Annotated in this window: 49 protein-coding genes, 4 tRNA genes and 1 pseudogene (1 of these 54 running past the window's edge); 19 read left to right on the top strand and 35 right to left on the bottom strand. The window is 24.7% G+C overall.

Annotated features, from left to right (window positions below):
- The 4 genes in view from leuB to H0H78_RS02740 are tightly spaced (at most 17 nt apart) and all read right to left on the bottom strand, a layout consistent with a single transcriptional unit that may run on beyond the window.
- Window positions 1–703, bottom strand: partial view of a 3-isopropylmalate dehydrogenase gene (gene leuB / locus H0H78_RS02725; RefSeq protein WP_185850954.1) — the 5' portion only. It extends 380 nt beyond the left edge of the window; only the first 703 of its 1083 coding nucleotides appear in the window; it begins with the start codon at window positions 701–703; its stop codon lies beyond the left edge, outside the window.
- A 2-nt stretch (window positions 704–705) separates the two neighbouring features.
- Window positions 706–1299, bottom strand: a complete 594-nt coding sequence (gene leuD / locus H0H78_RS02730; RefSeq protein ID WP_185850955.1) for a 3-isopropylmalate dehydratase small subunit — start codon at window positions 1297–1299, stop codon at window positions 706–708.
- The gene (gene leuC, locus H0H78_RS02735) at window positions 1299–2696 is read right to left on the bottom strand and encodes a 3-isopropylmalate dehydratase large subunit (protein WP_185851285.1); all 1398 of its coding nucleotides are present in this window, start codon (window positions 2694–2696) and stop codon (window positions 1299–1301) included. Before leuC ends, leuD begins: the two co-directional genes overlap by 1 nt.
- Before the next feature lie 17 nt (window positions 2697–2713).
- Window positions 2714–3937 carry a 2-isopropylmalate synthase gene (locus H0H78_RS02740; RefSeq protein WP_185851286.1) on the bottom strand — a complete coding sequence of 408 codons (1224 nt, stop codon included), beginning with the start codon at window positions 3935–3937 and terminating at the stop codon, window positions 2714–2716.
- Between the two features lie 175 nt (window positions 3938–4112).
- Here H0H78_RS02740 and H0H78_RS02745 point away from each other — a divergent pair, with 175 nt between their 5' ends.
- Window positions 4113–5489: a hypothetical protein gene (locus tag H0H78_RS02745; protein ID WP_238783751.1), complete on the top strand. Its 1377-nt coding sequence runs from the start codon at window positions 4113–4115 to the stop codon at window positions 5487–5489.
- 369 nt (window positions 5490–5858) lie between these two features.
- A complete protein-coding gene (gene tyrS / locus H0H78_RS02750; RefSeq protein WP_185850956.1) occupies window positions 5859–7133 on the top strand; it encodes a tyrosine--tRNA ligase in 1275 nt (424 codons plus the stop codon).
- Window positions 7134–7135: 2 nt separating this feature from the next.
- Here the strand turns inward: tyrS and era are convergent, their stop codons facing one another.
- Together era and H0H78_RS02760 are read right to left on the bottom strand one after the other, a co-directional pair.
- Complete coding sequence (era, locus tag H0H78_RS02755) at window positions 7136–8029, bottom strand: GTPase Era (protein ID WP_185850957.1); 894 nt, start codon at window positions 8027–8029, stop codon at window positions 7136–7138.
- Between the two features lie 6 nt (window positions 8030–8035).
- The gene (locus H0H78_RS02760) at window positions 8036–10660 is read right to left on the bottom strand and encodes an ATP-dependent Clp protease ATP-binding subunit (RefSeq protein WP_185850958.1); all 2625 of its coding nucleotides are present in this window, start codon (window positions 10658–10660) and stop codon (window positions 8036–8038) included.
- A 79-nt stretch (window positions 10661–10739) separates the two neighbouring features.
- Between H0H78_RS02760 and prfB the strand changes: the two genes are divergently transcribed.
- The 6 genes from prfB to menD are packed head-to-tail and all read left to right on the top strand — an operon-like array spanning window position 10740 to window position 17231.
- Entirely contained in the window at window positions 10740–11834 is a 1095-nt protein-coding gene (gene prfB, locus H0H78_RS02765; RefSeq protein ID WP_185851287.1) for a peptide chain release factor 2, read from the top strand.
- Window positions 11835–11864: 30 nt separating this feature from the next.
- Complete coding sequence (locus tag H0H78_RS02770; protein ID WP_185850959.1) at window positions 11865–13256, top strand: type III PLP-dependent enzyme domain-containing protein; 1392 nt, start codon at window positions 11865–11867, stop codon at window positions 13254–13256.
- 6 nt (window positions 13257–13262) lie between these two features.
- Window positions 13263–14123 carry an agmatinase gene (speB, locus tag H0H78_RS02775; protein ID WP_185850960.1) on the top strand — a complete coding sequence of 287 codons (861 nt, stop codon included), beginning with the start codon at window positions 13263–13265 and terminating at the stop codon, window positions 14121–14123.
- Window positions 14120–14824: a (d)CMP kinase gene (gene cmk, locus H0H78_RS02780; RefSeq protein ID WP_185850961.1), complete on the top strand. Its 705-nt coding sequence runs from the start codon at window positions 14120–14122 to the stop codon at window positions 14822–14824. Before speB ends, cmk begins: the two co-directional genes overlap by 4 nt.
- Window positions 14805–15539 carry a 3-oxoacyl-[acyl-carrier-protein] reductase gene (gene fabG, locus H0H78_RS02785; RefSeq protein WP_185850962.1) on the top strand — a complete coding sequence of 245 codons (735 nt, stop codon included), beginning with the start codon at window positions 14805–14807 and terminating at the stop codon, window positions 15537–15539. Before cmk ends, fabG begins: the two co-directional genes overlap by 20 nt.
- Window positions 15540–15551: 12 nt before the next feature.
- The gene (gene menD, locus H0H78_RS02790) at window positions 15552–17231 is read left to right on the top strand and encodes a 2-succinyl-5-enolpyruvyl-6-hydroxy-3-cyclohexene-1-carboxylic-acid synthase (protein WP_185850963.1); all 1680 of its coding nucleotides are present in this window, start codon (window positions 15552–15554) and stop codon (window positions 17229–17231) included.
- Here the strand turns inward: menD and H0H78_RS02795 are convergent.
- From H0H78_RS02795 to H0H78_RS02805, 3 genes are read right to left on the bottom strand one after another with little or no spacing between them, the layout of a single operon-like run.
- Window positions 17214–17762 (bottom strand): SanA/YdcF family protein, encoded by a 549-nt coding sequence (locus H0H78_RS02795; protein WP_185850964.1) that lies wholly within the window; start codon window positions 17760–17762, stop codon window positions 17214–17216. The genes menD and H0H78_RS02795 overlap by 18 nt on opposite strands.
- A 59-nt stretch (window positions 17763–17821) precedes the next feature.
- A complete protein-coding gene (gene secA, locus H0H78_RS02800) occupies window positions 17822–21121 on the bottom strand; it encodes a preprotein translocase subunit SecA (protein ID WP_185850965.1) in 3300 nt (1099 codons plus the stop codon).
- A gap of 44 nt (window positions 21122–21165) precedes the next feature.
- On the bottom strand, window positions 21166–21399 hold the full coding sequence (locus H0H78_RS02805; protein WP_185850966.1) for a DUF2795 domain-containing protein: 234 nt from the start codon (window positions 21397–21399) through the stop codon (window positions 21166–21168).
- A gap of 103 nt (window positions 21400–21502) precedes the next feature.
- Between H0H78_RS02805 and fmt the strand changes: the two genes are divergently transcribed.
- Both fmt and H0H78_RS02815 read left to right on the top strand, forming a co-directional pair.
- Window positions 21503–22465 carry a methionyl-tRNA formyltransferase gene (gene fmt, locus H0H78_RS02810; RefSeq protein WP_185850967.1) on the top strand — a complete coding sequence of 321 codons (963 nt, stop codon included), beginning with the start codon at window positions 21503–21505 and terminating at the stop codon, window positions 22463–22465.
- A 98-nt stretch (window positions 22466–22563) separates the two neighbouring features.
- Entirely contained in the window at window positions 22564–22830 is a 267-nt protein-coding gene (locus H0H78_RS02815) for an HU family DNA-binding protein (protein WP_185850968.1), read from the top strand.
- 68 nt (window positions 22831–22898) lie between these two features.
- Here H0H78_RS02815 and pdxH read toward each other — a convergent pair whose 3' ends face one another.
- Window positions 22899–23558, bottom strand: coding sequence for a pyridoxamine 5'-phosphate oxidase (gene pdxH / locus H0H78_RS02820; protein WP_185850969.1), 660 nt, complete (start codon window positions 23556–23558; stop codon window positions 22899–22901).
- A 111-nt stretch (window positions 23559–23669) separates the two neighbouring features.
- Between pdxH and H0H78_RS02825 the strand changes: the two genes are divergently transcribed.
- From H0H78_RS02825 to pheT, 3 genes are all read left to right on the top strand, one after another.
- Window positions 23670–23743 (top strand) — tRNA-Met (locus H0H78_RS02825).
- Window positions 23744–23812: 69 nt separating this feature from the next.
- On the top strand, window positions 23813–24952 hold the full coding sequence (locus H0H78_RS02830; RefSeq protein WP_185850970.1) for a DNA polymerase III subunit beta: 1140 nt from the start codon (window positions 23813–23815) through the stop codon (window positions 24950–24952).
- Window positions 24949–27039 carry a phenylalanine--tRNA ligase subunit beta gene (gene pheT, locus H0H78_RS02835; RefSeq protein ID WP_185850971.1) on the top strand — a complete coding sequence of 697 codons (2091 nt, stop codon included), beginning with the start codon at window positions 24949–24951 and terminating at the stop codon, window positions 27037–27039. The genes H0H78_RS02830 and pheT overlap by 4 nt, the downstream gene beginning before the upstream one ends.
- Here the strand turns inward: pheT and H0H78_RS02840 are convergent.
- Together H0H78_RS02840 and trxB are read right to left on the bottom strand one after the other, a co-directional pair.
- Window positions 27028–28491, bottom strand: coding sequence for a glycine--tRNA ligase (locus tag H0H78_RS02840; RefSeq protein ID WP_185850972.1), 1464 nt, complete (start codon window positions 28489–28491; stop codon window positions 27028–27030). The genes pheT and H0H78_RS02840 overlap by 12 nt on opposite strands.
- A gap of 30 nt (window positions 28492–28521) precedes the next feature.
- Window positions 28522–29445 carry a thioredoxin-disulfide reductase gene (gene trxB / locus H0H78_RS02845; protein ID WP_185850973.1) on the bottom strand — a complete coding sequence of 308 codons (924 nt, stop codon included), beginning with the start codon at window positions 29443–29445 and terminating at the stop codon, window positions 28522–28524.
- A 149-nt stretch (window positions 29446–29594) separates the two neighbouring features.
- Between trxB and H0H78_RS02850 the strand changes: the two genes are divergently transcribed.
- Window positions 29595–29957 carry a type I restriction enzyme HsdR N-terminal domain-containing protein gene (locus H0H78_RS02850; protein ID WP_317167992.1) on the top strand — a complete coding sequence of 121 codons (363 nt, stop codon included), beginning with the start codon at window positions 29595–29597 and terminating at the stop codon, window positions 29955–29957.
- A gap of 21 nt (window positions 29958–29978) precedes the next feature.
- Here H0H78_RS02850 and gap read toward each other — a convergent pair whose 3' ends face one another.
- The 6 genes and pseudogenes from gap to fabZ all read right to left on the bottom strand — a co-directional run.
- Complete coding sequence (gap, locus tag H0H78_RS02855) at window positions 29979–30992, bottom strand: type I glyceraldehyde-3-phosphate dehydrogenase (protein WP_185850974.1); 1014 nt, start codon at window positions 30990–30992, stop codon at window positions 29979–29981.
- 12 nt (window positions 30993–31004) lie between these two features.
- A complete protein-coding gene (gene lepA / locus H0H78_RS02860) occupies window positions 31005–32810 on the bottom strand; it encodes a translation elongation factor 4 (protein WP_185851289.1) in 1806 nt (601 codons plus the stop codon).
- Window positions 32811–32839: 29 nt separating this feature from the next.
- Window positions 32840–32912, bottom strand: a tRNA-Arg gene (locus H0H78_RS02865).
- Window positions 32913–32931: 19 nt separating this feature from the next.
- Window positions 32932–33516, bottom strand: a complete 585-nt coding sequence (gene pth / locus H0H78_RS02870) for an aminoacyl-tRNA hydrolase (protein ID WP_185850975.1) — start codon at window positions 33514–33516, stop codon at window positions 32932–32934.
- 1 nt (window position 33517) lies between these two features.
- Complete coding sequence (gene sucD, locus H0H78_RS02875) at window positions 33518–34402, bottom strand: succinate--CoA ligase subunit alpha (protein ID WP_185850976.1); 885 nt, start codon at window positions 34400–34402, stop codon at window positions 33518–33520.
- A gap of 89 nt (window positions 34403–34491) precedes the next feature.
- Window positions 34492–35022 (bottom strand): annotated as a pseudogene (gene fabZ / locus H0H78_RS02880) (3-hydroxyacyl-ACP dehydratase FabZ); the annotation flags it as partial.
- Between the two features lie 77 nt (window positions 35023–35099).
- Here fabZ and H0H78_RS02885 point away from each other — a divergent pair.
- Both H0H78_RS02885 and rpmH read left to right on the top strand, forming a co-directional pair.
- The gene (locus tag H0H78_RS02885) at window positions 35100–35459 is read left to right on the top strand and encodes a hypothetical protein (protein WP_185850977.1); all 360 of its coding nucleotides are present in this window, start codon (window positions 35100–35102) and stop codon (window positions 35457–35459) included.
- Window positions 35456–35605, top strand: a complete 150-nt coding sequence (rpmH, locus tag H0H78_RS02890) for a 50S ribosomal protein L34 (protein ID WP_185850978.1) — start codon at window positions 35456–35458, stop codon at window positions 35603–35605. The genes H0H78_RS02885 and rpmH overlap by 4 nt, the downstream gene beginning before the upstream one ends.
- A gap of 2 nt (window positions 35606–35607) precedes the next feature.
- Here the strand turns inward: rpmH and H0H78_RS02895 are convergent, their stop codons facing one another.
- A complete protein-coding gene (locus tag H0H78_RS02895) occupies window positions 35608–36777 on the bottom strand; it encodes a M14 family zinc carboxypeptidase (RefSeq protein WP_238783752.1) in 1170 nt (389 codons plus the stop codon).
- A 176-nt stretch (window positions 36778–36953) separates the two neighbouring features.
- Between H0H78_RS02895 and H0H78_RS02900 the strand changes: the two genes are divergently transcribed.
- Complete coding sequence (locus H0H78_RS02900) at window positions 36954–37748, top strand: CPBP family intramembrane glutamic endopeptidase (protein WP_185850980.1); 795 nt, start codon at window positions 36954–36956, stop codon at window positions 37746–37748.
- A gap of 53 nt (window positions 37749–37801) precedes the next feature.
- Entirely contained in the window at window positions 37802–38737 is a 936-nt protein-coding gene (locus H0H78_RS02905) for a ribonuclease Z (RefSeq protein ID WP_185850981.1), read from the top strand.
- 82 nt (window positions 38738–38819) lie between these two features.
- Here the strand turns inward: H0H78_RS02905 and H0H78_RS02910 are convergent, their stop codons facing one another.
- Complete coding sequence (locus H0H78_RS02910; RefSeq protein WP_238783753.1) at window positions 38820–39134, bottom strand: ribosome-binding factor A; 315 nt, start codon at window positions 39132–39134, stop codon at window positions 38820–38822.
- Between the two features lie 53 nt (window positions 39135–39187).
- Between H0H78_RS02910 and H0H78_RS02915 the strand changes: the two genes are divergently transcribed.
- Window positions 39188–39261: transfer RNA gene (locus H0H78_RS02915), tRNA-Ile, on the top strand.
- A 10-nt stretch (window positions 39262–39271) separates the two neighbouring features.
- Here H0H78_RS02915 and H0H78_RS02920 read toward each other — a convergent pair.
- The 15 genes from H0H78_RS02920 to H0H78_RS02990 all read right to left on the bottom strand — a co-directional run bounded on the left by H0H78_RS02920 (window position 39272) and on the right by H0H78_RS02990 (window position 51867).
- Window positions 39272–39345 (bottom strand) — tRNA-Arg (locus H0H78_RS02920).
- Window positions 39336–39620 (bottom strand): 50S ribosomal protein L27, encoded by a 285-nt coding sequence (rpmA, locus tag H0H78_RS02925; RefSeq protein WP_185850982.1) that lies wholly within the window; start codon window positions 39618–39620, stop codon window positions 39336–39338. The genes H0H78_RS02920 and rpmA overlap by 10 nt, the downstream gene beginning before the upstream one ends.
- A 13-nt stretch (window positions 39621–39633) precedes the next feature.
- Window positions 39634–39960, bottom strand: coding sequence for a 50S ribosomal protein L21 (gene rplU / locus H0H78_RS02930; RefSeq protein WP_185850983.1), 327 nt, complete (start codon window positions 39958–39960; stop codon window positions 39634–39636).
- Entirely contained in the window at window positions 39957–41180 is a 1224-nt protein-coding gene (locus H0H78_RS02935; protein ID WP_185850984.1) for an aminotransferase class V-fold PLP-dependent enzyme, read from the bottom strand. The genes rplU and H0H78_RS02935 overlap by 4 nt, the downstream gene beginning before the upstream one ends.
- A gap of 2 nt (window positions 41181–41182) precedes the next feature.
- Window positions 41183–42505 carry a SufB/SufD family protein gene (locus H0H78_RS02940; protein ID WP_185850985.1) on the bottom strand — a complete coding sequence of 441 codons (1323 nt, stop codon included), beginning with the start codon at window positions 42503–42505 and terminating at the stop codon, window positions 41183–41185.
- A 7-nt stretch (window positions 42506–42512) separates the two neighbouring features.
- On the bottom strand, window positions 42513–43277 hold the full coding sequence (gene sufC, locus H0H78_RS02945) for a Fe-S cluster assembly ATPase SufC (protein WP_185850986.1): 765 nt from the start codon (window positions 43275–43277) through the stop codon (window positions 42513–42515).
- A 42-nt stretch (window positions 43278–43319) separates the two neighbouring features.
- Window positions 43320–44768, bottom strand: coding sequence for a Fe-S cluster assembly protein SufB (gene sufB, locus H0H78_RS02950; protein ID WP_185850987.1), 1449 nt, complete (start codon window positions 44766–44768; stop codon window positions 43320–43322).
- A 7-nt stretch (window positions 44769–44775) separates the two neighbouring features.
- On the bottom strand, window positions 44776–45108 hold the full coding sequence (locus tag H0H78_RS02955) for a HesB/IscA family protein (RefSeq protein ID WP_185850988.1): 333 nt from the start codon (window positions 45106–45108) through the stop codon (window positions 44776–44778).
- A 5-nt stretch (window positions 45109–45113) separates the two neighbouring features.
- Window positions 45114–45635, bottom strand: a complete 522-nt coding sequence (locus tag H0H78_RS02960; protein WP_185850989.1) for a DUF192 domain-containing protein — start codon at window positions 45633–45635, stop codon at window positions 45114–45116.
- A complete protein-coding gene (lgt, locus tag H0H78_RS02965; RefSeq protein WP_185850990.1) occupies window positions 45622–46521 on the bottom strand; it encodes a prolipoprotein diacylglyceryl transferase in 900 nt (299 codons plus the stop codon). Before lgt ends, H0H78_RS02960 begins: the two co-directional genes overlap by 14 nt.
- A gap of 29 nt (window positions 46522–46550) precedes the next feature.
- Window positions 46551–46769: a membrane protein insertion efficiency factor YidD gene (yidD, locus tag H0H78_RS02970; protein WP_185850991.1), complete on the bottom strand. Its 219-nt coding sequence runs from the start codon at window positions 46767–46769 to the stop codon at window positions 46551–46553.
- On the bottom strand, window positions 46753–49050 hold the full coding sequence (locus H0H78_RS02975) for an aconitate hydratase (protein WP_185850992.1): 2298 nt from the start codon (window positions 49048–49050) through the stop codon (window positions 46753–46755). The genes yidD and H0H78_RS02975 overlap by 17 nt, the downstream gene beginning before the upstream one ends.
- Window positions 49051–49093: 43 nt before the next feature.
- Entirely contained in the window at window positions 49094–49867 is a 774-nt protein-coding gene (locus H0H78_RS02980) for an alpha/beta fold hydrolase (RefSeq protein WP_185850993.1), read from the bottom strand.
- 3 nt (window positions 49868–49870) lie between these two features.
- Window positions 49871–50599, bottom strand: a complete 729-nt coding sequence (locus tag H0H78_RS02985) for a pyridoxine 5'-phosphate synthase (RefSeq protein WP_185850994.1) — start codon at window positions 50597–50599, stop codon at window positions 49871–49873.
- Between the two features lie 2 nt (window positions 50600–50601).
- Window positions 50602–51867, bottom strand: a complete 1266-nt coding sequence (locus tag H0H78_RS02990) for a mechanosensitive ion channel family protein (protein ID WP_185850995.1) — start codon at window positions 51865–51867, stop codon at window positions 50602–50604.
- Between the last annotated feature and the right edge of the window lie 183 nt (window positions 51868–52050).

Here is a 52050-nt window from a genome sequence, read left to right on the forward strand (position 1 = left end):
GATTAAGAAGAATTTTCATAATTGCATGATCTATATACAAAAATTCTAATTTTACATCTGGATAACAACTTAACCCAATTCTTTTTATTACTTCACGCCATAACCTAGAAGTTTCTAAGACGTTTGCTTTGTCTACTAAAGTTATTTTTTTTCGACGCATACGTGCTGCCTCAAAAGCCTTTTTTCCAATACGTTCAATTTCTTTTGTAGAATATATACAATGATCATAAGCTACTTTTTCATTTCTTTCATTTATATAAACACCTTTTTTTCCAAAATAGATTCCACCTGTTAATTCTCTATAAATAACAAAATTTATTCCTTTTAATTTTTCTTTTTTTATAGGTGATTTATCAATTATTGAATAATTAATTATAGGACGAATATTACAATATAACCCCATTTCTTTTCTAAGTTTCAACAAACCATCTTCTGGTCTCATTCCTCTTCTTGTATTATAATGATCATATTTTGGATCTCCTATAGATCCAAGTAAAATAGCATCAGATTTTAAACATTCTTTTAGTGTTTTTTTTGGCATAGGATCTCCTAATTTTTCTATAGATTTAACTCCTGATAAAACTTTTTTATAAGAAAAATCATGATCAAATCTATTTTGGATAGAATTCAAAACTTTTAACGTTTGTTTAATTACTTCCGGTCCTATTCCATCCCCTTCCATTACAACAATATTTTTTTTCATCTTCAATTAATATTTCTTTTATTTTCAAAATGTTCTATTTCTTTTCTCATAGAAATTAAAAAATCAATGTCATCATAACCATTGATAAAACAAATTTTTTTGTATGTAGAAATGCTAAATTTTTCAAAATATTTTGTGTTTACTATTTTAACAACTTGTTGGATTAAATCCACCTTAATATTCGTATTAGGTTCTTTATAAATTGTATAAAATAATTTTTTCAGAAATTTATCAGAAATCTCTATAACAAGTAATCCGTTATTTAATGCATTTTCTTTAAAAATATCAGCAAAAAAACTAGATATAACTACCCTAAATCCATAATCATAGATAGCCCAAACAGCATGTTCTCTACTAGAACCACAACCAAAATTTCTTCCTGATAAAAGAATTTCTCCTGAAAATATAGGATTATTTAAAACAAAATTTTTGTTAATAAATCCATCTTTTCCATAACGCCAATCTCTAAAAACATTTTCCATACATTTTTCTCTTCTTGTTTCTTTTAAAAAACGAGATGGAATAATTTGATCTGTATCAACATCTTCCATCAATAAAGGAACTACTTTACTAGTTATTACGGTAAATTTTTTCATCAGGAAATATATTTTCTAATATCCACAATTCTTCCTTTAATCGCTATAATTGAAGCAGTCAAAGGACTTACTAATAAAGTACGAACACCTGTCCCCTGTCTTCCTTCAAAATTTCTATTAGATGTAGAAACACAGTATTCCCCCATAGGAATTTTATCTTCATTCATTCCTAAACAAGCGGAACATCCTGGTTGACGAAATTCAAATCCAGCATTTTCTAAAATTTTATCTAATCCTTCTTTTTTTGCTTGTTTAATAACATTTTGTGAACCAGGTACAACCATAACTTTTACATGTTTAGCTTTCTTTTTTCCTTTTACTATGGACGCCACCATTCTAATATCTTCTATTCTAGAATTTGTACAACTACCTATAAAAATATAATTAACTTTTTTTCCAATTAAAGATTCTCCAGATTTAAAACCCATATAATCTAAAGATCTTTTTTTTTGATGATTATCATTAATTTTTGGAATAAAATGATGTATTTTCATCCCCATACCAGGCGTCGTACCATAAGTTATCATAGGTTCAATATCTTCGGAAGATAAAATGTATTCTTTATCAAATACAGCATCATCATCTGTCTTTAAATAGTTAAAATGTTTTTTGATAGCAAGATTTTTTCCTTTTAAAAAAGGATAGATAGATGTAGTACATCTACTAATGTAATTAAAAGTTATTTCATCTGGAGCTATTAATCCTCCTTTAGATCCCATCTCTATACTCATATTACAAATAGTCATTCTTCCTTCCATACTCATTTTACGAATAACATAACCTGTATACTCTATAAAATGACCAATTCCTACATCTACTCCTAATTTAGAAATTATGTATAAAATAATATCTTTTGGAGTCACTCCTTTTTTTAAAAACCTTCCTTTCAAATGAATTCTCATTTTTTTAGGTTTACTCAATAATAAACATTGACTAGCTAGTACCATGGATACTTGACTTGTCCCTATTCCAAAAGCAACACAACCAAAAGCTCCGTGAGTAGAAGTGTGGCTATCTCCACAAACAATAGTCATTCCCGGTAAGGTTAATCCTAATTCAGGACCAATAACATGAACAATTCCATGATTTTTATTTCCTAATTCAAACAATTCTATTCCATATTTTCTGCAATTATTTATTAATAAATCTACTTGTTTTCTAGATAAAGGATCTGAAATAGGCAAATCTTGATTTATGGTAGGAACATTATGATCTGCTGTCGCTATGATTTTTTTTGGACGAAAAACAGGAATTCCTTTTTTTTCTATTTCTAAAAAAGCTTGAGGACTAGTCACTTCATGTATATAATGTCTATCTATATACAGAACATCTATCTCATTAGATAATTTTTTTACTACATGAGATTCCCAAATCTTATCGAATAATGATTTTGATATTTTTATTGACATAAAAACTATACAACATTTAGCTTATTTTTTTCTACTATACTATGATCATTTTCATGATGAAATAATTTATCTTTCTCAAGATTAGCCTCTTTTAAAATTATCTCTAATTCTTTATCAACTATTTCTTTCTTTTTATCTGCATAATTTAAAAAAATGGAATAAACTAATTCTAAAGAATTCTTGTTTAAGAAGTATCCCAATTTTTGATAACGATAAGCTAAAGCCGCACGTCCACTTCTTGCAGTTAAAACAATAGAAAAATCATGAGAACCTACATCCTTTGGATTAATACTTTCATAAGTTTCTCTTTTTTTAAGAATACCATCTTGGTGAATTCCTGATGAATGAGAAAAAGCATTGATACCTACAATAGCTTTATTAGCTTGAACTTTCATTCCAGTACATTTCGATACTAAATCACTTGTTTGAAAAATAAGTTTTGTTTTTATGTTTGTAAATAAATTTAGATTTGGATTTTGATTGATAATCATCACTATTTCTTCTAAAGAAGTATTTCCAGCTCTTTCTCCTATTCCATTGATTGTACATTCTACTTGTTTAGCTCCATTCATAATCCCTGATAAAGAATTAGCAGTAGCTAAACCTAAATCATTATGACAATGAGTAGACAATTCTATCTTGTGAATTCCATGAACATTTTCCATAAGAAAACGAATTTTTTCACCATATTCTTCCGGTAAACAATATCCTGTTGTATCCGGTATATTAATAACTGTTGCTCCATTTTTTATAACATATTCACAAATTTTAGCAAGAAATATATTATCTGTACGTCCTGCATCTTCTGCATAAAATTCTACATCTTCTACAAATTTTTTTGCATATCTAACAGATAGTATAGCTCTTTCCATAATTTTTTCTCTAGTACTGTTAAATTTATAACGAATATGACAATCAGATGTTCCTATCCCTGTGTGAATTCTAGATTTTTTTGCATATTTTAAAGAATCACCTGCTATTTCTATATCTTTTTCTAAAGCTCTAGATAATGCACAAATAATAGGTTCTGAAATAGATTTAGAAATTTCTTGAACAGAGTAATAATCTCCTGGGCTGGATATAGGAAACCCGGCTTCAATAACATCTACTCCTAATAATTCTAATTTTTTAGCTATTTTCAATTTTTTTTGAGTATTTAACTTACATCCTGGAACTTGTTCTCCATCACGTAATGTTGTATCAAAAATCTTTATTTTTTTCTTTTCCATATCCATACTCTCTTCTCTTTCTTCTTTGTTGAATAATTTGGATCTATTTTCCAAACAAAACTATTCTTTTCCAAAAAAAAAGGAAATAGAAGAATGCATATATCTACAATTTATAATTAAATAAACTATTTTATAATAAATTGTTAATCAAATTGAATATAAGAATGTAATTACAATGTTAAATTCTAATAAAATAGATAATCTTTTTCTATTAATTCAATCTTTATCAAAGTCAGAAAAAAGAGTTTTTAAACTTTACGTGAGTCGTATAAAAAAAAATAATAAATCAAAATTCCTCAAACTTTTTGATGTTATGAAAAAGATGAATTTGTATAATGAAAAAAAAATTTTAGAAAAAACTTCTATAAGTAAAATACAATTATCCAACGTCAAAGCTTATTTGTACAAACAAATTTTAACTAGTATTAGAAATCAGTATTTTAAAGAGAGTGAAGACATTAAGATACGTGAACTTATAGATTTTTCTAAAGTATTGTACAATAAAGGTTTGTACAAACAAAGTTTAAAATTTTTAGAAAAAGCTAAAAAAATAGCTAAAAATATTGAATCTAATACTATACTTTTAGAATTAATAGAATTTGAAAAAATGATAGAATCTCAACATATAACAAGAAGTCTTTATTCTAAATCTACAGAATTATCCATAAAATCTAAAGAATTAATAGAACATGTACAATGTAGTAATTCTTTATCCAATTTATCTTTAGAATTATATGGTTTATATCTAAAAGTAGGTTATGCAAGAAATGAAAAAGATAAAATCTTTATAGAAACTTATTTTAGAACTAATATTCCAAAATACGACTTAAAAAAACTTAGTTTTTACGAAAAATTATTTCTGTATCAAGCTCAAGTTTGGTACCATTATATACGACAAGATTTTTTAATGTGCTACAGGTCTTCTTACAAATGGATTAAATTATTTAAAAATAACGAAAAAACAAAAAAAATAACTCCTGTAAGCTATTTAAAAGGGTATCATTATTTATTAAATACTTTATTTTATCTCAATCATTATTCTAAATTTACCAAATTTTTAAAAGAATTCGAGAAAGAAGTACAAAATAATAAAGTTATTTTGAATGGAAATACCAAGACATTGATTTTTATGTATAAGTATACGAATCGTATAAATAAACATTATATGGAAGGTTCTTTTTCAGAGGGAATCAAAAAAATAATACCATCCTTAATTAGAGAATTTAATCAAATTTTTAATCGTCTAGATAATCATTACATTATGATTCTTTATTATAAAATAGCTTGTTTGTATTTTGGAAGTGGAGACTATCGAAACACTATTCTATATTTAGTAAAAATTATGGAAAGTAAAGAAAAAAACTTACGTAAAGATCTACAATGTTTTTCAAGACTATTACATTTAATTGCTTGTTACGAAAGTGGATTAGATGAAAATTTGGATCAAAAAATTAAATCAACATACAAGTTTTTTATTCAAATGGACGATCTGTACATTGTACAAAAAAAAATCATGAATAAAATTACTTTATATATAAGAAATATGTTTTAAAAAAAAGAATTATAAAATAGGAAAAAATAAAGTGAATAAATCTTTGGTTTAAATTGTCAAAATCTAAATAAAAAAATATATAAATATTTATAAAATAGTTAAAAAAAATAGATATAAAATATAGACTATATTTATTCTTAGTTATAGATAATAAAGAAAAAAAGAAAAAAAAACTACTTATTGGTAATAAGAAAATATATATTTTTAATACATTGAAATTGTTTTCAAGTAAAAAATAAAAAAGGATATGAATACATGCAAAAAAAGTAATTATAAAATTATATAGTATAATTTTTCTAATCATCATGAAAAAATTCATACAAAAATAAAAAAAATTAAAATCATGTATAATTATTCTTAATTTTTCACATGAAGAAAAATATTATTGATGAACTATCATGGAGAGGTTTAATAACAAATAAAGTTCCTGGTGTAGAAAAAGAATTAAAAAAAAGGACGACTATATATCTTGGTTTTGATCCAACATCAGATTCTTTACACTTAGGAAGTTTGCTCCCTATTATCATATTAATCCATTTTCAAAAAATGGGACATAAACTTTTGGTAATAATAGGAGGAGCTACAGGAATGATAGGAGATCCATCAGAAAGAAAGAATCAGAGATTATTTCTTAATCAAGAGACTATACAAAAGAATATAGAATCTATAAAAAAACAATTATCTAAATTGTTAGGTTTTTACTCGGTAGAGTTTGAACTATTAAATAATATAAATTGGATAAAAAAAATTTCACTTTTAGAATTTATACGAAATGTAGGAAAACATATTACAGTAAATAATATGATATCTAAAGACTCTGTAAAAAAACGGATAAATCACGGAATGTCTTTCACTGAATTGACTTATTCTCTTATTCAAGGATATGATTTTTTATATTTAAATATGAAGAAAAATTGTCTATTGCAAGTAGGTGGATCAGACCAATGGGGAAACATAATCACTGGAATAGAGATAATTAGAAAAGAGACAGGAAAAAAAGCATATGGTATTACTTTTCCATTAATAACAAAATCTAATGGAGTAAAATTTGGAAAAAGTGAAAAAGGAGAGAACATATGGTTAGATGAAAAACGAACATCCCCCTTCCTTTTTTATCAATTTTGGATGAATATATCCGATACAGAAATAGAAAATTTTATTAAAATTTATACTTTTTATTCCAAGGAAAGTATAGAAAAATATATTCTGAAACATAGAGAAAACCCTGAAAAAAGATCTTTACAAAAAAAAGTTGCATCAGAAATAATCAAGTGGATTCATGGAAAAAAAGTTTATAAAAAAGTAATAGAGATAACTAATATTTTATTCTGTAAAAAATATATAGATAAAAAACTATTTACTTTAGATGAAAGAAAATTATTTTCCATATACGAAAATATACCACATTTACTTGTATCTCATAAAGAATTAAAAAAAGGAATATTTCTGTTAGACCTTTTAAAAAAGGTCAATTTTTTTTCCTCTAAAAACAAAGCAAATAAAGCTTTAAAAGCTAATTCTATTTTTATAAACAAAAAATCCATAAAAAAAAACATTCTTATTCAAGAAAAAGATATGATTAGAAAAAAATATATTCTTTTCCAATTTGGAAAAAAAAATTTTTTTATTGTAAAATTTGAATAAATTTAATAACCAAAATTTTTTAATTTTTGATAATCTGATCTCCAATTTTTACATACTTTTACATTCAATTTTAAAATGACTTTTTTATGAAAAAAAAATTCTATTCCTTTTTTCGATAAATTGATTAATTTTTTTATATATCTTCCTTTAGATCCAATTAAAATAAATTTTTGAGAAATTCTTTCTACATATATAGAAGAATATATGCATATGCATATATGATTTTCTTTAAAGTCGTCTGTTATTATCTCTACAGAATAAGGAATTTCTTTTTTGTATATTGAAAATATTTTTTCTCTTATTATTTCATTAACAAAAAAACGTTCTGATCTATTACTCAACCATCCTTTAGGATAAAAAGGAGGGTGTTCATCTAACAAACCTGATATTTTATTCATTAATAAATCTATATTTATATTTTTTAATGCTGATATTGGTAATATTTCTGATTTAGGAAAAATATCATTCCAATAATCTATTGTTTTATACAATAAACTTTCATCATATTCTTTTCCAAGTCTATCCATCTTGTTAATCAAAACAATAAAATTTTTATTTTTCTTCATATAATTTAAAAAAAATGAATACTTATTGAATACATTTAATTTTCCTATTTCTGTTATAAATAAGATAATATCAGATCCATCTAATGATTTTTCTACATATTTCATCATAATTTTTTGCATAGGATATGCTGGTTTTATAATTAAACCAGGTGTATCAGAAAAAATAATTTGAAAATTAGTTTTATCAACTATTCCTAATATTCTATGACGAGTTGTTTGTGGTTTATTTGTAATTATAGATATATTTTTACCAACAAGAGAATTCATTAATGTAGATTTTCCTACATTAGGTAATCCTATAATATTAACAAATCCAGATTTATGAATCACTTTTATTTATTTTATATCTATGGATTCTGTTTTTCTAAATACAATTCCTTTTTCTTTAAAAAAATCAACTAAAATATGATTATTATCATGGATTTTTCCCTGTAATATTTCTTTAGAAAGATTATTTAATATCTCATGTTGTATAACCCTTTTTAAAGGTCTTGCTCCAAAATGAGGATCATAACCCTTTTTTGACAAAAAATCTATAACTTCATTAGTTGCCTTTATTTGAATATTTCTATTCGATAATAATTTTCCAAATTTTTTCATTTGTAATCTTACAATATCTTTAATTTCTTTTCTAGATAAAGGTTTAAACAAAATAATCTCATCAATTCTATTAATAAATTCAGGTCTTACTTTATTTTTTAATAAATCAATTAAAATTTTTTTTGTGTTTTCGATTTTATTAAATGTGGTTTTTTCATCTAAATATTTTTGAATAATGTCTGAACCTATATTTGAAGTCATTATTATAATTGTATTAGTAAAATTAACTGTACGACCTTTATTATCAGTTAATCTTCCATCATCTAATACTTGTAAAAGTATATTAAATATATCCAAATTAGCTTTTTCTATTTCGTCTAATAAAATAACAGAATAAGGTTTATGACGGATTGCTTCTGTCAATTGTCCGCTTTCTTCATATCCGATATATCCAGGAGGAGAACCTATAAGTTTACTAATAGAATGGCGTTCTTGAAATTCACTCATATCTATACGTACTATATGATTTTCATCGTCAAATAAATATTCAGCTAATGTTTTTGCTAATTCTGTTTTTCCAACTCCTGTACTCCCCATAAAAAGAAAAGATCCTATAGGTTTTTTTTCATCTTGAAGTCCTGTTCTAGAACGTCTAATTGCGTTTGATACAGATTCTATTGCTTCATTTTGACCTATAATCCTCTTGTGTAATTCCTTTTCTAAAAATAATAATTTTTCTCTTTCACTTTGCAACATTTTAGTAATTGGAATTCCTGTCCACTTGGATATAACAAGAGCTATATCTTCTTTTGATACTTCTTCTTGAATCATTTTTTTTCCTTCATTTTCCTGTTTTTTTAATTCTATTTCATAAAATTTAACTTTATTCTCTTCTTCTTTAATTTTTCCATATCTTAATTCTGCTACTTTTCCATAATTTCCTGATCTTTCTGCTTGTTCCGCTTCAAACTTAAAATTTTCTATTTTTTCTTTAGATTTTTGTATACCATCTACTAAATCTTTTTCTTTTTTCCATTGTAATTGTAATAAATTTCTTTCTTCATTTAGTTTAGATAATTCTTCTTTTAATAAAATCAATTTTTTTTCATCGTTTTCTCTCTTTATAGCTTCTATTTGTATTTCTTTTTGCATAATTTTTCTATGCAATACATCTAATTCTTCTGGTTCGGAATCTATTTCTATTCTAAGTTTTGAGGCTGCTTCATCTATAAGATCAATTGCTTTATCAGGTAAAAATCGTTCGTTAATATAACGATTAGATAATTCTACCGAAGCAATAATGGATTCATCTTTTATTCTAACTTTATGATAACTTTCATATTTTTCTTTTATTCCACGTAATATAGATATAGCATCGCATATAGAAGGTTCATCAACATAAACTTGTTGAAATCTTCTTTCTAATGCTTTATCTACTCTAAAATATTTTTGATACTCATTTAATGTTGTAGCTCCTATAGCACGAAGTTCTCCTCTTGCCAATGCTGGTTTCAAAATATTTGCGGCATCCATAGATCCTTCGACTCTACCAGCTCCTACCAATGTATGTATTTCATCAATAAATAATATTATTTCTCCATCAGAAGAAGAGACTTCTTTTACTACAGATTTTAGACGTTCTTCAAATTCTCCTTTATATTTAGCTCCAGCAATAAGAGATGCCATATCTAAAGAAAAAATTTTTTTCTTTTTTAAATTATCCGGAATATCACGATTAATAATTCTATGAGCTAAACCTTCAGCAATCGCAGTTTTTCCTACACCCGCTTCTCCAATAAGAATAGGATTATTTTTTGTTCTTCTAGATAAAATTTGTAAAACTCTACGTATTTCTTCATCACGTCCAATAACAGGATCCAATTTTCCATTTAAAGCCCATTCATTAAGATTTTTTGCATATTTTTCTAAAGAATTGTATACATTATTTTCCTCTGTTTGTAAAATAATATTTCCATTTTTTTTTCTAATATCTTCGATCAAATTTTTTATTTTATTTTCTGTAATTCCTTGATATTTTAATAATTGAGAAATTTGATCATCCGTCATAAAAATACCATAAAAAATATGTTCAATAGAAATAAATTCGTCTCTTATCTTTTTTGCATAATTTTTCGCTATATTTAACATTTTTATTACTTGATGACTTAAATGTTGTTGAGATTGAATTTTACCACTAATAACTCTAGGATAACAAGATATTAATCTGTCTATTGCATTAATAACTATTTGACGGTCAATATTTAATCTTTTCAAAAAAAAAGAAATAATATTTTCTTTCTTATATAGAATTGCTTTTAAAATATGAGAATTTTCTATTAATGTTTGATTGTTATTAATAGCAATATTTTGTGCTTCTTGTATTATTTCTTTAGTTTTTATAGTTAATTTATTGAAATTCATACTTATTTTTTTACATATTTCGAAATATAAAAAAAAACTTACATAAGCAAAATAAATATTTTTTATGAAAATCAGTAGGATGATAAAAAAAGAAGAAATACAATCAATTTCAGATAGAATTCACAAACTAAAAGAAATTCTTGACATAGAAAATATAAAAAAGTTTATAGAAAAGGAACAAGAAAAAATTTCAAATCCTAATTTTTGGAAAAAAATAAGAAACGCTCAAGGTTATACAAAACGCTTACATGCCATGAAAACATGTATGAATAATTTTTATCAATTAAAAAACGCTTTAGAAGAATTAGAAATTTTATTTTCACTTTCTAAAGAAGAAGACCTTGAAAAGGAACTTCAAATTCAATTAGGTAAAACTAAAAAATTACTCTATAACATGGAATTAAAGAATTTATTTTCGGATAAAGAAGATATTCTTCATGCTGTTTTACAAATCTCTTCTGGAGCAGGAGGAACGGAAAGTTGTGAATGGACTTCTATGTTAATGAGAATGTATATCATATGGTCTGAAAAGAAAGATTTTTCTGTTAAAAATATTCATCATATTCCTGGAGATATAGCAGGATTAAAAACCGTTACTTTAGAGATTAGTGGAATGTATGCTTTTGGATATCTAAAAGGAGAAAATGGTGTTCATCGATTAATACGTATCTCCCCATTTGATAACAATTCAAAACGTCATACCTCATTTTCTTCTGTTTATGTTTATCCTCTGGTAGACAAAAATACAAATATTTATATAAAAGACTCCGATCTACAATGGGATACTTTTCGTTCTGGTGGATCTGGAGGACAAAATGTCAATAAAGTAGAAACAGGAGTTAGATTACGTCATAATCCCACCGGTATAATTATTGAGAATACAGAAACTCGTTCGCAAATACAAAACAGAAAAAAAGCCTTACAACTTCTAAAATCTAGATTATTTGAAATAGAAATCAAAAAAAAAAACGAAAAAAAAAATCAAATAGAATCTGATAAAAAAAAAATAGAATGGGGATCTCAAATACGAAATTATATCATGCATCCTTATAAACTAGTAAAAGACTTACGTACAGGTCATGAGACATCCAACATTCACTCTGTAATGAATGGAGAAATAGATATTTTTTTAAAAAAATTTTTAATTTACAATAAAAAAGGAAAAATTTATTAACCATAAAATTAAATTTTTATTAATCTTTCTATGAAAATTCGTTATTATGATCTGATAGATCAAACTTTTGATTTCCCTACGGAAGAATTTAGAATTAAAAATAATTTTTTAGAATTTCATGGAATTCCATTAATGGATATTATACAAAAATATGGAACTCCGTTAAAATTTACTTATTTACCAAAAATATCTCAAAATATACAGAAAGCTAAAAAATGGTTTGAAAAAGCCATTTTTTCAAATCAATATAATAATAAATATACTTATTGTTATTGTACTAAAAGTTCTCATTTTTCTTTTGTATTGGAAGAAGCATTAAAAAATAATATTAGTATAGAAACTTCATATGCATATGATATAGAAATTGTTAAAAATCTTTATCAAAAAGGAAAAATGAATAAAAATGTTGAAGTGATTTGTAACGGATTCAAAACTCATAATTACATAGAAAATATATCAGAATTAATTAATAACGGTTTTTCTAATACCATTCCTATATTAGATAATTACGATGAACTAGAAAAATTGAATTTTTTTATACATTATCCTTTTAAATTAGGAATACGAATAGCATCTGAAGAAGAACCTAAATTTGAATTTTATACTTCTCGTTTAGGGATAGGATATAAGGATATTATTGTTTTTTACTTAAATAAAATAAAAAATAATCCAAAATTTGAACTCAAAATGCTTCATTTCTTTATTAACACTGGAATAAAAGACACCGCTTATTATTGGAACGAACTTTTTAAATGTTTACATATTTATGCTAAATTAAAAAATTTAGCACCTGAATTGGATATTTTAAATATAGGCGGAGGTTTTCCTATTAAAACATCTATGTCTTTTAAATACAATTATGAATATATGACAAATGAAATCGTTTATCAAATAAAAAAATTTTGTCAAGAAGAAAACATATCAGAACCTCATATATACACAGAATTTGGTGCTTACACAGTAGGAGAAAGTGGAGGCATTATTTATAAAATACTTAGTCAAAAAAAGCAAAATGATAGAGAAAAATGGAATATGATAGACAGTTCTTTTATGACTACACTTCCTGATACATGGGCAATTAGTCGTAGATTTATTATGATGGCAATTAATCGTTGGAACGATTCTTATGAAAGAGTTTTTTTAGGAGGTTTAACATGTGATAGTGACGACTACTACAATTCTGAGCAACATATGAATGCTATTTATCTTCCTTGTTTTCGTGAAGAAGCTCCACTTTACATTGGTTTTTTTAATACAGGAGCATACCAAGATACAATAAGCGGATATGGAGGAGTTCACCACTGTTTAATACCGCAACCTATTCATATTTTAATAGATTATAATGATCGAAAAAAATTAATATATAGAATATTTAGACATTCTCAGAGACCTAAAGAAATATTAAAAATATTGGGTTATTAATTGATGATGAAAAATCCAACTTTTGCAGGAATACCTGAAAAATACGCAATACTCGAAAAATCTAAAACTATACTTATTTTAGTTCCATATGATCATACAGTTACATGGAAAATAGGATCTAAAAATGGACCTGAAGCTTTTCTTTCAGCGTCCAGACATATGGAATTATATGATATAGAAACTGATTCGGAGGTATATAAAAGAGGTATTTTTATAGTTCCTTCTATTGTAAATTCTTCCATTTCTTCTGAAAAAATGATTAAAAAAGTTTACGAAACTGCAAAAAAATATCTATCAAAAGATAAGTTTGTAACTTTCATAGGAGGTGAACATTCTATATCCATAGGAGGAATTCAAGCTTTTGGAGAAAAATATACAAATATGAGTATCCTTCATATGGATGCGCATACAGATTTACGACCTATTTATAAGGGGTCTCCTTATAATCATGCTTGCTCTATGTATGAAGCTTCTAAAAAATACCCTCTAATACAAGTAGGAATTAGAAGTATGGATATTACAGAAAAAAAATACATACAAAATGGAAACATTTTTTATTATCATGAAATTTATCAAAATGAATTTTGGATGGAAGAAGCTATTCAAAAATTATCAAAAAATGTATTTATAAGCATAGACATAGATGTTTTTGATCCAAGTATAGCTCCTTCCACAGGAACTCCTGAACCAGGAGGTTTATCTTGGTATAAAACACTAAAATTCTTAAAAATGGTTTTTAACAAAAAAAGAGTTGTAGGATTTGATATTGTTGAACTTTTACCAAATGAAGAAGAATCTTCTACAGATTTTCTAGTTGTCAAACTTTATTATAAACTATTGTCGTATAAATACGAATTAAAAATATGAATAAAAAAATATCTATAGCTATAGATGGATTTTCTTCTTCTGGAAAGAGTAGTTTAGCTAAAAAACTTTCTAAAAAGTTAGGATATTCTTATATAGATACAGGAGCCATGTATAGATCTATTACTTTATTAGCTATTAGAAATAAAGTTTTTAATAGTGATTTATGGAATATTCAAAATTTTCTTCCTATATTAAAAAACATAAATCTTCAATTTAAATGGAATGAAATAACTAATCAAACAGAAATCTTTTTAAATGAAGAAAATATTCAATCTGAAATACGATCTGTAGAAGTATCGGATAAAGTAAGTTTTTTAGCTAGAATTCCAGAAATTCGTGAAAAATTAATGATTATACAAAAAAAATTTGTAAATCAAAAAGGAATTATAATGGAAGGAAGAGATATAGGATATAAAATTTTACCAAAATCAGAATTAAAAATTTTTATGAGAGGATCAATAGACGTTCGATCTTACAGAAGATATCAAGATTATCAAAAACAAGGAAAAAAAATATCCTATGAAAATGTAAAAAAAAACTTACTTTATAGAGACAATATGGATCTTTCTAGAAAAATTTCTCCACTTAAACAATCAATAAATTCTGTAGAAATAGACAATACTTATGAAAATATTGAAAAACAAATTAATTTCATATTAAAATTTTATAATAAAATCATGTATGAAACTCTTAAATGGTAAATTAGCAATAATAACAGGAGGTTCTGGTGATATAGGAAGATCAATAGTTAAAACATTTGTACAACATGGAGCATATGTCATATTTACTTTTTTTTCATCTAAAAAAAAAGCTAAACAATTAAGTGAAGAATTAGGAGGTAATGCAGAATCATATAAAATAAATCTACAGAATTTAGATGATTCTAAAATATTTATTCAAAGGATTGTAGATAAACATGGTCGTATTGATATACTAGTGAATAATGCCGGAATCATAAAAGATAATTTACTATTTAAAATGAATGAAAATGATTGGGATACGGTTATTAAAACTAATTTATATTCTATTTTTAATATGACTAAACATGTTATTCATCCTATGATGAAGATGAAAAAAGGAAGTATTATTAATATGAGTTCTATCATAGGAAAAATAGGAAACTATGGACAATCAAATTATGCTGCATCGAAAGCTGGTATTGTAGGATTCACTAAATCAATAGCTAAAGAATTAGGAAAAAGAAATATTCGTTGTAATGTTATTTCTCCTGGATATATAGATACTAGAATGAATTCTCTTCTTCACTATAAGATAAAAGAAAAATGGATCGAAGATATTCCTTTAAAAAGACCAGGAATTCCTCAAGATGTAGCAAATTGTTGTTTATTTCTTGCTTCTGATTTATCTAATTATATTACTGGTTCTGTTTTAAATGTTAATGGTGGATTAATTTGATTTTTATGAAAAATGTATTCTAAAAAAAAAATTGTCCAATCTCTAGGAGAAATTATGAGAGCTAAATCTATTTATCATGTAGTTATTTCTCCAGGTTCTAGAAATGCTCCAATTATCATTCATTTTACCCAAAACGTATCTTTCAAAACTTATAGTATTGTAGACGAACGTTGTGCTGGTTTTTTTGCTTTAGGAATAGCACAAAAAATAAAAAGACCAGTAGTTCTTAGTTCCACTTCTGGATCTGCTACAGTTAACTATTATCCTGCAGTGACAGAAGCTTTTTATCAAAATATTCCACTTATTTTTATAACAGCAGATCGTCCAAAAGAAATTATAGATGTTGGTGAAGGACAAACTATTCATCAAGAGAAAATTTTTCAAAATCATGTAGAAATATCTATTCAATTAACAGAAGATGAATCAAATTTAGGATTATGGTATAATAATAGGTTGATTAATGAATCAATTAATAGATGTATAGAGAAAAAAAAACCTATTCATATTAATATTCCATTTTCAGAGCCTCTTTATGAAACAACAAATTATTTAAATGTACAACCTAAAATTATCCATACTATAAAAAATCATTTAGAAAAACCTAAATATTATAAAAAAGAAAAATTCATATGGAATAAATCTAAAAAAAAGATGATTTTATTAGGTTTATATAAAGAAGACAAAAAATTGGAAAATATTTTAAAAAAAATTAGCACAGATCCTACTGTAGTGATATTTACTGAAACAACATCCCATATATCAGGAAAATTGTTTTTTTCATGCATAGATCAACTTATTTTCAATATGAGTGATACAGAATGGAATTCATTAAAACCTAATATATTATTAACTATTGGTGAAAATATTATTTCCAAAAAAATAAAATTTCTTTTACGAAAAAATCCTCCTTTATATCACTGGCATATTGGTGATTCTTTCGAAAAATATCCAGATACTTATTATAGATTGACTACTTATTGGAAAATAAAACCGGAAATATTTTTCCAAAAATTTTATAACAAAAAAAATTTATATTTATCAAATTATAGATATAAATGGGAAAATGTAAGAAAAAAAAGAAGAAAAAAAAACAATTTTTTTTTAAGAAAAGAAAAAAGTTTTTCAGATCTTAAAGTTCTATTTTCAATCTTCAAATCCATTCCTAATAATTCTATTTTACAGTTAGGTAATAGTACAATTATACGATATTATCAACTTTTTGATCAAAAAAAATATTCAATACAATCTTATTGCAATAGAGGTACTTCAGGAATAGAGGGAAGTGTTTCTACAGCTATTGGTTATTCCGTTAATAGTCAAAAAAGAGTAACTTTAATTATTGGAGATATAAGTTTTTATTACGATAGTAATGCTTTATGGAATAATTATATTCCAAATCATTTTAGAATTATACTAATAAATAATGGAGGAGGAAATATTTTTAGATTTCTTTTAGAAAATAAAATTCCTAAAAATATTCTCAATTTTTTCGAAACAAAACATTTTTTTACTGCAAAAAAAATATGTGAAATGCATAATTGGAATTATAATATAGTATCCAACCACTTTTCTTTAAAAAGGAGTTTGAATTTTTTTTGGAATAAAACTAAAAAACCTTCCCTTTTAGAAATTAATACTAAAAAATCTAATAACTCAAAAATATTCAAAAAATATTTATCCTATATTTCTTGACAATAAATAAATAAAAATATCCCATATAGCTTTAATTCTTGCTAGAATTTCTCTAAATTGTATTTTGTAATCAAAGGATAAACTTTTTGCATTAAAACCTATCACATCTAATCCTAAACAATTTCCAATAAAAACAGCTCTTTCATTATGAAATTTTTGAGAAATAATAGTAAATTTTTTTTGATGAAAAATTTTACCAACTCTTAATACAGAAAGTAAAGTACAAATTCCAGAAAAATCCTCGTATATAAAAGAGGATGGAATTCCTTTATTTATTAATTCCTTCTTCATCATTCTAGGTTCGTTATAATTCTTTTCTCTATTATCTCCACTAACAATAATATAACTTATTTTCTTACGATGAAAAAGAAAATAAGCTGCATCTATTCTATACTTAAAATAAGCATTTATTCCTCCTCCATATAAATATTTAGAAGTCCCCAAAACTACGCCAAATGTATTATATGGAATATTTTGAACATTATCATAGTTCTTTTTTATAGACCATAAACTCACACTAAAATAACACATCACTATGATAAAAACTGTAAAAAAAAATATACGTTTTATTTGTAATTAAAAAAATCGTATTAGTATATATCATCATTTATAACCCATTCTCCTTTTTCTAAAAAAAAATTCACCTGTTTAAATTTTATATTTTTAGTTTCTCCTGTAATTAAATGACGAATATTAATTCTATTATTTCTTCCTAATTTTTTTCCACTTTTTATTTTTACTTTCAGTAAATCAGAACTTATCATATTATCATTTGGAATACAAAAAACATCATCCTTTATCATTTCAGATTTTAGCAAAAAAGAGATAACATCTTTATTAATTTCATAGACTATTTCTTGAAATAAATTAAAAGCATTTTGCTTATAAACAATCAGAGGATCTTTTTGTTCAAAAACAGCATTTTGAACTGAATATCGTAAACTATCCATTTCACGTAAATGCTCTTTCCATTTGTCATCTAAAAAATACAATATAGTTTTTCTTTCAAATATTGATAATAATGAAAATCCACCACTATTATAAACATCCATTAAACTAGAGACAGAAACTATATTAATTTTTCCATCTGTAAACATTACTTGAATTTTATAATCTATATTATCTCCTTTTCCATTTATAATCTTTGAAGTAAGAGGAAAAATGTCTTTAGAAACTATTTTCTCTTTTTTTTTCACATATAAATCTATCAATAACTCATAAAGTTGATTGATAGAATCACGTTCTTTATATAAAAAAAAATCATTTTCTTTTATTGGAAATTCTATTCCAAAAACTTGATAAAATTCATATTCCAAATTTTTAAAATCATTAAAATATTTATTAACAAAAATCATATGATCTAATAAAACATAAATCATATTAGAAATATCTAAATTTAATCCTTCTCCATACAGAGCATTTCTTCGTTTTTTATAAATAAATACCCTTTGTTTATTGATCACATCGTCATAATCCAATAGACGTTTCCGCATACTAAAATTATTATCTTCTATTTTTTTTTGTGCTCTTTCTATAGATTTTGTTAATAAAGGGTGTTGAATAATATCACCTTCTTTGTGTCCAAATCGATCCATTAAATTAGATAATCTTTCTGAATCAATAAATAAACGCATTAAACTATCTTCTAGAGATACGTAAAATTGAGAACTTCCTGGATCCCCTTGACGTCCAGAACGTCCTCTTAATTGATTATCAACCCTTCTAGAATCATGTCTTTCAGTACCTAATACAGCTAAACCTCCATATTCAACGACTTCTTTTGATAATTTAATATCAGTACCTCTACCAGCCATATTGGTTGCTATAGTAACAGAACCTGGATATCCTGCTTTTTCTATAATTTCAGCTTCTTTATCGTGTAATTTAGCATTTAAAACATTATGTTCTATTTTCCTAAATTTTAAAGCTCTACTAAGAAACTCAGACACCTCTACAGAGGTCGTTCCAACAAGTATAGGCCTTTTTTCCTTTTTGGATAAAAAGATAATTTTTTCTATAAGTGAATTATATTTTTCTCGTTTTGTTTTAAATACAAAATCCTGTAAATCAATTCTTTTTATTGGTCTATGTGTAGGAATAACTACTACATCTAATTTGTAGATATGCCAAAATTCTCCGGATTCAGTTTCTGCTGTTCCGGTCATACCAGAAATTTTTTTATACATTCTGAAATAATTTTGTAAAGTAATAGTAGCAAAAGTTTGACTAGAAGATTCTATATTTACTTTTTCTTTAGCTTCTATTGCTTGATGGAGACCATCTGAATAACGCCTTCCTTCCATAATACGACCAGTTTGTTCGTCTACTATTTTAACTTTATTCTCTAAAACAACATAATCTACATCTCTTTCAAATAATGTATAAGCTTTAAGTAGTTGATTTATAGTGTGTATTCTTTGTGTTTTTGTAGTAAAATTTTTTAGAAGTTTTTCTTTTTTTTTGATTTCTATTTCTTTAGAAAAATTATTTTTTTCTAATTCAGTCATTTCCAAATTTATGTCAGGTAAAACGAAAAAATTTGGATCTTCTACATTTTTAGATAAAAATTCGAACCCTTTATCCGTTAATTCTACAGTATTATTCTTTTCATCAATCACGAAATAGAGATCCTTATCCACTTTATGCATCTCTCTTCCGTTATCTTGTAAATACTGACTTTCTACTTTTTGTAGTATTAAACGATTTTTATCCTCACTTAAAAATTTAATCAGGAATTTTTTTTTAGGTAAACCACGGTATACTTGAAGTAGTTTAAAACTACCTTTTTCTTTATCTTCAGATTTTATAAAATTTTTAGATTCTTGAAATAGTTTTGTAACTTTTATATGTTGTTTATTTACAATATTTTCCACTTTTTTTCTCAAAAGCTTAAATTCTTCTTTATTATCCTTATGAGGATCCACTGGACCTGAAATAATTAAAGGAGTACGAGCTTCATCTATTAATACAGAATCTATTTCATCTATAATAGCATAATTCAAATCTCTTTGAACTAATTCTGTTTTAGAACAAGCCATATTATCACGTAAATAATCAAAACCAAATTCATTATTTGTTCCATAAATAATATCCGCTTGATAAGCTTTTCTACGCATATATACATCAGAAGATAGATAATGATCTATACAGTCTACTGTCAATCCGTGAAATTCTATCAAAGGAGCCATCCAACTTGAATCTCTTTTTGATAAATAATTATTGACTGTAACAATGTGTACTCCTCTACCAGATAATGCATTTAAATAAGCAGATAAAGTAGCAACAAAAGTCTTTCCTTCTCCTGTAGCCATCTCTGCTATTTTTCCTTGATGTAAAACAACTCCACCCATTAATTGAACATTATAATGAACCATATCCCATGTGATCGGTTTTCCATACGCATCCCATTTATTATTCCAAATTGCCTTATCTTTTTTTAATAGAACATAAGGTTTTTTTCTCGATATTTTTTGATCAAAAATGGTGGATTTGACAATTAATTGTTTTTTTTCTTTAAAACGTTTAGCTGTTTCCTTGATTACAGCAAAAGCTTTTGATAAAAGATTTATTAAAATCTTTTGTTCTGTTTGATAACATTCTTCCTGTATTTTTTCTATTGTTGAATAAATTATCTCTAAAGATTTCACAGAAGAATATGATTTTTCTTTTATTTTTTTTAGAAAATATTTTTCTTCATCATAAAATTTTTTAGTAGAATTCATGATAAGATCTTTAAATTCCTTAGTTTTATTTCTTAACTCATCATCCGATAAAATCGATATATTTTTCTCTTCTTCTTTTATATGAATTACAAACTTTTTGATTTCATGAAGATCTTTTTCATTTTTATTCCAAAATATCTTTTTTAAGACAGTTCTAAAAAAACTCATCAATAAATAATATGATTGATTAAAATGTAAATATTTCTCACATATTAAAGTTCATATTCATCTCTATTCCAATAAAAATCTTCGTCATCACGTGGATAATCAGCCCATATATCTTCTATGGACTCAAAAACTTCTCCTTCTCCATTTTCTAATTTTTGAAGATTTTCTACTACTTCTAATGGAGCCCCAGTACGAATAGCAAAATCAATTAACTCTTCTTTTGTAGCTGGCCAAGGAGCGTCTTCTAAATGAGAGGCTAATTCTAAAGTCCAATACATATTATATTTTATTATGAATTAATTTTGACAATTAATGAACTTTTTTTTATAAAAGATAAAATTAGTGAATTTTAATTAAAATCAAACAAAACATAAATAAATTATGAAAAAGTTTCCTAAAATTGTATTCATAGGATCCTCATTTTTTTCTTTTTTTTCTTTAAAAGAATTATTTGATCAAGAATATAACATAATAGGAATAGTAACTTCTCCTGATAATATAAAAATTAAGGGTAAAAAAAAGAATTTATCCCCTATAAAAAAATATGCAATAAAAAATCGTATTCCTATATTACAACCAAAAAATTTAATAGATTCTTCTTTTTTTCAAGAAATAAAAAAATGGAACGCAGACATACAAATTGTTGTATCCTTTAAAATTTTGCCAAAAAAAATTTGGTCTTATCCAAAAATGGGGACTTTTAATTTACATGCTTCTCTTCTTCCACAGTATAAAGGTGCAGCTCCAATAAACTGGGCTATTATGAACGGAGAAAATAAAACAGGATTAACTACTTTTTTCATATCTAATCAAATAGATTCTGGTAATATCCTCTTACAAAAAGAAATTCAAATAAAAAAAGAAGATACAGCTGGAGATCTTGAAAAAAGATTGAAAAAAATTAGTGGCCCTATGATTATAAAAACATTGGAAGGAATTATTCAAAAAAAAATTAAGTCTATACCCCAAAATAAAACCAAATTTTCATTATTGAAAAATGCACCAAAAATATCAACAAAAGATTGCAAAATCTTTTGGAAAGAGTCATCTATAGATGATATTTATAATAAAATAAGAGGATTAAGTCCTTCTCCAACTGCGTGGACTTATTTATCTTATAATAACAATAAATTTGTCAGACTAAAAATTTTTTTTGTCAAAAAATTACGAGAAAAACATAACCATCCAATAGGATTAGTTTTTCTTTCTTCACAAGAAATGAAAGTTTCTGTTACAAATGGTTTTATATTTATTATGGAAGCACAAATAGAAGGAAGAAAAAAAATGAATATTAAAAACTTAATTAATGGAATTAAAATAAAAGAAAATCTATTTGTTCTATAAGACGAAGATTTTTATATTGAAAATCTCTTTTTTCCACAATAAATCTTTATATATTTGCTAAAATTAATAATTGATAACTTTATTATAATTTATATGTCATGAACAAAACAGAATTAGTTAATTCCATAGCGGAAAAAACTGGAATAACTAAAATAAAAGCTAAAAATGTAACAGATGCATTTATCGAAACAATTATTGAATCCCTAAAAAAAGGAGACAAAGTTTCCTTAATTGGATTTGGGACCTTTTCTGTTGTAAAAAGAAATCCTAGAAATGGGATAAATCCTAGAACAGGTAAAAAAATTTATATTCCAGGAAAAAAAGTTGCTAAATTCAAAATAGGAGCAGATTTAACAAATTTATAATATTTAAAAAAAAATATAGAAGGTAAAATAAAATTTTTACCTTCATTTTATTTTTCTTAATATAATTCTCATGGAGATAATCTGAACAAACTCCAATCATTCTTTTTTTCTAAAGAATAAACTATTCTATCATGAAGTCTATTTGGTTGTCCTTGCCAAAATTCCATTCTATATGGTTTAACAAGATATCCTCCCCAATCAAAAGGACGTTTTATTATATGTTTTTTAAAAAAAAAATACCATTTTTTATACTGAATTAATAAATATTTTTTAGATGGTATAATGCGACTTTGTTTAGATGCCCAAGATCCAATTTGATTCTCTATAGGTCTTTTATAAAAATATTTATCTGATTTATCTTTTGATATCTTTCTTACATTTCCTTTAATTAAAATTTGTCTTTCTGTATTAGGCCAATAAAAAGATATGCCAACTTTTGGCCTTTTTTGAATAGCTTGTCCCTTAATACTACGGTAATTTGTATAAAAAATAAAACCTTTTTCAGAATACATTTTTAATAAAACAATTCTGGTTTCTGGACCTCCATCTTCTCCTATAGTTGAAAGAGACATAGCATTATAATCTTCATATTTTTCTTTATTAGTGGAAATATTTTTTTCTTCTTGAAACCACTTATGAAAAAGTTCTAAAGGATTCATAGGGACCTCAGTTTCTATTAAGGAATTTTTTTTGTAGTCTTTTCTGTAATTACTTAAATCAAAAAACATAATATCAAAAAATTAACTAAGATTTTTTAGAAAAAAGATTAATTTTTATTCTTTCTATTCTTATCTTATATTTATTATATTAAATCATAATTTAATATTTTTATTAGGAAAGGCGTGATAGCTCAGTTGGTTAGAGCGTTGGATTCATAACCCAGAGGTCGGGGGTTCAACTCCCCCTCACGCTACTACTATAAAAACATACATTATTTTCATGAATTTATTTATTTTCTTTTTTAAAGAAAAAAAGGAATCATATGCAATTTTTTATTTCTAGTTTTTCTCTTTTACAAGAATTAGATATTCTAGAAAAAATTATTCACACCGATGAATATAATTTATTGACATTAGAAATTAATGGAGATAACCTAATTATATTGAATTCAAATTCAGTAGATAATTTAATTACAATAAAAATAAAAATACGTGTTAAACAATTTTCTAAAGATAAAGTAACTGTACATACAAAATTCATGATAAATTTATTAAAAACTTTTACAAATGAAAATCTTCTCTTTAAAAAAAAAAGAAACAAACTTGTTATTTATTCTAAATATGGAAATTATGACATTCCTATTTATCAATATGATAAAAAAAATAATTATCAAATTATTTCGAAAATAGAAAATTTTAGGGAAAAAAAATTTTTAAAAGCAACTTTATTATCAAAAATTTTATTAAAAATTTTAAATAAGACTATAATTTATATAGGAAATGAAGATGTTCAATCCATTGAAAACGGTCTTTTTTTTCAATTATCTCCATATGGAGCTAGCTTTATAGCTACAGATACTTATAAATTAATAAAATATACTTTTAATAGTATTAAATCTAATGAACTTATGGAGTTTACTATTCCTAAAAAATCATTAATAATACTTAAGAATATTTTATCCTATGAAGAAAATAGTGTTACTTTTTATCAAATTATTGATATAATTCAATTTTTTTTTCAAAAAAAAACTTTCTTATGCAGGTCAATAAATGAAAATTATCCTAATTATAGTTCTGTTTTTCCCAAAAAAAGTTATGATATATCATTTATTATTAATCGTATTTTTTTTTTGAACTCCATTAAAAGGATATCTATTTTTTCTAAAAAAAAAATAATTTTTATTCGTTTTTGTTTAAAAAAAAATAAAATAATTCTTTATGAAGAAGATACTATGGTTTCTAGTTCTTCAAAAATTGAATATAAATATAACAACAAAAATTTTATAGATGATCAATCTATAAAAATTGGATTTAATTCTCTATTTCTAATAGATACATTATCTTCTATTCAAGAAGAATTCGTTTGTTTTGAATTATATTACTCAAATAAACTAGGTATTTTTAGGCCTATTTCTTCTTTTAAAGAAGAAGAAATTCTAATATTGATTATGTCTATAATATGAAAATATCTTTTAATTGGTTAAAAAAATATATCTACGTTCATCTTAACGCAGAAAAAATATCAGATTATTTAACCGAATTAGGTCTCAATGTAAAGAACATAATAAAAAATACAGAAATAGAAGATTATCTTCTAGATCTAGAAATAACACCTAATCGTTCTGATGCTATGAGTTATTATGGAATAGCTCGAGATCTATACGCATTTTTAAAATTTAGAGGATATAAAACTAATTTAATAAAACCAAAAATAAATAATTTTTCAAAAAAAAATATAAATAAATATAGTTTTAAAATTTTTTTTGAAAAAAATAATGAATGTAAAAGGTACTCAGGATTAATTCTTTCCAAAATAAAAATAGAAAAATCTCCTTCTTGGATTCACAAAAGATTAAAATCTATAGGAATAAAACCTGTAAATAATATCATAGATATTATCCATTTTGTTACGTTTGAATTAGGTATACCTATACATGTTTTTGATGCAGATAAAATAGAAGGGAACACTTTTCTAATAAAAAATGGACAAAAAAATTTATTTTTCAATTCTGAAGACAACAGAAAAAGAGAACTAAGTAAAAAAGATTTGATAATTTATGATCAAAAAAAACCTTTATCAATAGCAGGAATAATAAATAATATTGATTTAAACATTAATACAAAAACTAAAAATATTTTCTTAGGAAGCGTATATTTTAACCCTACATATATACGTAATATTGGAATCAGGCATATGATAAATACAAACTCTAGATTTAGATTAGAAAGAGGAATAGATCCAAATATGATTGTAAAAGCCTTACAAAGAACTTATACTCTAATCAAACAGATAACGAATTGTCAAATTCGTTCTGATATAGTCGATTTTTATCCATGTCCGATAAATCATTGTAAAATAGAACTACGTTATAGTAAAATTAAAGATATTCTAGGAAAGACTATTTCAAATAGAAAAATCAAAAAAATTTTATTTTTACTTGAAATAATCATTTTATCAGAAAAAAATAAATCATTATTAGTTCTTGTTCCTCCTTATAGAATAGATGTACAAAGAGAAATAGATTTAATAGAAGAAATATTACGTATTTATGGATTAGAAAAAATCCGTATTTCTAATAAGAAACAAAAATATCCAATACCTACTAATAATTACTTATATAAAACAGAAGAAGAAATACAGAAAATTATTTTTAGTCAATTAGTTAATTATGGATTCCAAGAAATTATAAATTCTCCTATAATAAGAACAAGTAAAAATACTTCTCTATTAAATAAATTTCTTCATATAGAGGAAATTAAAATATTAAATTCTATTAATAAATATGATAATAAATCTATGCGATCCAGTTTGTTGTTCGGATTTTTAGATTGTATAAAATTTAATTCTTATAGAGAAAAAGAGAATGAAAAAATGAAATTTTTTGAAATAGGAAAAATATATTATAAAAATAATAGTCAATTATTAGAAAAAACTTTTCTTAGTATAGCTATATCAGAAAAAATAAAAAAAAATGAAAAAATTTATAATTTTTCTTCTTTCTTTGACTTAAAAGGTGTTATAGAACAAATTTTTCAAAGAATAGGTATACAAAATTATACTCAAATAAACTCATTTCACCCATTTTTAATAAAAAGTATTTTCATCAGATACAAAAATAAAAATTTAATAGAATTAGGAAAATTAAAAGAAAACATATCAGATAATAAAAATATTTTTTATGCAGAAATAGATTGGGAATACCTAATTTCTATTATTCAAAAAAATAAAATAATATTTATTCCTTATTCTAAATATCCTATCTCAAAAAGAGATTTATCTATATTAGTAGATAAATCTATTACATTTGAAATGATACATCAATTCATAAAAAAAGAAGAAAAAGATCTAATTAAAAAAATTAAAATATATGATTTTTATGAAGGAAAAAATTTACCGAAAGAAAAAAAATCTTATACGATAAGTTTCTTTTTTGAGAGTAACGTAGGAACTCTAACCGATATTACTATTCATAAAATAATGAAAAAAATAGAAAATTTATTAAAAGATAAGTTAGGAGCAAAAATAAGAGATATCAATCTAATTTACTAAATCATTAGACAATTTTCTTAAAATATTTTTCAATCCTGTTTCTTTTTCTATTTCTTCAGATATTTTAGTTATATGAACTCGTTTCTGTTTCATAGTATCCCTATGTCTCATGGTTACCGTATTATTTTCTATTGTATCATAATCTATAGTAAAACAAATAGGAGTTCCAATAGCATCTTGTCTACGATATAATTTTCCAATTGATTCTTTTTGATCATAAATTAATTTATGATCAATTTTAATTTCATTAAATATTTTCTTAGCAATTTCAGGAAGACCATTTTTCGAAACCAATGGAAATATACCGGCTTTAATTGGTGATAAATATGGAGGAATTTTTAATACAACACGTTCTTTTCCATTTTCTAATTTTTCAATTTTAAGAGAAGAAGAAAAAATGGCTAAAAAAAGACGGTCTAGGCCTAACGATGTTTCTATGACATAAGGAATATAATTTTTTGAAGGAAAATGGTCTACAAAAAATCTTAACTTTTTTTTTGAAAAAAATCCATGTCTTTTTAAATCAAAATCTCTACGAGAATGTATTCCTTCTATTTCTTTAAAGCCGAAAGGAAAATTAAATTCTATATCCGTTCCTGAGCTGGAATAATGTGCTAAATTTATGTGATTTTTTAATTTGTATTTATCTTTTCCTAATTTGAATTCTAAATGCCATTTTAATCTAATTTTTTTCCAATACTCATACCATTTTTTTTCTTCTTCTGGTAAAATAAAAAATTGCATTTCCATTTGTTCAAATTCACGCATTCTAAATATAAATTGTCTTGCTACAATCTCATTTCTAAATGATTTACCTATTTGAGCAATCCCAAATGGGATTTTCATTCTTCCTGATTTTTTTACATTTGAAAAATTAGAAAATATACCTTGAGCTGTTTCTGGACGAAGAAATAAATCCAATTTTTTTTCTGGAATTTTAAACATCATATTAAATAAACGAATATTTGTCCAATTTTTAGATCCACATATTGGATCGGAAATATTTAGTTCATCAATTAAAAGACGAATATCTAATAAATCATTTCTTTTTAAAGATTTATACATTCTATACAATATTTCATCTTTTTTTTTCTTATGATTATATTTATCAAATAAATAATTTATTCTTTTATGAATTAATAATTCAGGTTTGTACCTTTTTTTAGAATCTTTATTATCAATAAGCAATTCATTAAATTTTTCAATATGTCCAGAAGCTTTCCAAATATCAGGATGCATGAGTATAGAAGAATCTAATCCTACTATATTTTCATGAAGTAAAGTCATTGATTTCCACCAATATTCCTTTATATTATTTTTTAATTCTACACCATATTGTCCATAATCATATATAGAATTTATCCCTCCATAAATTTCACTAGATGGAAAAACAAAACCGTAATTTTTAGCATGAGATGCTAAAAAATGTAGAAATTTATCGTCTTTTTTCATACATAGAAAAAAATAAAATATTTCATTTCCTTATGAAAGAAAAAATAAATATTTTTCTAAATCTATAGCGGCCATACAACCTGTTCCTGCAGAAGTTATGGCTTGACGATATACAGAATCTTGTACATCTCCAGCTGAAAAAACTCCTGGTTTATTAGTAGCTGTACTTCCATTTTTGACAAGAATATATCCTTTTTCATCCAATTTTAATTGATTTTTAAATAATTCTGTATTCGGATTATGTCCTATAGCAATAAATAATCCGCTTATTGAAAATATTTTATTAGTTTTATTTTGTAATATTTGAATTCCTTCTAAAAAATTATTTCCAATAATTTTTGTTATTTGAGAACAAAAAAATATAATTATATTTTTTTTCTTCAAAATTCTATTCTGAAGAATTTTAGAAGCTTTGAAACTTTTTTTCCTAATCACTAAATAGACTTTTCTACAGATTTTTGATAAAAAACTAGCTTCTTCTAATGCTGTATCTCCTCCTCCTACTATGGCTACATCTTTTCCTTTATGAAAAAATCCATCACAAGTAGCACAAAAAGAAATTCCTAATCCAATTAATTTATTTTCTCCATCTATTCCTAAAAATTTAGGACTAGAACCTGTAGCTATAATAACACCCTTACTTTCTATTATGTTTTTTTTATCCACAATAATACGATGAATTCCTCCCCTTTGATTAGATAAGCGTACTTCAGTTATAGTTTTATCAATAATTTTAGTATTAAAACGAATTGCTTGTTTTTTTATTCTATTCACAAGTTTATTTCCACTAATTCCCTCAGGAAATCCAGGATAATTATCTACATTAGTTGTAGTAGTTAATTGTCCACCAGGTATATTTCCTGTAAAGAGGACAGGTTTTATATCTGCACGTGCTGCATATATAGCAGCTGTATATCCTGCGGGACCAGATCCTATAATAACACAATTTTCCATTATATAATATGAAATTTTTTTTCTAAAAATTTTGTAATTATTTCCTAATTTTTTAGATTAGGAAAATGATTTCGGATATATCCATTTATAATTTTTTCGTAAAGCATTTATGTTTAAAGAAAATTAAAAATAAAACTTATATATTTTGCATGATTAGAAGGAAATTTTTCTCTTTTACAAAAGAAGAAGCTACTAGACAATATATAATTTTTTTATTAAAAAAAATGAAAAATTATAAAAATTTTAACTTTAAAGTGGAAGTTCCTTTTCGAATTCATAATCTTAATAAAAGATTGGATATTCTTGTTTCTTTACAGAAGAATAAACCATATATCATTATTGAATGTAAAGCCCCAAATATAGAAATAACACAAAAAACTTTTGATCAAATTTCTAGATATAATAAAATAATAAAATCTCCTTACTTAATGATAAGTAATGGAATACAAAACCTATTTTTTCAAATAGATAAAACTCAAAAAAAATTCATTTTTTTAAGAAAAATTCCATAAACGTTATTAATTATTTAATATCTAAAAAATAGAAGACATATAATCTATAAGATCTACTAACTTAGTAGAATAACCAACTTCATTATCATACCAGGAGACTACTTTTATAAAATTTGGACTTAACATAATACTAGCATTAGCATCAAAAATAGAAATTCTTTTATCACCTATAAAATCCGACGAAACTACAGATTCTTCTGTGTATCCTAAAATCCCCTTTAGTGAAGTATTAGATGCTTTTTTCATACAAAACTTAATCTGGTCATAAGTTGTATTATTTTTTAAACATAAAGTAAGATCCAATACAGAAACATTGGATATAGGAACTCTAAAAGCCATACCAGTTAGCTTTCCGTTTAAGCTAGGAATTATTTTTCCAACTGCATCAGCTGCACCTGTTGATGCAGGAATAATATTGTTTAAAGATGATCTTCCTGCTCTCCAATCTCTATTAGATACGGAATCTACTACTTTTTGGGTTGAAGTAGAAGCGTGAATTGTAGTCATCAAGCCTTTTGTAATTACAAAATTATCATTCAATACTTTGACTATTGGAGTTATACAATTTGTAGTACAAGAAGCATTAGATACTATTCTTTGATCATCTTTTATAAATTGATTATTCACTCCCATTACATACATTGGTATACTTTGGTCTTTTGGAGGAGCTGATATAATAACTTTTTTAGCTCCTGATTGTAAATGAATCTTTGCTAGATCTTTTGTTAAAAAAAGGCCAGTAGACTCTACTACATAGTGAACATTTAAATCTTTCCATCCTAATTTTTCAGGATATTTTTCATTGGTTACCTTTATTTTTTTTCCATTAATCATTAAATAATGATCATTTATTATGGATATTTCACCTTGAAAACGTCCATGAACAGAATCATATTTTAGTATATATGCTAAATATTCTATTTTAACTAAATCATTTACAGATACAACTGTAATATTTTCTCTATTTAATGCAGACATTAAAACTAATTTTCCTATTCTTCCAAGACCATTTATTCCTATTTTAATAACGGACATAATTAATAAATTTTAAAAATTTTTTATTTTTAATAAATTCATAAAAGCAGATGAAGGTATTTCTACTTTTCCTATCTGACGCATCTTTTTTTTACCCTTTTTTTGTTTTTTCAAAAGTTTTTGTTTTCTAGAAATATCTCCTCCATAACATTTTTCTATAACATTTTTTCTTAAAGATTTTATCGTTTCTCTTGCTATAATTCTTCCAGATACAGAAACCTGAATAGGTATAATAAACTGATGTTTAGGAATTAATAATGATAACTCTGTGCATATCTTTTTTGCCATGAAAAAAGCTTTACTTTTGTGAACTAAAAGAGACAAAGGTTCTATTTTTTGATGATTAATCAATACAGTTATTTTTTTTAAATCGGAACTTCTGTAACCTAAAAACGAATAATCAAAAGATGCGTATCCTTTAGATATTGTTTTTAATTGATCATAAAAATCGAATATTATTTCAGAAAAAGGAATTTCAAACGAAATTTTTATCCTATCGGAAGTTAAATATTCTTGATTTTCCATCATAAATCCTCTTTTTCCAATGCATAGAGATATAATTTTTCCTAAAAAAATTTTTTTGGTAAGTATAGATATCAGAACATAAGGTTCTTCTATTTTTATTATTTTTTCTTCTTCTGGAAAATCTGATGGATTGTTCACTATAATCATAGAGGTTAATTTTTTTTTCATAAAAACTCTATAAGATACACTAGGGATAGTAATAATTACGAAAATTCCATATTCACGTTCAAGACGATCTTTGACTATTTCCATATGAAGTAAACCTAAAAAACCACAATGAAATCCAAAACCCAAAGCTGGTGATACTTCTGGAAAAAAAGTAATAGAAGAATCATTTAATTTTAATTTTTCTATAGAAGTACGCAACTCTTCATATTTATCAGGATCTGCTGGATAAACACTAGAAAAAACCATAGGTTTAACTTTTTCAAAACCATTTATCGATTTTAATGCTGGAGATTTATCATCAGTTATTGTATCTCCTACTATTACTTCATGAGTATTCTTTATTCTAGACACAACATATCCTACCTCTCCTGTCTCTATTTTATTTTTAGGGATCCGTTTTAATTGCAGAATTCCTGTTTCATAAGCATAATAAACTTTTCCTGTAGACATAAAACGTAATTTTTGTCCTTTTTGCAAACACCCATTTTTTATTCTAAAAAAAACAACGACTCCAATAAATGCATCATAGATAGAATCAAAAATTATTGCTTGAAGAGGAGCATTAGGATTTCCTTTTGGTGGTGGAATACATGTAACTATTTTATCCAAAATATTTTTTATCCCAAATCCTGTTTTTGCACTCACAGATATAATATCTTCTGATTTACATTTGACTAACCTAGTCATTTCTTCTATAACATCATCTGAATGGTATATGTCTATTTTATTTAAAATAGGAACAATAACAAGATTTTTTTTCAATGCTAAATAAAGATGAGATATTGTTTGAGACTGAACGCTTTTGGTACAGTCAACCACTAACAAAGCTCCTTCGCAAGCTGAAATAGAACGAGACACTTCATAAGAAAAATCTACATGTCCTGGCGTATCAATGAGATTTAGAGTATATACTTTATTTTTATATTGATATTCCATTTGAACAGCATGACTCTTTATGGTTATACCTCTTTCTTTTTCTAATTCCATATCATCCAGTAGTAATTGGTTTTTTTTATCACTACTCCTTTTCATAACCGTTTTGGTTACTTCCAATAAACGATCTGCTAAAGTACTTTTTCCATGATCTATATGTGCTATAATGCAAAAATTACGAATACGATTAATCATATTTGTATAATTTTTTTTTCTTTCAATGACCTTGATGGGATTTGAACCCATTCCATAGGAATCGGAGTCCTATATTCTTTCCTATTAAACTACAAGGTCTTAAATAACTTAAAAATATCTAATAATTTTTTTTATTAAAAAAATTCATAGTTTTTTCTAATCCACTAGAAACGAATGAAAATATGATATCTATACTTAAATCAACTTTATTAAATAGAATTTTTAATTCTTCTTTTTTCCAATTTCCTAATACATAATTTATTTTCTTATTAGGATCACAATTACTTTTATTATAATGACTAATTCCAAAACGTATACGAGCATAATGAGATGTTCCTAATTCTTTTTCAATACTTTTTAATCCATTATGCCCTCCATTTCCTCCTTTTCCTTTTAATCTAATATTTCCAAAATTAAGATAAATATCATCAGATATGATAAGAATATTTTCTAAAAAAAATTTTTTTTTATCCATCCAATATTTTACAGATAAACCACTTTCATTTACATAAGTTGATGGTTTTAAAAAAAAAATTTTTTTATTTTTAAATATCAATTCTGATATAGATCCTAATTTTTTTATAGAAAAAGAAATAAAGTACTTTTCAGATATTTTATCCAAAATTAAGAAACCTAAATTATGTCTCGTATTTTTATACAAAAAACCTGGATTTCCTAATCCAGTTATTAGAAATTTTTCCATTCTATTGATTCTTTTGAAGAACTTCTTTTATTTTCATTCCTATATTTGCTGGAGAAGAAACAATATGGATTCCATTTTCTTTCATGATTTCCATTTTTACTTGTGCTGTTTCTAATTTATTCCCTATGATAGCCCCTGCATGTCCCATTGTACGTCCTTTAGGTGCAGTTTTTCCAGCAATAAAACCTACAATAGGTTTTCTGAATCCTGATTTTTTAATCCATTCTGCCGCATCTATTTCCAATCTTCCTCCTATTTCTCCAATTAAAACAACACATTTTGTTTTCAAATCATTTGAGAATAAATTTAATAAATCAACAATATTCATTCCTATAATAGAATCTCCTCCTATTCCAATAGCAGTAGAAATCCCAAAACCTTGTCTAATTATTTGATATGCAGCTTCATAAGTTAAAGTTCCAGATCTAGAAATTATACCTATTTCTCCTTTTTTACTAAAAACTATATTTGGCAATATTCCTACTTTTGATTCTTCTGAAGAAATAACTCCGGGACAATTAGGTCCAATCAATAGAGATCTTTTTCCTTTTAGAAAATTCTTAACCCTAATCATGTCTGAAACTGGTATACCTTCAGTAATACAAACAATAACTTTCATATTCATGCTAATAGATTCTAAAATAGCATCTGAAGCAAATGAAGAAGGAACAAAAATTATACTAGTCTCACCTCCAGTATGATTTACTGCTTCATACATAGTATTAAAAATAGGAATTCCTAAATATGTTTTCCCTCCTTTTCCTGGAGTTACACCTCCGACTATACTTGTACCGTAAAGGATCATTTGCTCCGTATGAAATAAACCTTCTTTCCCAGTCAAACCTTGTACAATAACTCTCGTTTCTTTATTTATCAAAATGCTCATGATTGTTTTCTTATCTTCTTATTTATTTTTTTATGTATTATTAATTTTTAACATATTCTATAATCTATAGAGTTGTCTCTATTTTTTTTTTATATATTTTCCTTTTGATTTTTAATGTTTACTACTTTTGCAAAAACTTCTGCTTCAACAACTAATTCATCGTTTACATAACCTTTACCTTCCATATGAACTATTCCTCTTCTTATAGATTCTAACAAATCTACTTGAAAAACTAATAAATCTCCAGGAATTACTTTTTTTTTAAACTTAACTTTGTCTATTTTCAAAAAATATGTAGAATAATATTTTGGATTTTTCATTTTATTTAAAACTAATACTCCACCAACTTGTGCAATTGCTTCTATTTGTAATACTCCAGGCATAATGGGTTCATTAGGAAAATGCCCCATAAAAAAAGGTTCATTCATAGTTACATTTTTTACTCCTACAATATAATTATCTGTTAATTCTATAATTTTATCTACTAAAAGAAATGGAGGTTTGTGAGGTAAAATATTCATAATATCCTGAATATCGAAAATAGGTTTTCTTTTTAAATCAAATTTAGGTATATCTTTTTTTCTTCTATTTTTATTTATTTTTTTCACAAATTCTATATTTTTGTCCAGAATATAATTCTTACTATATTTTTACTGATAAATAATTTTTATTCAACATAAAGTCTTTTTTTTTATTTATGAATTTTTTTAAACGTTTAACTTTTTTTTTTTCAGGTTTTATCATAGGTTGTTTTATCGTATCATACCATAATACTATCTCAAATAGATTACCACATAATATAAAGATGAAAAAACTTATATCAGAAATAAAGTATTCTAAAAAAAATTATATATTTTTTGATCCCATTTTAATAAAATCAAAGATTTTAACAGGAAAAATTTTCTTCAAAAAAAATTTATCAAAAACAAAACAATATCCTATATTGTATTTTATTGAAGTAAAAGAAAAAGACAAAAAAATAATTTTTATAGTTGAAGAAAGAATAGATGTTTTTTCGGTAAAAAATTTTTTTTTCATGAAAACTAAAAGAAAATGAAAAGAACTTATCAACCTTCTAACAGAAAAAAAATAAATGTCCATGGTTTTCTAAAACGTATGAGCACAAAAAACGGAAGAAGAATCATATCCAGAAGAAGAAGAAAAAAAAGAAGAAAATTAACAGTTAATAATTATAAAAAATAAAATTATACAAAATAAAATGATTCTATATCTCCAATTTCTGGATAATTATTTCCTTTTTCTCTATAAAATTTTTTTCCATGACAAAATATATCTTCATACGAAAAAAAATCAGATAAATCTCCTATATCAACTATCTTAGATAAAAAATCAATATCTTTTTTAATAGGATTAAACTTTTCCTGAATCATAATTCCTATATCAACTAAAAAGTTATAGTTTTTTTTTTCTATTTTTATTTTTCTATAAATTTTATCTAATAATTTTTTTCTATTTTTAGGAATAGTGAAATAATGAGAATATTTTTTTTCAAGATTTTCTTCTCCGTGATAGGAAAGATTATATAATCCTATAAGAATAGATAAAGCTTTATATTTTCTAATTAATTTTTTTAGAGGATCTTTTGGATAATTACCAGCCTCAATAAGAACACAAGGATAACCTTTTTCTTGAAAAAAATCTCCGGTAGCAGTAGGATAAAATTCACTAGAATACCTTCCTATGGATCCTGTACAAGGAAGAATGTCTTTCATGCTTTTTTCGACAGAAGAAATCAAACCCATAGCTTTTTTTCTCTCAGAAAAAACTTCATGATCTCCTTTCACGCTAGGACACAAAAAAGATAAAATTGCTGGATTAAAACATTTATATCCAATATTATAAACACTTTTTTGATCGTGTAAATTGAATAAAAAATTAGGTTTAATTTTATTAATTTCACTAATTAATACTTTAATTTCAGGTGTTTGTAAACGAATAGCATCTCTATTTAAATCAATATTAACTGAATTTCTTCTTTGATACTTTTCAGAACCATCTGGATTTAACATAGGAATAAATAAAATAGTTAATTTTTTTCTTATAAATTTAACTATATCATAATTTTCATTTTTTACAAAAAAATGAAGAATATCAAACATAGATTTTGTTCCTGTTGTTTCATTTCCATGCATCTGAGACCAAATAAAAACCTTATAATCTCCATCTCCCCATTGAATTTTGAATATTTTTCTATCTTCAATAGAAGATCCTATGTGAGAAATCATACACATATTTTTATATTTTTCTATCGTTTTTAATAAATGAGAATGTTTAAATAATTTGTATGAAAAAATACTCTTATCTTTAAAATCATCATACTTACTAAATAAAAAAGGAATATCTAAATTTAACATAATCATAATTTTTTTTATGAATAATTCTACTTTCTTAAAATGATAAAATTGTCTTATCTTTTTATAAAAATACGATAAAACTGTATTGTTTCATTAAACCTAAATAAGATTTTTTCTAGAAAAAAAAACATATCTCCAATAAATAAAAAAAAAAGAAGAATGAATTTTTATTAATTATGAAGAATTATTTTAAATTAAGTTATACTGAATCTATTTTATTAATTTTAACATTTACTGTATTAAATTTTTTCAATCCAATTTTTAAAAAAATATTAATTTATATTCATTTACCTGAAAGTATGATATTTTCTATATCATATACTATTCCTTTTCTTTTTTTATTTATTTTCATATCTCATCTATCTCAAAAAAAAAACAAAATTATAGATTTATCATTTAAGATTTCTCCTTGGTATGTTTATATTCTTCTTATTTCCATGATGATATGCATGATTTTTCTTAATGATTATATCATTTCTTTTGTACCAAAAGAAGGTCCATTATTAGGAAATATGTACAAAGAAATAGAAAGTTTTCTGAAAGAAGAAGCAAAAAATCCAATTCCATTTCTTTCTACAACTGTATTATTAGCTCCAATATGTGAAGAAGTTCTTTTCAGAGGTATTATTTTAAATGGACTTCTAAAAAATAAAATACATCCGATTAAAGCTATCTTATTTTCTTCTTTTTTATTTGGTTTAAGCCATATGAATCCTTGGCAATTTGTAGGAGGTTTTTTCATCGGTAGTTTTATAGGTTATATTTATTATACTACATCTTCTATAATAGATTGTATTTTATTGCATATATTCAATAATACTTTTGCTATATTAACTATGTTTTTTTTCATAAATTATGAAGATTTTTCTGAAAATAGAAATATCCATTTATTTCTAATTTTTATTATTAATTTATTGGTAATGACTACAGGAGGGATATTTCTTTTTAAAAGTAAAAGAAATAAAAAATAGATTTATTCACAGAATAAAAAAAAAACTTTAACAATCATCATCAATATCACCTAATGAAAAAATCTTCTTTAACTATTTTAGGATGCCATTCTTCAATTCCTACAGAAAAATTTCATCCTACAGCTCAAATATTAGAGATGAAAGGATACTTTTTTCTTATTGACTGTGGTGAAGGAACCCAAGTTCAATTAAGAAAAGCAAAAATAAAATTTAATAAAATAGTAAATATATTTATCTCTCACTTACATGGAGATCATTTTTTTGGACTCATTGGATTACTTTCTACTTTTCATTTATTAGGAAGAGAAAAATCAGTAAATATATATGCTCCAAAGGGTTTAAAAGAAATTATTGATGTTCATTTTAAATGGTCCTATACAAAATTAAAGTTTTGTATCTATTACATAGAATTATCGTCTGATAAACTAGAAAAAATAATGGAAACTGAAAAAATAGAAGTTTATACTATTCCATTAAAACATAGAATCTATACTAATGGCTTCCTTTTTAAGGAAAAACCTTGCAATAGAAAATTGAATATGAAGGAAATAAAAAAAATTTCTGATATTGGAATATCAGATTATAGAAATTTACAACTAGGAAAAAATTTTACAACAAAATTTGGAAAAATAATACCTAATAATCAACTTACATTTGATCCCCCAAAAATATTATCTTATGCTTTTTGTTCGGATACCTCTTATTATCTTTCTGTTGTGGAAAAAATAAAATATGTAGATTTATTATATCATGAATCTACTTTTTTAAAAAAAGAAGAAAAAAGAGCTATAAAAACGGGACATTCAACTGCAAGTCAAGCAGCATATATAGCTAAAAATTCAAAAGTGAAAAAATTATTATTAGGTCATTATTCCAATAGATTTCCAAATATTAAAGAATTTGAAGAAGAAGCTAAAGAAATATTCCATAATGTAGAAGCATCTGAAGCTTTGAAAACATATTATTTAGATGGAGAAACCATTATATAATATAGTTTATTCTAAATAATAAATAGAATATAATATCATAACAAAAATAAAACATCATATTTTTTCTTTTCTATCTTTGTTTTTATCCTAAATTTTGATCGTTTTTTTCCAAAAAAAAATAAAGTTTTGGAATTTTTTTAACTCTATATCTAAGTCTTTTAGAAAGTTCTTTTCTGTAAGAAAAAGATTGAGAACGAATTTTTTGAAAAAAAATTTTATCCATAAAAGGATAGATAGATATATATACTTTTATTAAAGTATTAGAAACACTTACTTTTGTTAAAGTAACTAAGAAATTTTTATTTCTATTATACTTCAAAAGTATTTCTGCTATTTCCATGTAAAATATTGAAGACAATTTCTTATTTTTAATAGAATCTTCTCCTATCATTTTCATTAAAAAATTTGTAATCTGAAAAATATTGTTGTAAAATTGTATTTATTATTTACGGTCCCATAGCTCAGTAGGTTAGAGCACCTGACTCATAATCAGGCCGTCGCTGGTTCAAATCCAGCTGGGACCATTTTTTAAAATGACCGGGGAGGGATTCGAACCCACAACTTACAGTTTAGGAAACTGTTGCTCTATCCTATTGAACTACCCAGCCTTTTTTTTATTAATTTTATCTTTTTTTTCAAAAACAGATACTATAGATTTATTTTTCTTTCCTTTTTTAAAAACAACAAATCCATTTTTCATAGAATATAATGTATGATCTTTCCCGATACCGACGTTTTTACCAGGATGATGTTTTGTTCCACGTTGACGAACTATAATATTTCCAGATTTCACATCTTGAAATCCATAAATTTTTATACCTAATCTTCTTCCTTTTGAATCTCTTCCATTTCTAGAACTTCCTGAACCTTTTTTATGAGCCATATTGAATGATATTTTATTTATCCAAAAAAGAAATTACTTTAATTTTTGTAAAAAAATGTCTAAAACCTTTTTTTACTTTATATCCCTTTCTCCTTTTCTTTTTGAAAATAATGATTTTATCTCCTTTTAAATGTTGTAAAATTTCAACTTCTACTTTTATATTTTTCAATATTGGATATCCTATTTTATAGGATCCATTTTTATAAAAGAAAAAAACTTGATCAAAAAATATTTTATCTCCTATTTTTGAAGAAGTAGTAGATAACCTAGGAACATAAACGTATTTATTTTCAATCAATTTAAATTGTATTCCTTTAATATTAACAATAGCGTATATCATAGTAATATTTTTTTTACTTTTAAGAGACTATTAAACAAATAATCTATTTCTTTAAAAGTATTATATACAGAAAAACTAACACGAACCATTCCTTCTACATGGAAAAAATTCATTAATGGCTGAGCACATAAATGCCCTGTACGAACAGCTATACCTAAACGATCTAAGATGCTCCCTACATCAAAACAATGCAATTTACTTAAATTAAAAGATATTATGCCCGATCGTTTTCTGTAATCATTTCCTCCATATAATTTGATTCCATCAATACAACTTAAACGTTGTATAGCATATTTTAATAATTCTTCTTTATAAAATTGGATATTTTTTACTCCTATTTTTTCTACAAAGTCTATAGCGGTTCCCCAAACTATAATTCCTTCTATGTTTGGAGTTCCTGCTTCAAACTTAAAAGGTAAATTAGAGTACGTGGTTTTTTCAAAACTTACATTTTTAATCATTTCACCTCCGGATTGATAAGGTTCAATATTTTCTAATATTTCTTTTTTTCCATATAAAACTCCAATACCAGTTGGTCCATACATTTTATGTGCAGAAAAAGCGTAAAAATCAACATCTAAATCCTGAACATTCAATTCTAAATTAGAAGGGACTTGAGCTCCATCAATTAAAACTAAAGCTCCATATTCATGAGATTTACTAATAATTTTTTTAACAGGATTAATAATACCTAAAACATTGGATATATGGCTAATAGATACAATTTTTGTTCTTTCTGAAATTAAAAATTCAAAATAATCTAATTGTAAAAAACCGTCATTATTAATAGGTATAATTTTTAAATTTGCTTCTTTTTTATCACAAATAATTTGCCATGGAACAATATTAGAATGATGTTCTAAATATGAAATAATTATTTCATCTCCTTTTTTTATCTCAATACTAGAAGCTACTAAATTAATAGATTCAGTTGTTCCTTTTGTAAAAATAATTTCCGAAGAGCTTTTAGCTTGAATAAAATTTTGAATTTTTTTTCTTACATTTTCTACATTGTAAGTAGCCTTTTGACTGAGAAAATGCAAACCTCTATGTATGTTAGCGTTTATTGTTGAATAATAGGATTCAGAAGATTGAATGACCTGTATAGGTTTTTGAGTTGTAGCAGCATTATCTATATAAACTAAAGGATAAGAATATACTTTTTTTTCTAAAATTGGAAATTGACTTCGTATTTTTTGAATTGTTTTTTGTGAAAACATAATTATAAGTGTATACCTAATTTATTTTTCATTTTTTCATAAACTTCCTTCCTTAATTTTAAAATTTTTATAGTTTTTAAAACCTCTTCTAAAAAGGAAAGTAATAATAAAATTTTACTTTCTTTTTCTGAAATACCTCTAGACTGACAATAAAATAAATCTTTTTCATGAAAACTACCAATAGTACAACCATGTGAACATTTAACGTGATCAGAAAAAATTTTTAATTGTGGTTTAGCATACATACAAGCTTCATCAGAAAAAATGATATTATTATTTTTTTGAAAAGCATTAATTTCCTTTGTTAATTCTTTAATTAATATTTTTCCATTAAAAATTCCTTTAGATTGATTCCACAAAATATTTTTGTACAATTGAAAACTATTGGAATTTGAAAATGAGTGTTCTATGAATGTATGATTATCTATCAATTGTTGTCTACCTGATAACAAAGAAATTCCATACAAATAAGAAACAGTTTCTTCTCCATGAGAATAAAAATTAAGATTATTTCTAATAAAATTACCTTGAAAAGAAAAAGTGTAAACCTTACATTTACTTCTCTTTTTCTGTTTGATAAACGTATTTTCAATAAGTGAAACTCCTTCTATTTTATCCTGAATTTTATAATATTCTATTTTACTATTGGGTAATGCATATATTTCACTAACATAATTGCTAAATAATAAATGTTTTTTTAAACATTTATGATGTTCTATTATTTGTATAGAAGAATATTCTCCTACTATCATTAAGATCCTTGGGTTTAACATTATACCTGACATTTTACCTGTATACACATGCAATATTTCTATAGGTTCTCTCAAAAATAGATTATTAGGTATATATATATAAACTCCATTATTTGATAAAATAGTATTTAGTATATTAAAAGTTTCATCAGGATTAGATAATTTTCCATAAAATTTTTTAATAACATCATCTTCCTTTGATTTATTAATATCAGATATTATCATATTTTTTTTTTCGTTTTCATTTTTGAAAATAGAATGATATTTTCCATCAATAAAAACAATAAGAAAAGAATTTTTCATATTAAAAATGAATTTTTCTATTCCCTTTTTTATTTGAAATGATTCTTCTCTATTTTCTTTTTCCTCTTTAGAAAGAATATAATAATCTTGATTTAGGATAGAATCAATATCTGTATTGATCCATTCTTCATCCGTAATAGAAGGAAAACCTTTTTTTCTAAAAATTTCTACAGATTTATACTTTAAATCTGATATATAGGAGGATTTATTCTTAGTTTTTTTATCATAAAATTTTGATAAAAAGGTAATAATTCTATCTTTTAATAACATGGAATAATTAATTCAAAAAATTATTTTCTTGATTTTTAATCCATTCGTATCCTTTTTTTTCTAATTTATCAGATAATTTTTTATCTCCTGATTGAACTATTTTACCATCATATAAAATATGTAAAATATAGTCTGAATATAAATAATCTAATAATCTTTTATAATGAGTAATAATGATCATAGAATTTTTTTCGTTTTTTAAAGTATTAATAGCTTTTGCTACAATACGTAAAGAATCTATATCTAATCCTGAATCAACTTCATCAAAAATAGATAATAAAGGATCAAACATAGCCATTTGAAATATTTCATTTCTTTTTTTTTCACCTCCTGAAAAACCTTCATTTAAAGAACGATAAAAGAAATCTTTTTCAATATTCAAGAGTTCTGCTTTATTTTTCATTCTTAAAAGAATTTCTTTAGAAGACATTTTTTCTAATCCTCTGGCTTTACGAGACGAATCAATAGCTGTTTTTATAAAATTAATAACAGAAATACCAGGAATTTCTACCGGATTTTGAAATGATAAAAAAATTCCCAAATGAGCACGTTTATCAGGAGAAATGTTAATTAAATTTTTATCCTGAAAAAAAATATTTCCATCAGTGATATGATATTCTTTTTTTCCTGCAATGACAGAAGCTAATGTACTTTTTCCGGATCCATTAGGACCCATGATCACATGAATTTCTCCTGGATTAATTTTTAAATTAATCCCTTTAATAATTTTTTTTTCTTTAATAGAAACATGTAAATTTTCTATATTTAACATTTCTAGTTCAGTTTTTTTAAACTTTTTTTATTGATCAAATAATCATCCAACAGAACCTTCCAATGATACTTCCAATAATTTTTGAGCTTCTACTGCAAATTCCATTGGTAATTTTTTCAAAATTTCATTACTAAAACCATGAACAATAAGAGATATAGCTTTTTCAATATCTATTCCTCTTTGATTGCAATAAAAAATTTGATCTTTTCCAATTTTTGAAGTAGTGGCTTCATGTTCTACTTTAGATGTAGAATTATTTACATCAATATATGGAAAAGTATGAGCTCCACATTGATTTCCTATCAACAAGGAATCACATTGAGAAAAATTACGAGATTTTATAGCTTTATCAGTAATCTTCACTAGTCCTCTATAATTATTTTGAGCTTTTCCAGCAGAAACTCCTTTCGAAATAATTACACTTTTAGTCCCTTTTCCTAAATGAATCATCTTTGTTCCAGTGTCTGCTTGCTGTAAATTTCTCGTAAGAGCTAATGAATAAAATTCTCCAATAGAAAAATCGCCTTTCAAAATACAAGATGGATATTTCCAAGTAATAGAAGATCCTGTTTCTACTTGTATCCAAGATATTTTAGCTTTTTTTTCACATAATCCACGTTTTGTAACAAAATTGAAAATTCCTCCAACTCCATTTTTATCTCCTGGATACCAATTTTGAACCGTTGAATATTTAATTTCAGAACCTTCTAAAGCAATAATTTCTACAACTGCTGCATGTAATTGATTCTCTATTCTCATAGGAGCTGTACATCCTTCTAAATAACTGACAAAAGAGTCTTTATCGGCTATAATTAAAGTTCTTTCAAATTGACCTGTTTTATTTTCGTTAATACGAAAATAGGTAGATAATTCCATAGGACAACGAATACCTTTTGGTATATAACAAAATGAACCATCTGAAAAAACGGCAGAGTTTAAAGCTGCATAAAAATTGTCTTTCTTAGACACTACTGATCCTAAATATTTTTTTACAATATCAGGATATTTTTTTAAGGCTTCATTAATTGAACAGAATAAAATTCCTTTATTTTTCAATTTTTCTTGAAATGTAGTTATTAAAGATACAGAGTCTAATACAACATCTGTTGCTACTTTAGAAAAATTTTTTTTTTCTTTGATAGATATTCCTAATTTATTAAATGTTTCTAATAATTCTTGATCTACTTTATCTAAATTATTTAGATCTATTTTTTTTTTAGGAGCAGAATAATAACTTATATTTTGATAATTAGGTTTATCATATTTAATATTTGCCCATTCTGGTTCTTTCATTTTTTTCCAAATAGAATAGGATTCTAATCTCCAATTTAACATCCATTTTGGTTCTTCTTTTTTTTCCGATATATTTCGGATAACACTTTCATTTAACCCTTCTGGAATTTTATCAGAATCTATTTTTGTATAAAATCCATATTTATATTCAGAACGAACAAAATCTTCTAATATCTTGTTATTATTATTTTTTTTCATGATTTTATTATGATGAGAAACTTTTTCCGCATCCACAAGTATGTTTAGCCTTAGGATTTATAAAATAGAACCCTTTTCCATTTAATCCACCTGAATATTCTAAAGTTGTTCCTTCTAGATATGGAAAGCTATTCTCATCCACTAATATTTTCATTTCTTCATGTTGAAACAGTTTATCTTCTTTCTTTTTTTTTTGATCAAAAGTAAGTTCATAAGATAAACTAGAACATCCTCCTCCTTTTTTAACTCCTAGTCTAACAAAAGAATTATTTTTAGAAAGTCCTTCTTCTTTCATCAAAGAAAATAATTTATTTTTAGCTTGATCAGATATAAAAACCATAATATTTATATTTTTTTGAAAAAAATTTTTGTTAATCCTTCTTTTATACCCCACTTTTCTGACATACCAGCATTAATCTCTAATACATATTTAACCGTAGTAGTAGGGTCGTTACTACGAACTAATTCTATATTATCCTCCATAGGAGAGACATACTTATGTACAAAAATAACAGTATTCATATTATTAATATAAACAATATCTAAAGGAATACGCATATTTTTCATATCCAATTTTTTGATTTCTTCTTTGTTTTCTAAAATAAATAACATTCCTCTATTTTCTCTCATAGACGAACGATATCTAAGTCCATTTTTTTTTTCTATAGGACTTTTAGCTAATTCTATTTCTATTTTTTTGATAGGAAGATAACTTGTATTTTTTATATACAAACATCCATGTTTTATAAATTCAATTTCCAATTTATCTCCTATATTAAATAGATGATCTTCTTCTTCTATTCTATTATGAGAAGAATGTAAAAATAAAAAAATCGTAAAAATTAATAAGAATTTATTCTTTTTCATGAAAAAAATATTCCCTTTTTTTTGAAAAAAAAAGAAGAATTAATCCAAAAATAATATAAGGTATACTTAATAATTGCCCAGTATTTAAAGAAAATAAATGAATCATCTCATCTCCTTGTGGTTCTTTTATAAATTCTAATAAAAAACGAATAGACCAAAGAAAAACAAAAAAAATTCCAGATATATATCCAACAATTTCTTTTTCTTCATTCCTTTTTTTATTTTTATTATAAAAAAACCATAAAAATAAAAAAAGGAAAAAATAGCTAACAGATTCATAAATTTGAGTAGGGTGTCTAGGGACTACCTCTCCATAGTCTGTATCCATTTGAACAAATTTAACGGCCCAAGGATACGAAGATGGTTTTCCTACAATTTCAGAATTAAAAAAATTACCTATTCGTATAAAAGAAGCAGACAAAGCTGCTATAATACATATTCTATCAAAAATCCATAAAAATGATTTATTTTTCAGGACATTTTTACTATAAAGGAAACTAGAGAAGGCTATTCCAATAGTAGCCCCATGACTAGATAGACCTTTATAACCAATAAATTTATAACCTTTAATGATTCCACCCAATAACGAACTATGAATGTTTTCTTTAACAGGAAATATAGCCTCTATCCAATGATTGGAAAAATATGAAAAATCATAAAAAAAAACCTGTCCTAATCTAGAACCTAAAACAGTTCCTATAACTGTATGAATTAATAAAGAATCTATATATTTTGGATGAATTTTCTCTATTTTATAAATATATTTTATAATGGACCTTCCCGTTAAAAAAGAAATGACAAACATTAAACTATAAACATGTATAGTTACCCTATTCCATAAAATAAACTTAGTAATTGGATCCCAATTAATATAATTGAATAACATAAATGAATAATTTTATTATATATAATATATCATGAAACAGGATCATATCCTGATTTTCCAAAAGGATGACATCTTAAAATTCTTTTAATAATCATAAAACTTGCTCTATAAAAATTATATTTTTTTAAAGATTGAATAGTGTATTCCGAACATGTAGGTATATATCTACAATTTTTTCCTATCCATGGAGATATACCTATTTGATATAATAAAATTATTTTCAATAACAATTTATTGAAAGTTTTCATTGATTTTTTTTCTAATAAAATTTAAAGAAGAACCATAAGTAAACCATTCTATTTCTCTTAAATTATAAGAATGTTGTACAATAATAATTTCTTTTTTTCCATTTTTATGAACTAATTCTACGTTAATATTTTTTTTAGGATAAAAATTTTTTATATAAAAATGTAGAGTATCATCTTCTTTAATCTTGTGATAATCAGAATTTTTTAAAAAATTTACAGCTAAAATTCCTTGTTTTTTTAAATTAACTTCATGAATTCTAGAAAAAGATTTAGCAAGAACTATACGAACTCCTAAATAACGAGGCTCCATAGCTGCATGTTCTCTTGAAGAACCTTCTCCATAATTTTCTTCTCCAACAATTATAGTTGGTATTTTTTTGTATTTATAAAATTTTGCAACATTAGGTACAGTTCCATAATTTCCGGTTAACACATTTTTTATGTGATTAATTTTATTATTAAATGAATTAATAGCTCCAATTAATAAATTTTCAGAAATGTTTTCAATATGACCTCTATATTGAAGCCATGGACCCGCCATAGATATATGATCTGTAGTACATTTTCCTTTTACTTTAATCAGTAATCTAACGTTCAATAAATCTTTTTTATCCCAAGGAGAAAATAAAGATAACATTTGCAAACGTTTTGAATGAGGATCTATTTTTAAAGAGGCATTTATCCCTGTTCCTATAGATTCTTCATATCCTAATTCTTTTAAACTAAAATTTTTTTTCGAAGAAGGATTTTTTATATATAATTTTGGTTCTTCTAATTTAACATATTTTCCTTCTTCATTTTTTAAATGATCTTTTCTAGGATCAAAGGTTAAATATCCAGAAATGCTCAAAGCAGTAACAATTTCTGGTGAAGCTATAAAAGCATATGTTTCCGGATTTCCATCATTACGGGATGAAAAATTTCTATTAAAAGAATGAATAATCGTATTTTTTTTGTAATCCCCTTTTCTTATCCATTGTCCAATACAAGGACCACAAGCATTAGAAAATATTTTAGCTCCTATACTTTTAAAGAGTGAAATTAAACCATCTTTTTCTATAAGATGATAAACTCTATAGGATCCTGGTGTTATCAAATATTCAGAAGATACCTTTAATTTTTTCTTTTTAGCTTGTTGAATAATAGATGCAGCTTTTGATAGGTCTTCATAAGAAGAGTTTGTGCAAGAACCTATTAATCCTGCTTCTATTTTAATTGGCCAATTATTTTTTTCTGCTTCTTTTTTCATATGAGAAATAGGTATACTCCTATCAGGAGTAAAAGGACCATTAATATGCGGTTCTAATACATTAAGATTTATTTCTATTAATTTATCATAATAAATCCATGGTTTTTGATAAACCTCTATATCCGCTTTCAAAAAATTATTTATTTTATTATTTGATATTTCTTCCGAAATTTCTTTTCTTCCACTTTCTTCTAGAAATTCTTTCATTTTTGTATCATATGGAAATAAAGAAGATGTTGCTCCAATTTCAGCGCCCATATTACATATAGTAGCTTTTCCTGTACAAGAAAGGTTTTCTATTCCTTCACCAAAATATTCGATAATGCAACCTTTAGCTCCTTTTCCTCCCATAATTCCAGATAGCTTTAATATAATATCTTTAGGAGAGGTCCATCCATTTAACTTTCCTTTCAATAAAACTCCGATAATTTTAGGAATTTTTAACTCTAAATAATATCCAGACATAACTTCTACTGCTTCTAATCCTCCTACTCCTATCGCTAACATTCCTAAACCTCCAGCATTAGGAGTATGAGAATCTGTTCCTATCATCATTCCTCCAGGAAATGCATAATTTTCTAAAATAATTTGATGGATAATCCCTGATCCAGGTTTCCAAAAACCTATTCCGTATTTATGAGATGCAGATAATAAAAAATTATAAATTTCTTTATTATCTTGGATAGATTTTTCTAAATCTAGTAATTTTCCTTCCTTTGCTTTAATAAGATGATCGCAATGGATAGTAGTAGGAATAATTGTTTTATTTTTTCCAGTAAGCATAAACTGGAGTATTGTCATTTGAGCTGTAGCATCTTGCATAGCTAAACGATCCGGTAAAAATTTCAGATAAGATTCATTTACATGAATTTTACTACTATATTTATAGTCTATAAATTTTTCTTCTAATAAATGAGAATATAGTATTTTTTCAGAAAATGTCATAGGACGTCTTATTTTATTTCTGATTTTATTAAATCTCAATTTTAAATTAGAATAAAAATTTAAAATTTTGTCAAAATCAAATAACATAATACAGTTTTTTATTACATTATACTATATATAAATTTAATAATTATATTTCTTGATTTAGAAAATTTCTCACTTCTTTGTAAAAATCTATTTTATTATCTATATGTATCCAATGTTTTGCTTTTTTTATCAGAATGATTTTTGCTTTAGTAAACAACTTTTTTATGAAAAAAAAATCTTCAATTAGAAGATAATTTGAATATTCACCACGTAAAAAAAGAGTAGGACCATTAAAAATTCCATTTTTTAATTCTTTATTAATTAAACAGGAATAATTATTTTCAATTCCAACTAGAAAAAAACGAAAAGCTAATTTTCCATTTTTTTTTCTATAAGTACATTTAGAAAAAAATGATCTAGTTTCTTTATCTGGAATAAACGGATTTAAGAATTCTTCAAGTTCTATCCGTTTTTGAATACAATTGAAATCTACACTTTTTAATACTTGAATAACATTTTTATAATAAGTAGATGGATAAGATTTAGGACTTATATCTAAAATGATTATTTTTTTTGGAATAGAAGGATAATTCATAGAAAAATACATGACAGCTCTTCCTCCCATAGAATGACCTATTAAAATTGGTTTATCAATTTTATAATGATGAAGATAGACTAATATATCTTTTGATATCAGATCATAATCCATTTTATTTGAATAGAAACTATTTCCATGATTTCTTATATCTAATAAATGTATTTGATATTTTGAAGAAAATTCTTTTGCAAAAGAAATCCAATTATCTCCATTTCCAAATAATCCATGAAAAACTAAAATAGGGAATCCTTTTCCAATAATTTTAGAATATAAAACCATTATTTATTTTTCATAAGCTTTATAAATTTTTTTTAAATAAGTTTGAATAGTATTCTCTAATCCCATATAAATAGTATCACTAATCAAAGATTGGCCTATAGAAACTTCTTTCAAAAAAGGTATTTTTTCAATTAAAAAAGATAAATTTTCCAAATTCAAATCATGTCCAGCGTTAACTGATAAATTATATTCCATAGCCTTTTTTGCGGTAGCAATATAAGAATAAATAATTTCTTTATTTCCTTTCATATATCCTAAAGCATAATTTCCGGTAAAAAGTTCTATCCTGTCAGTCCCTGTTTTAGAAGCGAATGAAACCAATTTTGGTTCCGGTTCTAAAAAAATAGAAGTTCTAATTCCTTTCTTTTTCAATTTTTGAATTTTTTCTGTCAAAAAATCTTGATATATAAAAGTATCCCATCCAGAATTTGAAGTTTTAACATGATCAGAATCTGGTACTAATGTTACCTGTTTAGGTAAGATATCTAATACTAAATTCATAAATTTAGTAGTCGGTCGTCCTTCAATATTTAACTCCGTTTTTATAACAGATTTTAAGTCATAAACATCTTGATACGTAATATGTCTTCCATCAGGACGTGGATGAACAGTAATACCTTGTGCCCCAAATTTTTGTGAATCTATAGCTATTTGTATAAGATCAGGTATATTTCCTCCTCTAGAATTTCTTAAAGTAGCTATTTTATTTAAATTAACGCTTAATCTTACCATATTTAATAAGTAACATTTGTAGTTACTTGTGTAACTTTTAAATTAAATTCTTTTGCAGCTGTTAACAAATGATCAAATACACTTGCTTGAATTCGTTCATATTTAATAGACACGGAAGTATTTGTAAAACAATATAATTCTATAGGAAGACCATAAGGTGTTGGTTCTAAATGTCTAACCATCAAAGTCTCTGATTGTGATATTCTTGGATGTTGATGTAAATATTCTAATGCATACTGACGAAAAAGACCAATGTTAGTGAGTCTTCTTCCGTTTATATCCATACTAAGATCAATATTTTTTTTTTTATTAAAATCTTCTATTTCTTTTTTTTTTCTATGAATATAATTCTTTATTAGATAGAAATTTTGGAATTCTTCTAATTTAGCTGCATTACAAAAATGAAATGATTGAATATTAAACAATATAGATCTTTTAATTCTTCGTATATTTTTTTTTCGCATAACTTCAAAATTTGTGACCGCTGTAGATATTAAATCATAAGTAGGAACACTCGTTATTGTTTTATCAAAATTTTCTATTTTAGCAGATGTTAAGTTTATTTCTCTAACTGTCCCTTCTATATTGTATTTATGTATACCTATCCAATCTCCTACTTTAATCATTTTAGTAGAAGCCATTTGTACTCCAGAAACAAACCCTAATATTGTATCTCTAAATATAAGTATCACTATTGCTGTTATAGCACCTAAACTAGTAAGTACGGTGATAAGATCATTTCTTGTTAAAATGGCTATAATAATTAAAACACAAAATATAATGGATACTATTTTCAATAATTGAGAAAAAGAACGAACAGCTATGGTTTGATGATTATTTTCACTAGTAGCAATCCTCATGATTGAATTAACTACTCTGATTAAAAATTGTAAAATCATCAAAACAAATAGTATATCAAATACTTTTTCTATATAAATGATGATTGTTTGATAATTTTTAAAAAATGGTTTAATAAGAATAAAACCAATGGATAATGGAAAAAAATGTGCTAAACTATCAAAAACTTTATTTTCATATAAAATATTATCCCAAATAAAATGAGTAGAATTTACTATTCTTTTTCCTATAAAACGAACACCTTTATTAAAAATACATTCTAAAACAATTAATAGAATACTGAATAAAATCAATTTACATATAATGTAAAAAGTTATACAAATCCACTTTTTTAAATCTAAAAGATGAATAATTTCATAAACCCATTCATAATATTGATGAATATTATTGTATTTTTCTAATTTTTCCATAATAATTTCGCATCATACAAACAAACAAAAATAATAGTATAATATGAGTTATTTTCAATAATTTTATTATCGTTTGATTTTTTTTGTCTACTTCTATTCTTGGTAAATTGAAGAATATAATAGATATTGAATTTCTTTATGAAAAGATAAAAAATTTTGATTCAATTTTTAAATTTAAAAATA

Origin of the sequence: Blattabacterium cuenoti, assembly GCF_014251235.1 — a bacterium.
Lineage (GTDB): Bacteria > Bacteroidota > Bacteroidia > Flavobacteriales > Blattabacteriaceae > Blattabacterium > Blattabacterium cuenoti_AF.

Coding starts and splice junctions, on each gene's coding strand:
- yidD (WP_185850991.1), bottom strand. CDS start 46,769: ATGAAAACTTTCAATAAATTGTTATTGAAAATAATTTTATTATATCAA.
- secA (WP_185850965.1), bottom strand. CDS start 21,121: ATGAGTTTTTTTAGAACTGTCTTAAAAAAGATATTTTGGAATAAAAAT.
- sufC (WP_185850986.1), bottom strand. CDS start 43,277: ATGTTAAATATAGAAAATTTACATGTTTCTATTAAAGAAAAAAAAATT.
- H0H78_RS02805 (WP_185850966.1), bottom strand. CDS start 21,399: ATGTATTGGACTTTAGAATTAGCCTCTCATTTAGAAGACGCTCCTTGG.
- H0H78_RS02935 (WP_185850984.1), bottom strand. CDS start 41,180: ATGTTTTCACAAAAAACAATTCAAAAAATACGAAGTCAATTTCCAATT.
- H0H78_RS02740 (WP_185851286.1), bottom strand. CDS start 3,937: ATGGAAAAGAAAAAAATAAAGATTTTTGATACAACATTACGTGATGGA.
- H0H78_RS02760 (WP_185850958.1), bottom strand. CDS start 10,660: ATGAATTTCAATAAATTAACTATAAAAACTAAAGAAATAATACAAGAA.
- H0H78_RS02990 (WP_185850995.1), bottom strand. CDS start 51,867: ATGGAAAAATTAGAAAAATACAATAATATTCATCAATATTATGAATGG.
- H0H78_RS02955 (WP_185850988.1), bottom strand. CDS start 45,108: ATGGTTTTTATATCTGATCAAGCTAAAAATAAATTATTTTCTTTGATG.
- speB (WP_185850960.1), top strand. CDS start 13,263: ATGAAAAATCCAACTTTTGCAGGAATACCTGAAAAATACGCAATACTC.
- prfB (WP_185851287.1), top strand. CDS start 10,740: ATGATAAAAAAAGAAGAAATACAATCAATTTCAGATAGAATTCACAAA.
- H0H78_RS02905 (WP_185850981.1), top strand. CDS start 37,802: ATGAAAAAATCTTCTTTAACTATTTTAGGATGCCATTCTTCAATTCCT.
- H0H78_RS02770 (WP_185850959.1), top strand. CDS start 11,865: ATGAAAATTCGTTATTATGATCTGATAGATCAAACTTTTGATTTCCCT.
- tyrS (WP_185850956.1), top strand. CDS start 5,859: ATGAAGAAAAATATTATTGATGAACTATCATGGAGAGGTTTAATAACA.
- sufB (WP_185850987.1), bottom strand. CDS start 44,768: ATGAAAAAAAATAATAATAACAAGATATTAGAAGATTTTGTTCGTTCT.
- pdxH (WP_185850969.1), bottom strand. CDS start 23,558: ATGTTTTTTGATTTAAGTAATTACAGAAAAGACTACAAAAAAAATTCC.
- H0H78_RS02940 (WP_185850985.1), bottom strand. CDS start 42,505: ATGTTATTAAAAGATAGAATTATTACCTTTTTATCAAAATTTTATGAT.
- H0H78_RS02830 (WP_185850970.1), top strand. CDS start 23,813: ATGCAATTTTTTATTTCTAGTTTTTCTCTTTTACAAGAATTAGATATT.
- lgt (WP_185850990.1), bottom strand. CDS start 46,521: ATGTTATTCAATTATATTAATTGGGATCCAATTACTAAGTTTATTTTA.
- pheT (WP_185850971.1), top strand. CDS start 24,949: ATGAAAATATCTTTTAATTGGTTAAAAAAATATATCTACGTTCATCTT.
- H0H78_RS02975 (WP_185850992.1), bottom strand. CDS start 49,050: ATGTTATTTGATTTTGACAAAATTTTAAATTTTTATTCTAATTTAAAA.
- H0H78_RS02795 (WP_185850964.1), bottom strand. CDS start 17,762: ATGTGTTATTTTAGTGTGAGTTTATGGTCTATAAAAAAGAACTATGAT.
- rpmH (WP_185850978.1), top strand. CDS start 35,456: ATGAAAAGAACTTATCAACCTTCTAACAGAAAAAAAATAAATGTCCAT.
- pth (WP_185850975.1), bottom strand. CDS start 33,516: ATGGAAAAATTTCTAATAACTGGATTAGGAAATCCAGGTTTTTTGTAT.
- H0H78_RS02895 (WP_238783752.1), bottom strand. CDS start 36,777: ATGTTAAATTTAGATATTCCTTTTTTATTTAGTAAGTATGATGATTTT.
- sucD (WP_185850976.1), bottom strand. CDS start 34,402: ATGAGCATTTTGATAAATAAAGAAACGAGAGTTATTGTACAAGGTTTG.
- H0H78_RS02840 (WP_185850972.1), bottom strand. CDS start 28,491: ATGAAAAAAGACGATAAATTTCTACATTTTTTAGCATCTCATGCTAAA.
- rplU (WP_185850983.1), bottom strand. CDS start 39,960: ATGATATACGCTATTGTTAATATTAAAGGAATACAATTTAAATTGATT.
- H0H78_RS02850 (WP_317167992.1), top strand. CDS start 29,595: ATGATTAGAAGGAAATTTTTCTCTTTTACAAAAGAAGAAGCTACTAGA.
- cmk (WP_185850961.1), top strand. CDS start 14,120: ATGAATAAAAAAATATCTATAGCTATAGATGGATTTTCTTCTTCTGGA.
- H0H78_RS02885 (WP_185850977.1), top strand. CDS start 35,100: ATGAATTTTTTTAAACGTTTAACTTTTTTTTTTTCAGGTTTTATCATA.
- fmt (WP_185850967.1), top strand. CDS start 21,503: ATGAAAAAGTTTCCTAAAATTGTATTCATAGGATCCTCATTTTTTTCT.
- menD (WP_185850963.1), top strand. CDS start 15,552: ATGTATTCTAAAAAAAAAATTGTCCAATCTCTAGGAGAAATTATGAGA.
- H0H78_RS02960 (WP_185850989.1), bottom strand. CDS start 45,635: ATGAAAAAGAATAAATTCTTATTAATTTTTACGATTTTTTTATTTTTA.
- H0H78_RS02745 (WP_238783751.1), top strand. CDS start 4,113: ATGTTAAATTCTAATAAAATAGATAATCTTTTTCTATTAATTCAATCT.
- H0H78_RS02980 (WP_185850993.1), bottom strand. CDS start 49,867: ATGGTTTTATATTCTAAAATTATTGGAAAAGGATTCCCTATTTTAGTT.
- fabG (WP_185850962.1), top strand. CDS start 14,805: ATGAAACTCTTAAATGGTAAATTAGCAATAATAACAGGAGGTTCTGGT.
- trxB (WP_185850973.1), bottom strand. CDS start 29,445: ATGGAAAATTGTGTTATTATAGGATCTGGTCCCGCAGGATATACAGCT.
- H0H78_RS02910 (WP_238783753.1), bottom strand. CDS start 39,134: ATGAAAATGATAGGAGAAGATTCTATTAAAAATAAGAAATTGTCTTCA.
- H0H78_RS02815 (WP_185850968.1), top strand. CDS start 22,564: ATGAACAAAACAGAATTAGTTAATTCCATAGCGGAAAAAACTGGAATA.
- H0H78_RS02900 (WP_185850980.1), top strand. CDS start 36,954: ATGAAGAATTATTTTAAATTAAGTTATACTGAATCTATTTTATTAATT.
- gap (WP_185850974.1), bottom strand. CDS start 30,992: ATGTCCGTTATTAAAATAGGAATAAATGGTCTTGGAAGAATAGGAAAA.
- leuD (WP_185850955.1), bottom strand. CDS start 1,299: ATGAAAAAATTTACCGTAATAACTAGTAAAGTAGTTCCTTTATTGATG.
- H0H78_RS02985 (WP_185850994.1), bottom strand. CDS start 50,599: ATGGTAAGATTAAGCGTTAATTTAAATAAAATAGCTACTTTAAGAAAT.
- rpmA (WP_185850982.1), bottom strand. CDS start 39,620: ATGGCTCATAAAAAAGGTTCAGGAAGTTCTAGAAATGGAAGAGATTCA.